Source organism: Desulfovectis peckii (assembly GCF_055391705.1).
Window position 1 is genome coordinate 1,092,963 of record NZ_AP042409.1, and the last position, 57,671, is coordinate 1,150,633.

Here is a 57,671-nt window from a genome sequence, read left to right on the forward strand (position 1 = left end):
AGGCAGATGCAGCTATCAGCTGCCTAAACAAATGAATAAATTTGTAATTAAACAAATTAATACGCTGGCTCAGTTTGCCCAATACAGCGGTGTAGGTTACCGCTGCACTTGGGGTATGGGTAATGTCGAATTAAATTACGGTAAAAGGAAACGAAAGGAGGGAAAAAGTTGAATATTACGCTAAAATGCAGCGGTGACCCTTGGATGGATTGGGGTATCGTAGCATTTTACGATTTCTGCTTAGTCACAGAAGAAGACTATTGGGAAAAGCTGACAATCAATAATTGGCAGGTAGAAATGCAGAGTTATGATGATGTGACTAGTGAAGAGTTAGCTGATGAAATTATCAAGTATTTGCGCACTAAGTTAAATGAAATTATCTTACCATCTCCGGAACTAAAGTTGCTTGGCTACGAAGATTATCGAAAACCGGATAAAAACGGCTTTTATAATCCTGATTATGCTGTTAAGTTCAGTGAGCCGGAAAAAAAGCAGCTTAAAGAAAAACTAAATCACACCGTTAACAACGGAACTGTTACCTTACGACGCAATTACGTGGGAATAGCACCCGATTGGAAAAAGCTAGCTGAAGATTTACCCCAAACCGTAACCAGTTTTATCAAGCATCAAAGTATATCATCAGCAGCTAACGAACAATGCCCAATGTGCGGCCGTTTTCTCAGTAAAGAGACATTTAAAACACTGCAAAACAGAAACCCTTTTTACAATAAAAGGCATACCAAAATGCGTGGCTACCGCAGTACGGCAGACAATGACAAGATGTGCGCCACCTGCAATTTTTTAAATGTTTTTGCGGCAGTGCACTGTTATGTACCATATTTTATTGGCGAAAAAAAACTTACCCACTTAATATTACCGCAAACTGTAAATATAAAAGTGCTACATAAGGTGTACAGACGCATTAGAGAAAATTTGATAGATTTAAACTCACCTGATGTACTTAGCTATCGCACAAACATAAAGGAGCTACCCAAAACAGGTGTTTATCAAGCATTGTTGGCGCTATATTTTTCCCTTATGCACAAATATTCACCTACTTTGGAAGCCTTTACAGAAAAACCGGCTGTTGATAGAAATGAGCAGCAGTTTCTAACCAATTGGGTAGTGCTGCGATTTGTTAAAGGCAAGAACGTTAACTTTTTTCATTTTAACAATATAAATACAGATAACCGCCTATTTGAACTGGTTAGAATGCGCAATTATGGGCGTAATCACGACAAGCAAGGAGATATTGTCCGAACTTTTTTTAAAAATATTAGATGCCGTGATTTAATTAAAGCTGATAAATTGGCAAAGGGCATAGTTCAAGCCGATTGGGATGTGGTGGCTAAATCCTTATTTGCCTTAATTAAAGATGCAAAAAAAAATGATAGCAAAACAAGTTTTAGCTACAACGGCATCAGCTTTTTTAAAGAATTTTGTTCATATGCTTTAAAGGAGGTGGATGAACTAATGGATGAACAACTATTAAATGATTTAAAGAAGATTGGCAAGGTAATTGGAAGGTATTTCCCAAATGATATATCCCTCATGACTAAAATAAATAACATTTACGATCAAAGCAGCCTAAACTCTTTATTGGGTGAAGTAGCTTTTAAAATTCAAAAGTACTGCTTAGCAGCAAAAAAGGATGGCGATAATGAAACAATCAACGAGTACGATAAAAAAGACTTTGCCTATTGTGTCGATCGGGTATTAAGAACTGCTCCAAATTTTGACGTGAAGGATTTGAAAAATGTTTTGCTTATCTATGCTTGTTCAGAAGCGGCACTGAATATAAAAAGGGAAAATGAGGTGACAAAATGATTAAGTGTGTTACTGTAACCTGGTTAGCAAAAGCTGATTTAAGTAACTTAAACTCCGGAGAGGGCAGTGGCAACCTTACCGAACTAAAATTGTATTATAACGGCCAAAAGCCGTATATTTCGGGACAGGCTACCAGAACAGCATTAATGGATACTATTGCCAGAAGCTATCCTGATAAGTTTTTATGTACACCAGAACGGCCGTGTGCAGATGTTGCCAACTGTTGGAGCTGTGATTTAAGGGGCTTTTTAGCGACTAAAGAAGGGGTAGGCGGCGATAGGCGTTGGTCACCGTTAAAGGTATCTCCCGGCTTAGGGCAAATACCGGCAGATATTGTTACCGATTTGTTAACTCGTAGCAGTATTTTTGATAAAGGTGAAGACCGGGAAAGCAAAGACATGCGCATTGCCCATGTGCAAATGGCGGAAAATATCTATAAATTTGGTATGACAGTAGACATTGAAAATATTGGTAAAGTTAAAGAACCAATTTTAGAAGGTAAAGGAAAAAATCAAAAACTCAAAGAATGGAAGGAAACAGTAAACATTTCGGCAGAAGAAAGGAAGCTTCGTATTAATGCCGTATTAGATGGAATATATAATTTAAGTGGCTTTGCCAAACAAGCCCGGGCGGCAACATCTTTAGCACCGGATATTGTAATGATTTCTTTACAGGAAACATATAACCAGCGCGGTTTAAAGGCATTGGAAGTAAATGATGATCGGACAATAAATATCAGCATATTAAAAGCTGCCATACAAGATCATAAAAACCAAGGTAACACCCTGTTGTTTGGTTATACTCCGGGCGTGGTGACCAATGAGTCAGAGCTTGAATCATTATTAAAAGAAAATAATATTGAGGTACAAACAGTTTACGAAGCTTTCAAGCAAGCAAAAGAGCTCATAAAAGTATAGGAGTGAGACCAGTGGAAGCTTTATTATCTGCCAAAATAGAAGTTCCTTACTGGTGTTCTTTTAAAGTACCTTTTGCTGTTAATGTACAGTTTACTTACCCGGTGCCACCGATTACCACTGTTAAAGGGCTGATTGCTGCAGCGTTAGGTTATCCTGCTGATTATCTTACTCCTTTAGAAGATTTAAGCTTTGGGGTGGGAATAGAACAAAAAGGAGAGCTTGTAGAAACATACAGCAAAATTATCAAATGGGATCGCCGTGATCTGCAAATGCGCACATTAGTAATGCGCCAAAAAATAATCGCTCCTCAATATGCAGTGTACGTTAAAGGTGACAGGCAGTTTATTAAGGAAATTGCAGCAGCATTAAATAATCCAGCTTTTCCGCTTTTTTTAGGAGAATCTGATGATTTTATTGAGATAAACGATGTAAAGATACATCCATTAAAAGAAATTGCCAGTACCACCGTGCATAATTGCTTACCAATGGAAATGGGACAAGCACAAAATGAGGATGTGCTGATTGCGGATTTACCCGTTAGCTTTATTTATAACAAAAGGGGTAGCCCCAGTGCACTTAATTGTTTAACTTATTATATAGCACCGGAAATCACCTTAAAAGAGCAAATTACGGCCTACGTTGTAGGGAATAAAAAAGTAGTCTTATGAGGTGCGTGGCATGATTGGCGATACTTTACTTGGAAAAACAAAACAAACATTATTAGGCCATACTTTGGATACAGCCGAGGCGTTTAAGCGCTATTGGATATATCATGGCAACACAATTAATGAGCGTATTAGCCAACTGGGCTATTCCTCGGCACTTTTTTATCAAATTGCTCAGTTTAGTGTGCTTTGCCATGACTTAGGAAAAGCTACAAAACGCTGGCAGCAGTACATTAGAAGCATATATGAAGAAAAACACTGCAAAAAACCAGCCAGTCATGCCCTTTATTCGCTCATGATAGCTAATGATTTCTTAACTGCCCAAGATTTGCAAAATAAACATGAAGGGCTTGCTGCCTTATTAGCAATTTTGGCTCACCACCAAATGCTGCACAACGATGCCTTCCAAGGTGAACGCATTAGAGGCGAGGGTACAAACGTAGTAGTGCCTGCTTTAAAAGATGTCATTGCATACTTAGAAAATATTAACCACTATATTCAATCAGATAACTATAGAGAACAATACACCAGCCGGGAAGCAGTAGAGTTAGTAGTTATGTTAAAAAATAAAGTCAAAAACATTGAAAATAAAGAGCTTATTAAATTTAAAGGATTATATACCTTATATTTATCAATTATTGTAATCTGCGATTTTGAATCCAGTTATTATTACTCAAAGTACGAAAAAGAAATTAAACGAGATATACCGCCAATGGAAAGACTAATTAAAGATGAGGTTATAGAAAGGTTAATTTTTAATGCAAACGAAACTCTAAAAGGCTTTGACTCTACTAATATAGGCATGAACCCAAACTATTGGCAAAAAGCAGTCATGCAAACAGATAATCCTTATGTCTTGCTTCAGGCCGGCTGTGGTGCCGGTAAAACAGGTGCTGCTATCTGTTTCTTTAAACATCAGCTTGAATTAAAGCGGGCCACCAGGCTAATTTTTACTTTGCCCACTCAGTTTACCAGTAACTCAATCTATTGGGATTTAACCACAAAATATGGTGTAAATGAAAAACACAAAGGTTTATACCATTCTGAAGTAGAAACGGTGCTGTTTTCTGAGAGCCAAAACCTAGAATATGAAGATGCCAAAACAGCCCGGGACTGGGTTAGAACCGAAAAATTACAAAATACCTTTTTTAACAAGCCAATAACAATTACAACGGTAGATCACCTGTTGTATTCACTGTTGCATTGTTACAAGTATGCTGATGTGGCCTTTGGTAATATCATGACTTCGGCAGTTATATTTGATGAACTACATTACTATGACCAATATACTTTAGATAAAATTGGTGAGTGTTTGCGATTATTAAGAAACCTGGGTATTCCACACTTAGTTATGTCGGCAACCATGCCCGATGCGGTAAAAGAAAAACTTCAAAAACAAGCAAAAAGGCAGAAATTAGAATACGTTATTATTCCTGATCAATCCAGCATACAAAGTAATGCCGAATTAAAGGCCAGTATGAACCAAGTGCCCTTTTTGATTGAAAAGGCTGATGAACCAATTATAGATGATGAAAATAAGCTATCTGAACATTTAATAAAATTTCTACAAAATCACCTGCAATGCCGGCAAATGCTTGTGGTTAATACCGTTCAAAAGGCCAAAGCCATTGCCAAGGATGTTAGAAAATTGTGGCCGGACAAAAATATTATTTGTTATCACTCTGAATTTACCAGAGAACACCGAGAAATAAAGGAAAAGTTAATTAAAGCATTTTTTTGCTTAGCTAAAGACAGAACTACAGAACAAAAGGAATTAATTGCAGAATATGGTTTTACTGACAATAACCAGTTAATATTAATTACTACCCAAATATGCGAGTTAAGTTTAGATATCAGTGCCGATATCATGTATTCTGAGATTGCTCCGGTAGACGCTGTTGGGCAGCGAGGCGGCAGATTACATAGAAGGGGGCAGCATTTTAATAAAAATAAATGTTCTTGTCACTATTGTAAAAACAGAAACTACTTACCAAATAGTTTCCAATATAGGATGATTTTATTTCCGCTTCCGGAAGGGAAAGCATTGCCATATGAAGAACAAATAGTGCAAGCCAGCTGGAATATAATTGGCAAAGCTTATAGTCAACAAAAGCTACAGCAGTGGGTAAACGAAATTTATCCTGATGCGCCGAGTTTAGCTGATCGAAACATGAAAACTTATATTATAGAAGACGCTGTTTTTGGAAGGCAACCTAAAGAAAGATTCGGCGACCCTAATGAAGATGCAAGTCAGGGAATTTTCCGGGTGCGGGAAAGTAAGTTTACTGTAGATACAGTTGTGCCGGCACAGTTTTATAATCCTAAACTACAGCCGGCAGATATGTTGAAAAAGTATGGAGTAAAAGTGGCCAGATATAAAATTAAAGATTGCTATGAATATATTGACGGAGTGAAGGTTGTAAATATACCGTATACGTTTAATTATGGTTTTGATAATTTTTAACCTTTATTTGCGAGCACCTTTGCTGTGCAAAATTTCCCGAAGGTTCTCGCAGGCCTCTAAGCCTACAAAATACAGCACTTTGACAATTTAAGAAGTAATAAAATTAGTGGTATGTTGCCAACCATCTTTAGGTTCTCGAAAACACATCGGCAAACCCAATGACCACAAGGACTAGGGATACAAGCGGTTGTAAGAACGATAATTCCCTTAGGGGAATTGAAACATAAAGCGTTGTAGGCTTCACCCATTGCACGGTTCAGAGTTGTAAGAACGATAATTCCCTTAGGGGAATTGAAACAGTGCAGCAATCCGGTTGAGCTGGGTGCGGAAAGTTAGTTGTAAGAACGATAATTCCCTTAGGGGAATTGAAACAAGGCGTATCCATTTGTCTTTGTCTTGTCGACTTGGTTGTAAGAACGATAATTCCCTTAGGGGAATTGAAACATATGTCACGTGACGTAATATGTAAACAAAAACACAAAAGTTGTAAGAACGATAATTCCCTTAGGGGAATTGAAACGACTCTAGATATCGCCCTGCGCATCCGCAAGATCCTGGGTTGTAAGAACGATAATTCCCTTAGGGGAATTGAAACATTTTACCTTAGCAATTGGGCCTTCTTTGTCGGTTGAGTTGTAAGAACGATAATTCCCTTAGGGGAATTGAAACTCATCAATAGTCAAGGGAGAACGCCTTATTTGCTCAAAGTTGTAAGAACGATAATTCCCTTAGGGGAATTGAAACACACTATTGCTGCACATCATGTAATAATAAAAGCGTTGTAAGAACGATAATTCCCTTAGGGGAATTGAAACTAAGTTATTGTGCGTATGGTTTTTGTAACAAATTCTTGTTGTAAGAACGATAATTCCCTTAGGGGAATTGAAACTCTCCCACTTGTAGAAGATGGGAGATGAATTTCGGGGGAAGTTGTAAGAACGATAATTCCCTTAGGGGAATTGAAACGCCTCTATATGCCTATATGTCGCTCTTTTGAGTTTCACTTGTTGTAAGAACGATAATTCCCTTAGGGGAATTGAAACAGTGCGTCTTTTACGTCTAAATAACTTCTTTTGTGTGAGGGGTTGTAAGAACGATAATTCCCTTAGGGGAATTGAAACAATCTTTTACTTTCCCGTTTATCTGCGCTTTATTTATACGTTGTAAAAACGATAATTCACTTCGGGAAAAGGATAGTTAGTAAGGAGAGTTAGTTATGAAGGTGTTGTTGCTGACAGTTGGTGGGTCAGATGTGCCAATCGTGAAGTCCATTAAAACTCATCTGCCCGAACGAGTGATTTTTTTGTGCTCTGAAACTGATGGGGTAAATAAAGGAAGCAGAGAAACAGTTGATGGCGAAGGTCTGGTTTGTATGGGTGAGCGGCCGTGTATTGTTAAGCAGGCCGGCCTTGCTGAGGAACAGTACAGTATAGAAATTGTTAAGCCTGACGACCCATACAATGTTTATAAAGTAGCTGACCAATTAATTCGCAACTGTCTGGAAGAATACAGCGAAGTGATTGTGGATTATACCGGTGGTACCAAGTCGATGTCGGCAGGGTTGGCGGCGGCAGCGATGGATCATCCTGAGTGTAAGCTCAGCTTGGTTAAGGGGCCCCGGCTGGATTTGGTGCGGGTACGTGACGGTTTGGAACGCGTCACTCAAATGACTACCAATTATGCCTTTGTGCAAAAACAAAAGGCGCTGTGTGAAAATCTTCTAAAGGAATGGAATTTTGAGGCCGTGGTCAAGGTGCTGGAAGAAACTGATAAGTACGGCTTGCTGGAAAAAGATCCGGCACTGGAAAGATTGTTATATTTATGCAGAGGATTTGCCGCATGGGACAGATTTGATTACCGCAATGCGGTACGATATATCGAATTATATAAAACAGACGAAAACATTAAACCGTACAATGCTTTGCTTAAGAAGATAAATAATACTTTGAGCTGGTATGATGAATGGCAGCCGGACAGTAAAAAAAATCCGCCCGGATTTATGCTGGTATATGATGTGCTGCAAAACGCCAAGCGGCGCGCGGCCCGAGGTAATTATGACGATGCCGTGGCCAGGATTTACCGTGGCGTGGAAATGTACGCTCAATTTTGCCTGCGCACTGCAAAACCTCGACTTACCAGCGATGATATAGACACATCTGTTTTGCCGGAAGAATGCCGGCAAAGTTTGGAGCCCAGACGGACACCTCAGGGAAAAATACAGATTGGATTAAAAGAAGATTATGAGTTGCTTTACTGCATTAAGCACCCTGTTGGCCCGGTATGGCAGAAGTGGCGTGAGAAGGTATTATCAGTTATTCAATTAAGAAACTACAGCTTTTTGGCTCATGGCATGAAACCAATTAGTGAGGCAGAATATAAGGAGATGGAAGGGGTAGTTTGGCCCTTTATTATAGAGTGTGACCAAGCGCAGCAATTTAAAGAAGGGCTGGCCCAGGCTTTACAGCTGCCCACAGAGTTATAAATAGCAGTGATAAACCGGGGTAGACTACATACCTCGGTTTTATTAGTGGGAGGGAGCACAGTTTTTTAAACGAGTGTATGAGCTTTACAGAAGAGGATAGGTGTTATTAAGTTTACATAACTAGTTTACATAACTTCGCAAAATGTAAGTTTTGCGAAGTTGGTCTGCAGCCGGCCTTATTGAAGCATTTTCTAAGGCATTTTAGTTTCTGAGGCATTTCAAGCAAGCTATTGGTTTGTTATGAAAAAGTTGTTAGCAAGTTATCAGCAACTTATTTCCAAACCTTTTTACAAGCTATTCAGGTTTTAGCAATCTATTAGCAAGCTTTTACAAGCTACCGGCAAGTCATTGCCGAAGCATTTGTTGCTGCGCTAATCAATAAGATCCGCTGTTATACATATTGATTATCATCTTAAATGAATTTACAGCCGGCATGCTCGCCGGTGTTTGTACAATTACTGTAGGTATTGATTACTTATATAGTTTACTTTCTAATTAAATAAGATTGCTTTAGTAATTTCGGGCCTTTTTAAAGCCATTTTAAGCGGTTTTATTTTGGCCCCAGTATGATTACCTATGCCGATATTATAGATATTTGCTTACAGGCTGATTTCTGGTATTCATTATTAATAATGAGGTTTAGAATGTAGACCGATGAACATAATTAGCTGTTATTTATAAGTTTCTAACTGCTGCAGGGGATATGAATTTTTTAATGTTTACTTAGCAGTTATATATATTAATGGATATTGTTGTTATTTACCGGCGTTTTTAGATTATGGCCCCTTCTTTTTTATTATTCTAGTTTACATAATATTTATTAGAGGAACCAATATTTTTTAAAAACGGCTCCTTCCCTCATTAATAAAATGTGTTTATACAAGGACTGAAAATCTAAGCTTAATTATTGAATATAATTTCCGTAAAATCTCACTGATTGTTGTTAATCTTAGTAATGTAGCGAACATTTCTTGATTTACCATAGGCAATACATCCTACAGATGTTCCGTTTTCACAGATAAGTTGTGCCGTTATTAAGTCACCTATTATCCATTTTTCTGTTTGGTGGTTTGTAATGGTCTTATTAAAAATAATTTAAAATAAAAAAATAAATTTCTAAACAGCTTGTCCGTTTAGTTGGCTTTACCATTACTTACAAAGCTTTAAAAACTTAAAAAGCAACATTTATTAGTTAAATATCTACATACTAATGTTTCATTCTAATGTTTCATTCTAATGTTTCATTGTTTTTGTAGTGTAATAATCGGCGGCAATGTCTTTTAAGGCCATGTAATAATACTTGCTGATGTGATCGCCAATGACGCTTCCGGTGCGAAAGGCTATTGGCAGATATTTATCTACATGCTCATAATGCCACACTTTTTTTATCAGCGGAGATTTTATTTTTTTAAACGGTAAATGGGGTACGATGTCATAGATGTTGGCAATACGCACGCTGTATGATACCCTCCGGTTGAAAGCCCGAGCAAAGTTAGGATCGCCTACCCGCGGGGAGCCAAAGTTAATCATTACCGGATGCTTGAATTTGGTGTTAGCGGCAGCGTCTAAAGTGTGCAGCGTAGCCAAAGCCGCACCAAGACTGTGACCGGTTATAAACAGTGTTTTGTAAAACGGCAACAATTGCAGGGTATTGATAATTTCGTCCCGGCATGACGAATAAATGTCGGTAAATCCGGAATGGGTTTTTGCCTCATCTGCAATAAAGGGAAAAGTGGTTTGCGGAAAGTCGATGTTGTTTAGCCAGTCACTTAAAGATCTGCTTCCCCGAAAGGCAACGATAATATTGTTTGCCGATTCAATTATATAGCCAAACCAGGCTTCGTTTTTAAAAGCGTTGGTGCCAAAAGCCTCCGGGTTTAACGCTTTAGCTTTAAAGGTGCTTACAATTTCATAGCCTTCGGGCAAATCAAAATAGCCGTTGTTTTCATACAGCTTATATGCATCTAAGCATCGCTCCATGAAAAATAAAGCAAGCTGAAAGTCAAATCCCATCATAAAATACTTCCCCCTGCTTAAAAGCAAAATAATCAATATTTAATGATAATAATATTGAAAGTTGTTGCCTTTGGTTACAAATAATCCCTGGTCTAATTGACCAGGGTATTTATGTTACTCAATAATTGTATGTGCCTTTTCTTTAATTTCCACTGGAATACTTACACCCATTCTGGAAGCTGCCTGCATGTTAATAACGATATTTGAGCCTTCTTGGCTTTCAATGGGCATATCTTGGGGTTTTTCGCCCTTTAATATCCGTAAAGCCATTTCACCGGTAGTACGTCCTAATTCGTAGTAATCAATGCCAACAGTAGCTACCGCTCCTTTTTTAACGGATTCCTGCTCACTGGCAAAAAGAGGAATTTTTTTATCTTCAGCAACTTTTACTACCGCCGATACCGAAGCAACCACCATGTTATCGGTGGGCAGATAAATAGCATCCGCTTTACCTACCAAAGATTGAGCTGCCGCCACCACTTCGTTTGAGGCCGTGATCGGCATTTTAACTATTTCTAAACCCAGCTGCGGTGCAGCTTCTTCAGCAATATCAACTTGTATTTGCGAGTTAATTTCACTGGAATTATAAATTACTCCTACTTTTTTGACATTCGGAACGATGTCTTTTATTAACTGCAGCTGGTCTTTAACCGGGTTCATGTCTGTCGTTCCGGTCACATTTGTGCCCGGCTTTTCAAGGCTGTTTACCAGTTTGGCGCTTACCGGGTCAGTAACTGCCGTAATAAGAATCGGTATATCAGTTGTCTCATTTGCCATGGCCATAGCAGACGGTGTAGCAACGGCCAGCACTAAATCGCATTGCTGCTGAACAAATTTGCGGGCTATAGTTTGCAAGTTAGCTTGATCGCCCTGGGCATTTTCATAATCCACTTGTAAATTCTCACCCTCAACGTATCCGTTTTCTTTCAGTACATCCAGAAACCCGCTTCTCGCTGCATCAAGAGACGGATGTTCAACAATTTGAATAATCCCTAACTTTACCGTTTCAGAACTATCACTGCCTGTAGTTTCACTGCCACAGCCTATTAAACCAACCGACAACACAGCCGCTAAAAGAAGAATTAACAGCTTTTTCATTATTTATGCCTCCCCTTGAAATTTTATTTTTATTTATGAGATTCTCAATTTCCGTTCAGTCAATTGGTCTAAATATTATCGACGCTCCCCCCTTTCGCAAAATATAAAAAACTCTCCGCTCCCATATAGGGACGGAGAGTTAAATCCGCGGTACCACCCTAGTTGACTGTAACAACAGTCCACCTCAGCCAGGTACGGGAATGATCGCAGGCCCAGGGTACCGGTATGTTTAGAGGGATAAAATAAAAAAACATTTCATCCTCAAGGGACGAAATGTTACATTCCGCGGTACCACCCTAGTTGCAAAAATGCCACTTTACCGGTACGGGACAGATCAGTCCGATACCTGTTCCCTTTTAACGGTGGGAATTCCGGTTGCACCTACTTTGTAGTTCAGCACAACAACTCCGGAGGGAACTTCGATTAATCCTCCCCTAAAGAAGCTTCCAGTCTACGGCTTCTTCTCCCTGAAGGGTCGCAATTAACCTACTTTTCTCCATCATCGTAAATAGCCAATTTTAAATTAAGATTATAATAAACAGAACCTGTTGTTCTGTCAATACTTTTTTACCAAGTTCTATTTATTACTTACTGCTTAAAGCTGAAGGCTGTGCAGCTCAAAACAGTACATTTTGCACGGCGGTAATTTTAAGGTTTTATGTAATTCCGTCAGTACAATTTTAGAACCAAAAGCGGTAAAAATCAGGCCCTTTTCAATCAGCTCACATATCTTTGTTTCATATAGTTTGAAAATTGCAGCGGTTTTTTTGTTATGCCTGATAAAGTCCTTTTTATATTTCTCTAAGGCATTGTTCTTTAACCAATAATTTAGCTCAATTAAGTTTAGTGTCTTGCCGATAGCGTCTAAATCAGACGTAAAGCCCTTTTCGGCAGCATTTTGGCAATAGTTGTACTGTGCCTGATGCCAACGGATAATATCAAACCCGCATGCCTTTAGTATGTTGTCTATTGTAAAATGGTGAGAAAAGCTCATGATTAGAGAAAATACAGGGTTCTCAGTGCCTTTTTCCTCAAAAAAGAACCAGTATCCTTTTTCGTATATTAGGTAGTGATGGCACAGTTCATGGGCCCTAATATAGTCAACCATCAACGGGTCAACGTCACTTCTGATGTAAACATGGGTTTTGCTGATCACACCACCCGAAAGATGCTTAAGCAAGGCATCATTAGCTGCCGATTTCTTTTCAAAGACAACTGTATGCGGGTCTATTTTTAGTTTTTTATACAATTCCTTCCAAATATCAGACATAACTTAATTTCCTTTGTATAAATTTTTTATGTAAACCACTTCCCGGCTTTCTTTTTAAAATTATATACAATAACCGCCGTTAATCAAACACAATAAACTAATAAAAAAAGCCGGAAATTCTCCGGCTTTTTTTAACTGATTAATTTTAATAGGTAAAAGTAAATGCGCCTATTTTAGCTGCAAAGGGTCTTGATTGCAACCACTTATTAGTTACATCAGATTCAAAAAAGTAAATTGCTCCGTTTGTCGGATCCCACCCATTGATTGCATCTTGGGCGGCACGACGGGCTGAATCTGTCGGCGGAACGTTAATATAGCCGTTTTGTACCGGTGTAAATTGGTAAAATCCATCGCTCTTTTGATAGATTACCTCACTGATGCTGTTCGGAAAACTAGGGTGACTCACTCTGTTTAATACCACTGCCCCCACTGCCACCTGAGCAGTGTACGGCTCTCCCCCGGCCTCAGCATTTATCAGCCTGGCCAACAGTTCAAATTCATTGGCAGCCACGTTTGCCGGTGCGCTAGCCGTACGGTTTACCGCACCCCGATCGGCAGTAGTGCCGGCAGGAATACGCAGTTGCTGCCCGGGGTAAATCAATGTGCTGTTTAAGTTATTTGCCCGCATAATTTCTTGATAAGAAAGGCCGTATTTTTTTCCGATTAAGTACAGTGAATCTCCTTTTTGTACGGTATATACCCCGCTTGAACTGCTTGTACCGGGTATTGACAGTTTTTGTCCCGGGTAAATCATGCTGCTGCTTAGTCCGTTTGCTTGTTGAATTTGAGCAGCAGATACACCAAATTTTTGTCCAATTAAATAAAGTGAATCACCCTTTTGCACCGTATAGACGGTGGCTGCTTCTATGCCGCTTACCGGTACAGTTAAAAGCAGCGAAAACATACAACCCGCAAAAAATAATCCTATTTTTCTTCTCACTCTTTCCCTCCTAATTTTTATTTTTTTATCTGTGCTTATATCTCTAATGTAACTTCGACATTGTTACAATGATCCCTTTTGGAAACAAATGGTTAAAATGGCGGTAAAAACCCTCAAAGCCGCTTTCTGCCTAGCCAATCAACTGATACAAAAAAAATAAAAAAGCACAACGAGCCGTTTAACTCGTTGTGCTTCTGCCTTCTTATTTTATTTCATCCCATCTAATTTCGTCAATAATTATCCCGTTATAATCCGCTTCATCCAAACATTTACCGCAGTTATCACAAATTTTTTCATAAACTAAGTCACAGCGTTTGCATTCGCCGCAGTGATCACAAGTTTTGTATTCATCCAGCAAACAGCGGTTTTCTAGGTCTGCCTTCTTTCTTCGCAGTATACGATAAACAGCCATAACTCCACCTCAGTTAGCTTTTTTAATTAATTCGTGTCCATGATGTAGCTCACTGCCCAGCGTTTTTATGACCATTACCGTCAGCAGTATCAAAACAGCCAACAGTATAATAGTACCGCCGGGAGGCAGGTTTAAGTAAAATGATAAAATCAACCCCAAAATAACAGATACCACCGCAAATAAAACAGACAGTGTTAATGCACCTTTAAAACTATTAGCTAACTGCAATGCAGTGGCCACCGGCATAATCATCAAAGAGGAAACCAAAAGTATTCCTACAATGCGCATGGTAACAGCAATGGTCAGTGCGGTGACTACCGTAAAGATGATGTTAATTGTTTTTACCGGCAAGCCGTACACGAAAGCAGTTTCTTCATCAAAAGATATCAAGTACAATTCTTTAAATAATGCTGTTATTAACAATAATACAACTAAACCGGCCGTGAGCACAATGATTACGTCGGTGCGATTATTAATGATAATGCTGCCGAAAAGGTAGGTCAGTATATTGGCGTTTAATCCGTTCCCAATACCCAATAATACTGCAGCCAGCGCGACACCGGTTGACAGCATAATGGCAATGGCCAGCTCAGAGTAATTGCGGTAGCGCTGACGGAGGTTTTCAATAATTAACCCTCCGCCTACCGCAAAAACAGTGGCGCCGATAATCGGATTGGCCCCGGACATTAAGCCCGCGGCCACACCGGCAAATGATACATGAGAAAGTGCATCGGCGATTAGCGACATGCGGCGCAAAGCGATAAACAGCCCCACTAAAGGGCAAATGACGGCCACAACCAAACCGATAATAAAGGCATTTTGCATAAAGGTATATTGTAAAATCTCAAACATTTAATCACCTTTATATATTAATTAATGGCAAAACTTTCTTCCACGCTTTTAGAGCAGATTATGTTTTTAAGGGAATTTTTATCGCCTGTATGGCATGAACAATGACAAATTTTCTTATCCAAACATACTTGTCGGTTGATTAGGTTTTTTATTAGCTCCAGCTCATGGGAAACGATAATTATTGTTAGCCCGTGTTTTTTATTTAAGTTCTGCAGCAATTCAATGATCAATGCTTGGTTCTGCACGTCAACACCCACAGTAGGTTCATCAAGAATTAACAAATCAGGTTTGGATACAATTGCTCTGGCAATAAATACGCGCTGCTGCTGCCCCCCGGAGAGGGTTGACAGGCGATTGTTTTTTAATTGGTACAGGCCAACCAAGCGCAGTGCTTCTTCTGCCAGCCTGTAATCTTCATTGTTCAGCGGCTTTAACAGCCCGCGTTTGGCAATTCTGCCGGCTGCTACCGTTTCCAGCACTGTTGTCGGAAAGCCTTGATTAAAGGCGGTGGCCTTTTGCGGCACATAGCCAATTCGCATACGCCCGGTACATTTGTGGGCCGGGACGCCAAACAGCTTAATCGCACCGGAAGTCGGCTTTAATAAACCTAAAATCAGTTTTAAGAGCGTGCTCTTCCCTGCCCCGTTTGGCCCGGTAATGCCTACGGCGTCACCGGCATTAATGGTTAAACTGATATCTTCCAGCACGGTATGACATCCGTAGCTAAAGGTGACCTTATTAAGTTCTAAAATTTGTTTACTGCTCATCTGAAACCCCCAGTGCAAGCTCTAAGTTATAGAGGTTTTCTTCCATCAGCGAAAGGTAGTTTTTCCCTTGGTTAATTTCTTCTTCAGTCAAACTGCTAATCGGATTTAACACCAAGGTGTCTCCCCCAAGCTCAGCGGCAATGGTTTCACTGACTTTGGGGTTTATTAAGCTTTCAAAAAAAATGTACTTAATATTATTTTCTTTAGCCAACGAAATTATTTCCGCCAGCCGAGCCGGAGTCGGCTCCATTTCCGGATTAACACCGCGGATGGATATTTGCTCCAAACCATAACGCTTGGCCAAATAACCAAATGCATCATGAGAAGTAATAAACTTTTTCAAAGGCGCATTGGCTAACCGCTCCCGATATTTTTCATCCAGCGCGTCAAGTTTACGGCAATAGGCTTGTGCCTGTTCGCGGTAGTAGGCAGCGTTTTCCGGATCAATTTTTATTAAAGCCGTTAAGATATTTTCTACCTGTTGTTTGGCATTTAACGGATCCAACCAAATATGCGGGTCGCTGCCATGATGATGTTCATCACCATCACTTTTAATTAGCTCAATCCCTTTGCTGCTGTCAACAACCGTTGGCCCTTTTTCACCAAAGGAAGATATAACTTGTTCTGCCCATGGTTCCAAGCCTGCCCCGCAGTAGACAAACAAATCAGCCTGCTGTAAAAGGGCAATGGCCTGAGGGGATGGTTCCCAGCTATGGGGTTCTGCACCGGCCGGCAATAGATTTATTACCCGCACCTTTTCCCCACCTACGTTGGAAGCAAAATCATACAGCGGATAAATGGTAGTACATATTACCACAGCATAAGACTTATCCGTTTCTGCGTCGGTAATAGTTTGGCTGGTGCAGCCTGTAATTGTCAACATCAGCACTGTGATTATTAAAAAAATTAAATACTTTGATTTCTTCAATATCCTTCCTCCATACTAATAGTCTTTACAAACATTTGTCGCAATAACCAAATATTTCAAAATTGTGGTCAACCACTTTAAATTTCTTACGGTTAATTTTGTCTGCGATTAGATCCATCGGACAAAAATCCAACTCCACTAAATAACCGCATTTAAGACAAATCATATGATGGTGATGTTTGTCTCCGCAAAGTCTAAATCTGTTCTTGCCGTCGCCAAAGTTTGCCTCACAGACAATATTCAACTGCAATAGCAGGTTTAAATTGCGGTAAACGGTATCAAGACTGACATTGGGTTGGTTTACAATTACTTGTTGGTGAATTTCCTCTGCAGTTTGCATTTTATTTGCCGATAATGCCCTTAAAATTTCCTGACGCTGGGGAGTAATTTTATAACCGTTTTCTTTCAGTTCATTCAGATAATCTTTAGTGTCTACCAGCGCAAACGCCTCCTAAATAATAACTATTCTTATTTATGCTTAATATACCTATAGCACTTCTGTTATTTTATGTCAAGGTGAATATCGTTACATCAAGATACATTTTCTAAAATAAAAATACTCGGATAAGTAAATATCCGAGTAAATTATCTTGCCGCCCGCTCAATAAACCAGTGAAAGAATCCGGCAGTGCTGCGTTGAGCCTTGGGCAGTAAAATGGCGGTAACTTTATGGTATTGTTCTGCAGAATGCTGATTACACACATCCGGATAATAGCGCCAAGATGTTTTGGCATTACTTTCTACCCATTCTTGCGGCGATTTGGCAGCTTGATAAAAACCGCCGTCATTTACCGCGTATTCATGACAGTGGCATTGCACCCATCTTTCATAGCCGGTGTGGCCGCAAAAAGGCATGCTGCGGGCATGAAAAGGGTTAGACATATCTTGCACAATATGCACGGCAGCGCCAAGATAAAACATGCATTTTTCCAGCAGGCCTTGTTGCCAATACTTTAAAGATTGACTAAAGTATATGCGGCACTCATCCCGGGCATCCGGCCAGGGCCAAATGCCTCTGTTTTTTTGAGGATTAAAGTAATGGGCAACATTTTTCCAGTTTTTATCTGCCCAAATTACCCCTTGATTGATCTTTTCTATATGTTTGTTTAAATACCGGGCTATGCTGCAGTAGCCGTCATTGGCCAATATTTTTATCGCCTGATGATTTAAAAAGATATGGGTATTGCTGGGAATATCATTTACCAGCTTTTGAATCGGCGAAGCTGCCGTTAGTAATAATTTGGTGACATTCCAGGTAAAAGTGTTCAAATCACGCTGCCCCTTTTATGTTTTTAGAGATAATTTTACCCGAAATGGTGCTTTTTATAACGGCAGAGAATTTGCAGGTGAAAAGTGAAAAAGTTGTAAAGTATGCCGCTCTAAAATTTTGGGGCAAAAAAATTCAGCAGTAGGCATTTAAGCTACTGCTGAATTTTTTAAGCAGATTATGACAAGTTAACTTTTTGCAGTACATTTTTTACCGATTGGAAGGATTTTTCCAAGGCGGCTTTTTCTTCGGCGTTAAGATCTACTTCAATGATTTTTTCTACGCCGTTGCCGCCGATAATGGCCGGAACTCCGGCACAAATATCCTTTTCACCGTATTGGCCTTTTAAGTATGCAGACACCGGTAAAATGCGCTTTTTATCCTTTAAGATAGCTTCTACGGTTTGAATGACGGAAGCAGCCGGCGCGTAGTAAGCGCTGCCGGTTTTTAGGTGGGCGACAATTTCCGCACCACCCTTACGGGTGCGCTCTACAATAGCGTCAATTCTTTCTTTGGGTATCAGCTTTTCAATCGGAATGCCGCCGGCATAAGTATAGCGAACCAGCGGAACCATGTCATCGCCGTGACCGCCCAGTACAAAGGCGCTGACATCTTCAAAAGAAATTCCCAGTTCCAAAGCAACAAAGGTGCGGTAGCGGGCGGAATCCAGCACACCGGCCATACCCATCACTCTATTGGGTTCAAATCCGGTGGTTTTGAGAATTATATAAGTAATAACATCTACCGGATTGGAGACTACAACTACATAGGCATTTGGCGAATACCGGGCAATGTTTTTTCCAACTTCCACTGCAATTTGCGCATTAGTACTTAATAAATCATCCCGGCTCATTCCCGGCTTGCGGGCAATGCCGGCGGTAACAATAACCACATCGGAATCAGCAGTATCCGCATAGTCGTTAGTACCGATGATCTTGCAGTCAAAGCCTTCAATGGGTGCCGCCTCCATTAAATCTAAAGCCTTTCCTTGCGGTATGCCTTCCGCCACATCAATGAGGACAATATCTCCTAATTCTTTTGATGCTGCCCAATGAGCACAGGTTGCGCCTACATTCCCTGCACCCACAATAGTTATTTTGTTGCGCTTTTTCATTTAATTGCCTCCTCAAACTGTATAATTTTCAACAGATAATATTGTATCACGGTTTCAGGTAAATTTTACTATAGTTTATATTTCCTTGGCGGCGTATATTTTAACCCCCTCTTGGTATAAGTCTCCGCCGTATTGATCATTAACCACGATGGCCGGAAAATCTTCCACTAGCAGTTCGTGAATCGCTTCCGGGCCCAGTTCCGGATAGGCAACCACTTTAGCCTGCTTCACAGACTTGCTGATCAACGCGGCTGCACCGCCAATGGCGGCAAAGTAAACCGCTTTATGCTTTTTTATTGCCTCCACTACCTCGGGTGAGCGTTTTCCTTTGCCTATCATTCCCTTTAAGCCCTGTGCCAGCATTTTAGGAGTATAGGCATCCATCCTGCCGGCAGTGGTCGGGCCGGCAGCTCCGATTACTCTGCCCGGTTTGGTGGGAGAGGGACCGACATAATAGATAATTTGGCCGTGTAAATCTATCGGCAGCGGTTCCCCTTTTTCCAATAAATCTACCATCTTTTTATGTGCCGCATCGCGGGCGGTATAGATTTTTCCGCAGATTAGCACCTGTTGGCCGATGCGCAATTTACTGATTATATCATCCATTAACGGCGTAGTTATGCGTATCTGTGACATTGGTTCACCTTCTTATATATTTTTACAGTATGGCAGTTTTATGTCGGGCAGCGTGGCAGTTGAGGTTAACCGCCACCGGCAGACTGGCAATGTGCGTGCCAAAGGTTTTAATGTGCACCGCCAATGCCGTTGTACTGCCGCCAAAGCCCTGCGGGCCGATGCCAAGCTGATTGATTTCCTTTAGCCATTCTTTTTCTAATTGAGCAAGCTTTGGATTGGGGTTGGTGGAACCGACATCCCGCAAAAGCGCCTCTTTGGCCAAAAGGGCCGCCTTTTCCATCGTGCCCCCAATGCCAACACCGATGATCAGCGGCGGGCAGGCATTGGGGCCGGCGGCTTTAACGGTGTCGATAACAAAATTTTTCACCCCGTCCAGCCCGTCAGCCGGTTTAAGCATTTTTAAGGCACTCATATTTTCACTGCCGCCGCCTTTAGCGGCGACGGTAATTTTTAAGTTGTCTCCCGGAACAATTTTCGTATGAATCACACATGGGGTGTTATCGCCGGTGTTAACTCTGTCAATGGGATCGCCGACAATGGACTTGCGCAAGTATCCTTCTTGATAACCTTTGCGCACCCCGGCATTTATTGCCTCAACAAAATCCCCACCTTCGATGTGTACGTTTTGACCCAGTTCTACGAAAACTACCGCAAAGCCGGTGTCTTGACATATGGGAATTTGTTCTTCTTTGGCAACTTGGGCATTTTTAATTAATAATTTCAATATTTCTCTGCCGCTTTGTGATACTTCTTTTTCTGCAGCAGTAGATAACGCATGAATCATATCTTCTCCTAAGTAATAGCAAGCATCTTGACAAAGTTTTGCTACTGTCTTAGTAATTTCACTGCACTGAATAGTTTTAATTTTTCACGCCCCCTTTTGTGTGCCAATCTGTTAAAATGTCTAACCTGCTTTAATTAGCCTATTTGTTAAGTTACCGTCAATTATACAGCAAAAACAGAGTTTACTGCTACCAGCAATACTTTAAAAATTAGTTGGCTATAAAAAATAACCTTCTTTTAAGAAGGTTATTTTTGTTTAATTTTCTTTAATGGAATGTTGTATTTCTTAATCTTATTATACAAAGTAGCCAATGAAATATTTAACGTGGAGGCGGCCTGCCGTTTTCCCGTCATTGACATGCCGTAAGTTTCCAATGCTTTTATAATCAATATTTTTTCCATTTTATCAATCGGCATAATGTCAATTGAATTGTTATTTGTACAGCCGACTAAATAAGGTTTAAGTGAATCGGCAGTTAAATATTCATCCTGTGAGGTTAGCATTACCCTTTCTAGCACGCTATACAGTTCCTTGACATTCCCCGGCCAGCGGTAATTTTGCAATACCAGAAGGGCATTAGGTGATAGGCCTTTGACCCTTTTACCCAGTTTGCGGTTGAGCTTTTTTATTATTGTATTACATAAGGGTTCGATATCACATTTACGTTTTCTCAGCGGCGGAATGTTTATTTCTATTACATTAAGCCGATAAAACAAGTCTTCTCTAAATTTGCCGTTTCTGATCAACCGGCGTATGTTGTGAGCGGTAGCGGCAATAATGCGCACATTCGCTTTGATTGGCTTTACTCCGCCCACCCGTTGAAAAGTAGATTCCTGCAGAAAACGCAGCAGCTTAAACTGAAGCTGGGCATTCAGTGCGCCTATTTCATCTAAAAATATTGTTCCGCCGTTAGCCAGTTCTATTTGCCCAATTTTATCTTTTTCAGCCGTATTAAAAGCACCTTTTTCCGTTCCAAAAAGTTCACTTTCTAACATATCGTCTGCAACCGCTGCGCAGTTAACGGTAATAAAGGGCCGGTTGCCCCTGTTACTTACACTGTGAATGGCATGGGCAAAGATTTCCTTTTCTGTGCCGCATTCCCCTAAAAGCAAAATCGGGGTATCGCTTTTCGCGGCATGTTGGGCGTCTGTCACTGCCTGTTTCATTTCATTGCTGGCGGCAATAATATCATTAAAAGTGTATTTGCTGCTGGTTACCTGCCTGTATTTATTAGATAGGTTTTCAATTGTGAAGTTGCTTTTTCTTAAATCCTCGATGATGCTCATAAAATTTTTAATCTGCTGGAAAACTAACACTGCCCCTTTTAACTTTCCGTCTGTAATTATCGGATAGGCGTTGGCCACTACTTCAATTTTGTTGCCACCGACAATTAAACGCTGACCGGTTACTGCCTTTCCTGTGCTTAATGCCTGGGCTAAAATTCCATCAGGTGACACTTTAAAAATGTTTTGGTTAATGTGTTTTTCTGCCGGCATATTGGTGATTTCACTAAAAGCTTTATTTACAAATATAATATTGCCAAAAGAATCTGCTACTTCAATTGGTTCAGGGACAGCGTCCAAAATACTAGACAATACTTCTAACGGCAGCACTGAAAATCACCACTTTACCTTAGAATAATTTAACATTTCCACACAATTCGGAAAATTCCTTCTATAAATGTGTCCAAAACATTAAATAATTGAAATTTGTCAACAATGCGAACAAACGTTTACCATTTAGCCGGTTTTGTGCTATAATTAACCAAAACTATTGAAAGGATGTTTTAACTTGCATAGTGAGCTCAACGATCGGGAACAGGCAGTTTTGCAAGTAATAAAAGACAATATCCGTAAAAAGGGATACCCTCCTTCGGTGCGCGAAATAGGTATGCTAGTTGGCTTTAGTTCCAGTTCTACTGTGCATGGCTACTTAAGAAGGTTAGAGCAAAAGGGATATATACGTCGCGACCCTACTAAGCCCCGGGCCATTGAAATATTAAACGATTTGCCTGAATTAGAAAGGGTAGATAATGATGAATTTATTGAAGTACCGGTTATCGGACAAGTTGCCGCCGGGCTTCCTCTGCTGGCGGTAGAAAACATTGAAGACACCTTCACATTGCCCAGAACTTTTACCGGCTACGGCGAATTGTTTATTTTAAGGGTACGCGGTGAAAGTATGATTGAGGCCGGGATATTGGAAGGAGATTTGCTTTTGGTGCGCAAACAGCCCAATGCCGTTAACGGGGATATTGTTGTTGCGCTGATAGAAAATGAAGCTACCGTAAAAAGGTTTTATAAAGAAAAAAATTTCATTCGTTTACAGCCGGAAAACAAAGATATGGAACCGATAATTGTACAAGACGTCAACATTATCGGCAAAGTAATCGGCTTAATGAGAAAATTGTAAAAAGTTACTTTAGGTCAATAAAATTTATTTTTTATTAAAAAAGACACCTCTAATGTTGTATAGGTGTCTTTTTAGCACTCTGGTATTATTATTTCATTGCTTCTTTACAAAGTTCACAAGTACTGCAGTAATCGGCCTTATCCTGTATGATAAAGCAATAAGTATCTTGTTCCTTCCAGCAAGGCTTATTTTTGTTAACCCCGCCTTCCTGTTCGCGCTTTCCGCCGTTACAGCCTTTAACGGTCCAGCACGGATACAAAGCAAGCGTATGTTGTACCCCTGCAATATTTAATCCCTTTTCGTTAATTAAATAGTGAATAAATCTTAATCTTTTAATATCGTTATTGGTGTACAGACGCTGCTTATTGCGTCTTGCCGGCTCGATTAATTTATGTTTTTCCCATATGCGCAAGGTTTCAGGGTGAACATTTAATAACTCAGCAACAACACCGATATTATAAAGAGGTTGGTCATCGTTAACTAGAACCATGCTTAAAACCACCTTTTCCTTTTAGTTAGCTACTTTATCATTATATATTTGCAAAACACATTTGTAAATATATTAATTGAAATTTGATTTACAATAACGTTGAAAATTCCCTAAAAAACAACATTTTCACTTAAATAGGTATTTTTATTTTTAAAAGCGGCGCATGTTGCTGCGCCCCGTAAACATCGGTCTCGCCAATTGAACCGGAGGGTCTTCTTCTCACTATGGTTATCTTTATGGCCAATGCCTGAGGAAATTCAACAATATCGATTATATCCTCCTCTTTAATGGCATACAGTCGGCAAATTAACTCTTTATTAATTACTTTTGACTGCACTGCTTTTTGATAGCTCAATTCATCTTTAAAAATAATATCCAGTGTCAGTTCAAAAGGGCCGGAATTTTTGCTTCGGATTACTTTGGCTAATTCAACAATGGAAACGGCGCTCATTATTTCACCTCCAGCATTTTCACCGGAAATAATGCCAAGGGATCATCTGCTTCCAGCAAATGGTAAACGCTAAATTCATAAACCGCCCCCACTTTGAAATCAGACGGCGAATAAGGAAATGCCAAATTGCCGGCAGTGGCAATACGGCCGGGATAACCGTAATGCAGCATGGTGCTGCGGGCAAAGCTGCAAATAGTATCCGCAATATCTTGTGTATCGGCAACGGCATCGATTATTATACCTAACTCATGTGCGGGAACGGGTTCCGGTTCCAAATCCCCCATCACGCCGTTTTTTCCGTATACGTGAAAATGTAGGTGATAATTATATCCTTGGTGTTGAAAATTATCTTGAACGCGCTTTTTAACGGCTTCAATAATTTCATCTATTTGCTTAATCATTATTTGATCGCGGCAACCGGCAATAGAAACTGTTCGGTAGCCGATTTTTTTAGCCCCTTCCAGCTTAAGCATATATTTATCTGTCGGAATAAGTTCACTGCCCTTTACTTGCACAGCACTCTCGCTATATTGCTTAAACGTGGTTTTTTTCAGGCTGAGGACACCGCCGGGGCCGGGCAATTCTAACGGATTGGTTTTCTCATATAGTGTGTGAGCCGCAACAGAGGTAGTGGTACAGCGCCGTTCTTTGTTTAATGGTTCAATAATAAAGCTGTCGGCAGTTAATGTTCCCATTAAGCTGTCGCTGCCACTGCCGGGCAGGGCCGCAATTGCTCCGCATTCCAAAATTTTGCCCATGTGCAGGGCCAAACCGGGATTGTAACCCTTGCGGACGGCATCAGCGGCAAAAACCGCCGGATCATAACAGCGCCCCGCCAATATCACTTGTGCCCCGTCATCTAAGGCTTTAATTAGCGGTTCCATGCCCATTTGGGCAACAATATGTGCAGATTGATTAATATCCTCCTCGGTAAGCTCCGGAGCCGGATGTAGCGGTTTAATTTTGCCGTTCCTTAATTCTTGCAGCAAAAAATTTTTATCCATTTCCGCTTCAATAACGGCCAGTTTAAATTGCCAGTTGTGCTCACCGGCCAACTCTTTAATAATTTGTAAGTTCCAATCTAAGTGGCAATTTGCCCCACTGCCGCCGGCCGTACCTATTAATACCGGAATGCCGCGTTCCAAGCCGGCATGAATAATTAATTCTAAATCACGTTTAACGGCATTGCGATTGGTAAATGATACGCCCGCACCGAGATAGTACGGCCCGGGATCCGTTGAACCGGCATCCACTGCAATAACATCGGGATTGCGTCTTAATCCCTCTTGAAACGAGGCTTCCGGAAACCCGTAGCCCAGTATGGCTGTCGGCGAAAGAACACGGTACTCGTTCATCAATTCAACCTCCTAATGTGCTTGTAATTATAATATCATATAACACTATTAATAGTAACCTTTAGCATTCTAATAAGCAATTATATTCACAAAAAATTTGATATTAATAATAAACAGTGCCATTAAAGCACTGTTTATTATTAAATATAAATTAGTTGTTTTCCAGTTTCAGTAGTGCACGGGCCGCAGACAGCACGCCCAGTTTGACGTATTCTTTGGATAATCCCCCTTGCACATAGACGGCATAGGGTTCTCTTAACGGGCCGTCTGCGGACAGCTCAATGGAAGCTCCTTGAACAAAGGTGCCGGCAGCCATGATTACCGCATCTTCATAGCCGGGCATTCCGTCCGGTACCGGGCGGACATGGGCATCTATCGGTGAGGCGCTTTGCAGGCCACGGCAAAATTCTATCAGCTTTTCTGCGGTTCCCAATTTAATTGCTTGAATAATATCGCTGCGATATTCATCATATCGCGGCGTTACTTCATAGCCCAGCCGCTCAAACAACCGGGCGGTAAATACCGCGCCTTTTAACGCCTCCGCCACAATATGTGGGGCAAGAAAAACACCCTGCATTAACAGACGCTGGACACCTAATGTCGGCCCTACTTCCGCGCCGATTCCCGGAGCGGTCCATCTGTTGGCCGCTAAATCTACTAAATCTTTTCGCCCGACAATGTATCCGCCGGTAGGGGCAATGCCGCCGCCGGGGTTTTTGATCAATGAACCGGCAATTAAATCTGCCCCAACATGGCAGGGTTCACGGTCTTCAACAAATTCACCGTAACAGTTGTCCACAAAAACAATAACTTGCGGCCGGCGCTCTTTTATAAAGTTAATCAGCTCTTCTATTTCTTTAATGGTCAGCGACGGCTGCCAGGCATAGCCCCTGGAACGCTGAATATACACCATTTTAGTTTGTTTATTTAACGCTTGTTCTATCCCTTGCCAATTTATGTTGCCCTTTGGCAGCAGATCCACCTGGCGGTACTTAATCCCGTAACTTTTTAAAGAACCGGGGGAGTTGCTGCGAATGCCGATTACTTCTTCCAGAGTATCATAGGGCTCCCCTTGAACGGCCAGCAGCTCATCACCGGGTTTTAGCACGCCCAGCAAACAAATAGCGATGGCGTGTGTGCCGGAAACAATTTGCCCCCTTACTAAAGCGGCTTCCCCGCCAAATACTTCGGCATAAATTTCTTCCAGTGCATCCCGTCCGGCCTCGCCGTAACCGTAGCCGGTACCGCCCTTTAAATGAAAATCACTTACCCGGGCATGATGAAAAGCCTGCAGTACCCGGCGGTGGTTAAGGGCGGATATTTCATCAATCTGCTGATATACATGCTGTATTTCGGTTTCTACTTCTTGTGCCAGTTTATCTAAATCAGTCATTAATTAACCTCCTGCCGGTAAAGTTTGTCCGATTAGAATATTTTATCATATTCTGCCGGTTTGTGTCTTATTAGTGGAAGGTTGCCAGCTAGGTCTTTACACTATATAAAGAAAACTTAGCTTCCGTCAAGGCCATTCATAGGGCGCAAGCGGAAGCTTTAGTTCTACATCTGCCCGTTCTCGTAAATGTAAAGTTGCTTTTGGGACGCCAAGGCAGCGGCACGCTCAAAACCGTGCCCTACCGGGCTACCAGCCAACTGTCAACTGTCTGCTGTCTAACTATCTTTCTAATCATCCGTCAAATCATCATGGGCATTGGCGATGTCTTCTGCCGTTATGGTTATTAGTTCTTCCCGACTGAAAGAGCTGCTGTTGCTGTTAACCAAGCGCACTGCTTGCAGGCGGATTGCTCTTTCAATTAAATTTCTCACCATTCTGGCGTTGCCGCTGTGGGGATGCCTCATGGCACGTTCCTGAATTGATATTCGCAGTTGTTCCTTCGCTTCGTCTGTTAAGCTGTACTGCCGCTGGTCTAACATTAACTTGGCAATTCCCATTAGTTCATTGATGGTGTAGTCAGGAAAATTAATATGAATGGGAAATCGGGAGCGCAAACCGGGATTTGATTCAATAAACCTTTCCATTTCCCGCCGGTAACCGGTTAAAATCAAAATTAAATTGTCTTTATGATCTTCCATCGCTTTAACTAAACAATCAATCGCTTCTTTGCCGAAATCCTTTTCTCCGCCCCGGGCAAGAGAATAGGCTTCGTCAATAAACAATATTCCCCCTAGAGCTTTTTTCACCTGTTCGCGGGTGCGTTTGGCGGTATGTCCGATGTACTCACCAACCAAATCTGCCCTTTCTACTTCTACGATATGTCCTTTGCTGAGCACACCCATTTCTTTAAATAATTGTCCCAACAAACGGGCAATGGTAGTTTTGCCGGTACCGGGGTTGCCTTTAAAAATCATATGCAAAACCATTGGTTCAGATTTTAGCTTTTCCTTTTGGCGTATTTTTTGAATCTCTATATAGGCATACAGTTCATGAATCAGTTTTTTTACGCTTTTTAAGCCCACCAGTTGATTGATTTCTTTCATTATCTCCTGAACACTTTTTGCATTGTTGTAATTTTCCATTGCCACTTCTTCAGTTGATTTGGTGGCCCGCATATGTTTACGCGGTGGAAGGCTTTTAATTTTGGGAACTTCTGCCCGTTCAGGATGCTGCCACATTTTGATCTTTACCAAGTCGTGTCACCTCGTAAGCTGTGATACTGTTACCATGTATACTCGCTCAGAGGTGAATAGTGAACCAAAATCAAAATGGCTAATTTTTGACAGGCAAAATAAAAAAACCCCTGTTAAAGGGGTTTTATTGCGCTTTATTTTCACTGTGTATCGTACTTACCGGGCGCGACGGGCTAATGGTAGAGATGGCGTGCTTGTATACCATCATTTGCTTTCCGTCGCTTTCGATGATCACTGTAAAATTGTCAAACCCCCGTACCAATCCTTTCAGTTGAAAACCGTTTATGAGAAACATGGTAATAGGGATATTTTCTTTGCGCACTTGGTTTAAAAAGGCATCTTGTAAATTAATTTGGGATTTGGTCATGGGGATAACCTCCGTTTATCTCTTTTTTCTAAATATATAAGCTTTACCGCTAATTATTTTAAACTTTCAACCGTAAAAACATTTTTTTCCGGATTATGAATTATTCTACACACTAGAAAACTTTTCCTGCATTAGAGCAATAATTTCCTCAGATAGTTTTGTTATATTATCATAATTATGCACATCCAGCCAATGTATGCGTGGATCCCGCTTAAACCAAGTGATCTGCCTTTTGGCAAATCTGCGGGTATCCCTTTTTATCAGCTCTATTGCCTCTTCCAAGGAAATTTCCCCCGCCAGATAGGCGGCAATTTCTTTATATCCTAAGCCTTGCATGGCGGTCATTGAACGCTTAATTCCTTTGTCCAGCAAGGATTTTACTTCTTCTACCAGTCCGGCGGCAATCATTTGATCCACTCGCTGTTCAATGCGACGATACAATAAATTGCGCTGCATGGTTAAGCCGAATATTGCCAGCTGATATTTGGCATTTGTTCTGTAACTGGCCCTTTGCATACTGGAAATGCGCCTGCCGGTAAGTTTGTATACCTCCAGCGCTCTGATTACCCGCCGCACATTATTGGGATGTATTTTTTCGGCCGCCGGCGGGTCTACTTCTGCCAGCTTACTGTGCAACCATTCATTTCCTTTAAGTTGGGCTTGTTGGTAAAGGGTTTTGCGCAGTTCGCCGTCCTCACCGGGGGCGGCAAAATCATATTCATCAATTACCGCCCTGATATACAATCCGGTACCGCCGACCAAAATGGGCAGTTTGTTTTTTTGGTGCAGCGAAGCAATCACTTGTTCTGCCTCTTTTTGATAGCGGGCCACGCTGTAATCCTCATCCGGCTTAACTATGTCAATCATGTGATGGGGCACGCCCTGCATCTCATCTTTAGTTGGCTTGGCAGTACCGATATCCATGCCCTGATAAACCAGCATGGAATCAGCTGAGACCACCTCACCCTTTAATTTTAATGCCAGCTGAACGCCAACGGCGGTCTTGCCGGTGGCAGTCGGCCCCACAATCGCCAATAGCGGTTTTTTATGTGCCATTTTAATCACCTCCTACCTCAATAACGCCGTAGGTAACAGGTGATTTGCTGTTCTCTATTTTCTTAAAGCCCAAGCGGGAAAACTCCTCACTGCGGGAACTTTCTTTCATCACCACTCTCTTTTTAGCTACCCGGCAAGCCTCACTAATCGTTTCTTTATCTAAAGGCGAATGTTCAGCCAATTTTCTCAGCGGAGACATGCTGGCTGATTTATGTAACGGCCGACGAAACATCGGATCGAAGTAAACAATATCTACGCTCTTTGCCGGCAGTGTTTTCAAATAATGGCGATGGTCGGCATTGATGACTTTGATACCTTTCAGGGCCTGTGTCAATTCTTTATTATCAGTTTGGTAACAGCGAATTCCCTCACTGACCACATAGGCCATCAGCGGATTTACCTCTAAGCCTGTTACCGAACCCTCCCTGCCGGCCACGTAATTTGCCACAATGGCATCGGCACCTAATCCCAGGGTACAATCCAACACACTGTCGCCGGCACAAAGGTTCATCGCTTCAATCATTCTATCAGTATTACCATTTTTTATCTCTTTGATGCGCAATTTTGCCATTCCCGGATGAAAAAAGAATTCCTCTCCTTTGACGTAAATAGACAGTTTATCTTTTGCCACTACCAAAATACCTGTAGTGTTATATTGTTTTTCTAATTCGTAAAGGGGTATATTTTTTCTTTTAACAAAAGGAATTTTTAATTCAGCGGCAATTTCTTTTGCCCGCTTAATCAGCGGTGCCGATATATTCAGCGAAGTGGTTACAATTTGGGTTTGCTTTACATTATTCATCGCTTAAACCTCTTAGCAAGTTCTTGGAACGACATTTGAATCATGGTGGGACGACCGTGCGGGCAGGTATAGGGGTTTTCTAACTCGGCCATTTGCCCAATTAATGTCTGCATTTCCTGATGTGACAGTTTTTGACCGGCCTTTATTGCGCTGCAGCAGGCTAGTTTGGCCGCTAACGCATCGTTAAAATGATCGGTGCCGGTATCCAGCACATCAAAGAAAAATGCCCCTTCCTCCCCGGGAGGAAAACCGGCCGGTACTCCCCGCAGTAAATAAGTGTTGCCACCAAAGTGTTCCAATATAAAACCTAACCGTCTAAAGGTTAAAATATGCTCTGTTAACACATTCACTTCTTGCTGGCTAAGCTCTAAAACCACCGGCATCAGCAGCATCTGGCTGTCCTGTTCATCCTCGCTTTGTTTTCGGTAACGCTCAAAGAGGACCCTTTCATGTGCCGCATGCTGATCGATAATATATAAACCGCCCGCACCTTGCGCTAAAATATATGTGGGCAACAGTTGGGCAAGGGGAAACAATTCCGGAAACCTTTGCCCCTCTAAAACGTCCCTCGCCTCACTTAACATTTGTTGGGCAGGTTCTTCAACGGCTCTTTTCAGCGTATGTTGGGAAACAGGCGGCGGTTTCAGCGGCAGCGTCGCCTGCTCTGTCTTGTTTTCCGCCGTATATTCTTGTGCCCCACTTGCCGGTTTAATTTCCGTTTGCTTTTCTTCTCTTACTTGCTGGTTTGATGCCGGCTGCTCCGGCTTGTTTTCCGCAAAAGAATAAGTTGTCAGTTCTTCGGTATTTTTACCGGAAAGCTGTTCTATTTGCGGCACCGACAAAGGCGTGCGCACCGCTTTTTGCACTACGCCGGTAATAAGTTTTATTAATTCCCGTTCATGGCTGATTCGTACTTCCATTTTTGTCGGATGCACGTTTACGTCAACCATTCCGGGCATAACTTCAATAGCCAACACTGCCAGCGGATGACGATTATAAGACATCAAGGTATGATAACCGTCTTTTATGGCGTCAGATATCATTTTGCTTTTTACGTATCTGCCGTTAATTAATATCGTTTGATGTGTTCTGCTGGCGCGGTTTAATTCCGGTTTGCTGACATAACCGCTGAGGTGGATGCCGGGCATTTCTCCCTCTACCGGGATCATTTTTCTCGCTACCTGAATGCCGTTTACAGCAGCGATGGCATCCAACAGTTTGCCTGTTCCCGGTGATTCAACCAGCACGCGGTTTTGCGAGGTTAACTTCATGGCCACATGGGGCCGGGACAGCGCCAAGCGGGAAACCATATCACTGATTAAAGCCGCTTCGGCAGCCGCACTTTTAAGGTGCTTTTTGCGCGCCGGCGTATTATAAAACAAATCCTGCACAACAACCTTAGTGCCTACGGGACAGCCAATGGGTTCATTTTCCACCACCGTTCCGCCTTCGACGACAATTTTCACTCCGACATCGGAATTTGGCGTTCTGGTAAGCAGGGTTACCTTGGCTACGGCAGCGATACTGGGCAGTGCCTCACCGCGAAAGCCCAGTGTGGAAATGCTGAACAAATCTTCTGCCCGGCTAATCTTGCTGGTGGCATGTCTTAAAAAAGCCTTTTCCGCATCCGGCGGCTCCATGCCGCAACCGTTATCACTGACGGTAATTGTTGTTTTGCCACCGTCCTTGATGTCAATGACAATTCTGTCAGCACCGGCATCTAAGGCGTTTTCCACCAACTCTTTAACAACAGACAGCGGCCGTTCAATTACTTCGCCGGCCGCAATTTTATTGGCGGTATCTGAATCTAAAATACGAATTTTAGGCAAGTTATACCCTCCAAAAGTCAGGTAAATTTGAAGTAATTAACCTTCTGTGCGGATCTCCTGGTGCTTTTCGCGGATGTAAGTTATAAATGTATCCTCGGTTTTATCCTGCAGATAAACATACGAATAGCGGTAATCTCTTTGTGCCTCATAGTAAAAGTCCCATGCCTCTTCTAAGCACTTTTTGCAACACCGGTTATGGATGGAAATAGCCATTATCCGACAGCGACCAATTTTGGGCTGAACGGCAAAGGAATCGATGGTGACAAAACCGGGGCAATCCGGACACACTTTTACTTTTTCCAGCTGTTTTTCTTCAAAATATTCGGTGTCGTAGTAAATATTTTTTTGTCGCTGATAAAACCGGTTTTTATCGCTAAATTTTGTAGCATCATGCTGATGGCGGTTAGCCCACAATTGTTGTAAGCGATCTACTATGCGGTGAACATAATCCGTTACTTGCGAGTTTTCTATAATTTTATCCGCTTGATATTCCGGTTCGGTAATATAGGTGTAGTTCCGACCGGCTAAGGCCAACAGTATGGCTAAATTAACATAAGGCAGCGCCGTTTCTATTGCATAGCCGCCTTCAAGCACGGCTAAATCCGGCTTTAGTTTTTCGGTTAGTTGAGCATAACCTTGGGCAGAAATCATCATGCTGCCCAGCGGATCGGTAAAGTGATTGTCCTGCCCTGCGGAGTTAATGACAAATTCCGGTTGAAAATCTTTTAATATCGGCAGTATCAAGTTATCTACCACATAAAGCAGGCTTTTATCTGTGACCCCGGGTGGGAGCGGGATGTTAACGGTTGTTCCGTATGCGTTCGGCCCCCCGGCTTCATTGGGAAATCCCGTTCCCGGGTAAATGGTGCGTCCATCCTGATGAAAAGAAATAAACAGTACGTCCGGGTCATGGTAAAAAATATCCTGAGTGCCGTCGCCGTGATGAACATCGGTATCCACAATGGCAATTTTTTTCAGCCCATAGGTGCGACGCAAATGCTCAACAACAACAGCTTCATTATTAATGGTACAAAAGCCTCGGTTGCCGTGTACCACCCGCATGGCGTGATGGCCGGGCGGCCGGACTATGGCAAAGCCGTTGTAAATTTCTTTATTCATGATTTTGTCACTTAAGTTGATGGCGGCACCGGCAGCAATGCGGTGTGCCGCCAATACCTGATCATCGACAGTGGGCACGCAAAAGTGCACGCGGGCAATATCATGGGGCGTTGCTACCGACGGAGGGTACTCAATAATTTCCGGCAAATCGAGAACGCCCTCTTCAAAAATCTGGTCTCTGGTGTATAGCAAGCGTTCTTCACGCTCCGGATGGACAGGAGAAATAGACCAGTCAAAAGCCGGGAAAAATACTAATCCGGTTTTTTTAATCAAACTAATCTCCCCCCTGCCCCTACATGTCCGAGAATACCCCGGTGGGTTTGTACGCATACATCGTATATTCTGCCGGTGGTTTGCATATCTCGGACAATGTTAAATACATCCTGTCGGGTTACTTCAATGTGCTCAATCTCATCCGTTAAGTTCATTTTTTCCGCGCGGTTAATTAAACAGTCTTTAGCTAACTGCAGTGCCTGTTCCTGGCCAAAGTTTTGTTCAGCAATTGTCCCTTGAAAGCCCTCTTCCTCAATGCTGTATATTCTTTGTTCGGTATCTACTCTTAAAGAAATTTGCAGCGTTGGTTTAGCTACTGCCGCCCCGATTGCATTGGCTGAGGATGCATAAGGAGGCAAAATAGGCACCCCGCCGATGCGGGCGGCGATTTGCGGTACAAAGCCGGGAGCACCGCCCCCCACACCTACTACATTTTTCGGGCGCAGTTTTCGCTTTTGCATTACTTCCCAAATACGATATGCCGGTTCCTGTTCCCACTCCTGAAACATATTTTCAATTTCGTTGACTACGGTATCGACAAAAAGTTTAATCACCTCACGGGCAACTTCCGGCACGGACATACCGGCGGGCTCTGCCAGCATCCTCATGGCTTCCCAGGCTTTTTCACTGTCACCCAAAGGTGTTAGCCCCATGACATTTAAAGCATCGGTTGGTGTGGGCAGCGGCCCGCCCATACAATAGGGAGGGCCCATGCGCTCGGAATAAATAATTGGCTTTTTCCCTACTATTTCTACTATGCTGTCGCCACCCACCGGCACCGATTTAACCGCCAGTGAGCGCACCTGAGTTAAATAATCGCCAAACCTCACGCCTTTGGATGAAAGCAGCGGTTGGCCGGAAAGTATGAGGGCCAAATCGGTGGTTGTTCCGCCAATATCGATTACCAGCGACGTTTCTCCGGCCGGCGTAAGCGCCAATGCCCCTAATGTGCTGGCCGCCGGGCCGGAAAAAATAGTCTCTACCGGTGATTGTTCCGAACTGTCCAGCGTCATCGTGCCACCGTCTGCTTTTAAAATAAACAACTGCGCATTTATGTTCCGCTGTTTCATTGCTTCCCGAACCGACTGTACAAATTGACGGTATTTTTCTTTAGTGGCACAGGTTAATAAAGTAGTGTCTATCCGCCGAGGAAAATTCAATTTTCCTCCTACCACATGCCCCATTTCTACATCCCAATCCGGTTTTGCCTGTTTGATGATCTCAGCCGCTTTCAGTTCATGTTTGTTGTTGCGAGGCGAAAACTTGCCTACTACCGCTACTTTGCTGTAACCTTTTTCCTCAAATAATTTTACCGCCTGCAGTACTTTGTCTTCTGCTAAGGGAATGATTTCACGTCCACGATAATCAATAGCACCGCTTACTATGCACACTTCAGCCTGGCGATATTTCTCTATTTTCCTGCCCGGTCCGGGCATTAAAAGCAACGCTACCGGGTCATGCTTTTTTTCTGCTACCAGGTTGGTAATCACCGTTGTGGAAAGCACTACCCGCTTAACATCAGTAGATGCGACTCCTTTCAACACGTTATCCAGCGCCTCTACTAACGGACTGAGCATATCATCAGGCTTGTTGTACACTTTGGATATAGCGCGCACCTTGCCATCGGATATTAACACAGCATCAGTGCTGGTACCTCCTACATCTATACCAATGTACACTATGACCCCTCCGTAATAACGGAATTGTTATTACATTATGCTATCACATCTTGGCCTAACAAAAAATCTACTTTTGTTAATTTTCGTGTAATTTTCTTACTTTACTTTGCAGTTCAAACAGAATATTTAAAGCCTTAAGCGGTGTGGTGTTTAACAGATCATAGCGTTCAATTTCACTTAGTATTTCAGCCGCCTCCGGATGTATGGAAAAAAGCTGCATTTGCACCGGCTCTTCAGCGGCAGCCGGTTGTTCTTCGCCGGAAATCACTTCTTCAGCCGCCTTACGGTATATTTCCAAGTTGGCTACCAGTTGGTTCGCACGATCAATAATTGTGCCGGGCAAACCCGCCAGCCGGGCACAATGCACGCCGTAGCTTTTACTTGCCTTACCGGGAACGGCACGGTGCAAGAAGACAACATCATCTCCCTTTTCTTCAACTGCCACCGCATAATTTTTTAAACAGCCCAGATTATTTTCCAGCTCGGCAAGTTCATGATAGTGGGTGGAAAATAGCGTCCGGCAGCCAACGGTATCATGCAGATATTCAATCACTGCCTGGGCAATGGCCATTCCTTCCAGGTTGGAAGTGCCGCGGCCCAGTTCATCAATAATTACCAAACTGTTTTTTGTGGCGTTGCGCAAAGCGTTGTTGCACTCCTGCATCTCAACCATAAAAGTGCTTCTTCCTGAAGACAAGTCATCTGATGCGCCCACCCGGGCAAATATGCGGTCAACTACGCCTATTTCCGCCCGCCTAGCCGGCACAAAGCCGCCCATTTGCGCCATAATGGTAATTAATGCCACTTGCCGCTGGTAAGTGCTTTTTCCGCCCATATTGGGACCGGTAATTAAGGCCATATAATTGTTTTCATCCAGCTCGGTATCGTTGGGCACAAATTCATTTTCACCCAGGGTTAGCTCCACTACCGGGTGGCGCCCATCAATAATCAACAATTTGCCGCTGTTGTTGACAACCGGTCTTACGTAGTTATGTTTCACCGCTGCTTCCGCCAGTGAAACTAAAACGTCAACTTTCGCCACTGCCGCGGCACTGTTTTGAATGCGGCTGATTTGCGAGGCCACTGTTTCCCTAATCTCGGTAAAAATGTTGTATTCCAAGTCTACCAGCTTATCCTGGGCGCCTAAGATAATATCCTCGTATTCTTTTAATTTCGGTGTAATAAAGCGTTCCGCATTGGCCAGCGTTTGCCGGCGCTGGTAATCTTTTGGCACGGCACTTAGGTTGCTTTTGGTAACTTCAATATAATAGCCGAATACTTTGTTAAACCGTATTTTTAGTGATTTAATGCCGGTGCGCTGGCGTTCTGCGGCTTCCAGCCGGGCAAGCCAGCTCTTGCCGTTGGTTGCCGCTTCCCGCAGCTTATCTACCTCGCTGCTGTATCCGTCTTTAATAATACCGCCGTCTCTCAACGTCAGCGGCGGATCGTCATTAATGCTTTTTTCCAACAGCTCGGTTAAATCAGCCAAAACATCAATTTCTTCAGCAATGTTGTTTAACAGCTTTGATGTAGTATTGGTTAATTGTTCTTTAATTGCCGGCAGTATAGACAAAGAATTTTTTATCGCCAACAAATCACGGGCATTGGCCGAGCCATAGGCTACTTTGGCCGACAGACGTTCTAAATCATAAACTTCTTTTAGTAAGCTTCTTAAGTCCTCTCTTAAAAAAAGGTTTTCTGCCAGCTCCCCTACCGCATCAAGGCGGGCATTAATTTGCTCAACATCTACCAGCGGCTGTTCAATCCATTTCTTCAAAAGCCTCCCGCCCATGGCGGTGGCGGTGAAATCCAGTACCCACAGTAAACTGCCCTTTTTATCGTTGGTAATCAGCGTGCGGGTTAATTCCAGATTGCGCCGTGCCGCAGCATCCAGCACCAGGTATTGGGCAACGGAATAGTATTTGATCTCTCTGATATGCTTTAAATCTCTCTTTTGCGTCTCCAGCAAAAACTGCACTAATGCGCCTGCAGCCACTATAGATAAAGAATCAGCCGGCAGCCCTAACTGCTCAACCCTTTCTTTGGAAAACTGCCGCTCTACATATGACAACGCCGTTTCCGCATCATAGGCATCATTGCGGTAATAATTCAATACTGCTGAACAGTGATTTTGTAAACTTTTAACCAGCTTTTCATTTTCTTTTAAATCATAAGGCATTAGTATTTCTGCCGGCTGCAGCCGGGTAAGTTCATTAATCAGTTCATCAAAGCCAATGTTTCCGGTCAGTTCCGAAACCATAAATTCACCGGTGCTGATATCGGCAAAAGCCAATCCACCCCGGTCTTTAGCAATTAATATCGAAACAATGTAGTTGTTTTTCTTTTCGTCTAAAAGCTGCCCTTCCATAACGGTTCCCGGAGTAATTACTCTGGTAACTTGCCGTTTAACTATCCCCTTGGCCGTTTTGGGGTCTTCCACTTGTTCGCAGATAGCCACCTTATAGCCATTGGCCACCATTTTGGCAATATATGAATCGACGGAATGGAAAGGCACGCCGCACATCGGCACTCTTTCTTTCGCTCCGGCATCTCTGCCTGTAAGGGTTATATCTAAAACTTTAGATGCGGTTATAGCATCATCAAAAAACATTTCGTAGAAATCGCCCAAACGAAAAAACAAAATACAATCGCTGTACTGTTCTTTAATTTTCAGGTATTGCCGCATCATTGGTGTATATGTCACAGTTATTCCTCCCGAATACCATTATATCACAGCAGGAAAAATAAAAGGCACCCCACCGAGGGGTGCAATTTTATAAAATTTAGCTTTATTCGGTTATTTATTTCTTTCTAAAACCCGCTGCCACTCTTCCTTGTGTAAGAAGCTGTTATCATCTACATTGGCTTCCAGTTCTAAATACATTTTGTAAGGCACGCTAAAGGAAAGAATGTCTTTGTCGACAAATTTTCTGGCAGAAATATCAAACAAGCCGATAATTGCTTTCGGGCTTTCTTCTTCCGCCTGCCGATAGGGATGAAGGCACACGGTATGACAACCGGCACCAAAGGGAGCAACGACGTTGACAGTTTCCGTCCGCCCGTAATTAGTGAGCACAATCAATGCCGAGAGCTGATCGGGGTTAGCCAAAAAGACAATTACCTTTGGCTCTTCCTGCTCGGTTACATCAGTCAAGGGTTTAAAAACAACATATTGTTCCGGAATATCGGTAAAGGGCAGTTTATTAATCTGCTCTTTGGCAAATTCCGGGTTTTTAAAGTAACCTTCACCTTCCTTCAGTGCCGGCATATTTCTTACTATCCCTTTGCCGACTTCTGTTTGACAAAACTGCGGATTGCCGGTAGACAGGAAAAATTCTATACCGCCGGGAAAGTTTGTGTACAGGTTACCAAAACCTAAACCGGTACCACCACCGATACAGCCATAGGTTTTGCGGTCAAATACGACGGTTTTTCCTTTGGCAGCCGCTTTCAGCATAGCAACCACGCAACCCCAGCGGCCTTCTTTAATCTGTAGGGCGTCCCCCGGTTTTTCGTTTGTGTGTATTACAGCCACCGGAAAATACTTGAGCCCGATAGCTTGGGCGATTTTACTTTCCATAATAAATGCCACCTTTCAAAATCTAAATATTCTTAAAACAATTATACAATTAACTATAATATTTCACAAAGTATAATTGACATGGCTTTTTAAAGGTGAAGGACAGCTCAGGTTTCATAAAGTAGCTGAACCGTCCCTGTGCTTTACTTTTTTTCCTTCCTTTAGTCCCTCCAGGCGGGGATTTAAAATAACCAAATCACCCGGTTTTAAGCCTTCTTTAATAGCTGTTTCTTGCTTTGTTTGAAAACCGGTGACCACAGGTTGAAGATGTGCTTTCCCCCGGCGAACAACCCAAATTGCGGTACCGTCTTTATAAGGAAATAAAGCCGTTTTGGGAACTACCAGTTGATTTGCTCTTTTTTCGGTGGTAAATTCTACATCCAGTTTGGCCCCGGGTATTAAGGTAACGCCTTTAGGAGGGGAAAAATCAATAACTACTTTTACTCTTTGTTCTTCCACACCTAAGGCGGAAAGTCTTTCGGTCGCCGTAGGTGAAATTTCCTTAATCTTACCGGAAAAAGTAATATCTTCTTTATCGTTGCCCCTTAGAATTAAAGATACCGACATACCTTCCCGGAGGGAGGCTGCGTCTTCAGTGAGAACGAAGGTTTCTACCTGATAAACATTTTTTTGCACGATAGTCATTAAGGGTTCGCTCATGTTTGCCGGCTCCCCTGTTTTACAGTTTAGGTTGGCAACAACTCCGTTAATAGGGGCGGTAATGGTTGATTGGTTAATTTGGTATTCAAGTTGGGCAATTTGCGCATTAATGGCCGCGGCTTTTCCTGCGTAATATTGATTAGTTCCCCCTGAAGAAGCGGAGGATTGTTTTAAAAGCTGTAAGGTTTCTTTTTTCTGATTTAAGCTTATCTTGGTTTTTTCTACCAACTTTTGCCTATCTTCCAGTTCTTTTTTGGTCACGGCATCAGCTTTATATAATTCTTCCGTCCTCTTTAGATTGGTTTCATAATCAGCCAAATCTAACTCCAGCTGCCGAATTTCTCCTTCTAATTCTTTAACGGTTTGGGTTCGCTCTCCTTGAAGACTGAGCAGCTGGCCTTGCAGTTGTTCCAGTTGGTACTGTAACTCCGCGGTATCTAAGACAGCCAGTACATCCCCTGCTTTAACTTCTTGCCCCTCTTTTACAGGCAGTTCAATTATTTGGGCACTGTTTAACGGGTAGATGGGTTGTTCTATTTGGGGAACGACGGTGCCTTCTTCTTTAAAAGTATTAGCTATTGTTGTGGGCTGTACTGCCAATAGCTCTGTTTCTAAGCCGCGATTTAAATTAATCAATGTAAACGTTAAAATTAAAATTAACCCTAATCCACCCCATATTAGCTTCCATTTGCTTTTCAAGAACTGCTCCCTCCTACTCTCTTTCTTTCAGCACTTCAACTAAACTTAATTTTTTTATCTTTCTGGCGGCCGCTTGCTGAGCCAGCCAGATGGAAACAACAGTAATGATCAGGGCCAGTAAGTAAGATGTAGAACTGATGATCACCGGCATGGTGAAAATATCGCTGTCTACAGCCTGAGCCATGCCGGCGAGCATTAACTTAGACAGAGGTATTCCGGCCAGCATGGCCCATAAAGCTAAAAACCACTGTTCAAAGGTAACTACGGACAGTACTTCTGAAGGCATCATGCCTAAAACCATCATCGAGGCCAATTCCCGGCTTCTTTCAGAAACTGCAATTACCGTAGAACTGTAAATAATAGTAAAGCCGATAACCACACCAATTAAGGCATAAATGTAAATCAGGCTGCCGTAAGAAGCCATCATTTCTTGTAATTTTTTGATGCTTTCGTCTTTTTCTTCAATGCTGCTGATTAAGGCACTGCCCCGGTATTTATCTTTTAGCGGGGTGATACTTTCTTTGTCTACGGCCAACATAAAGGAAGTGGCCAAAGGGCCCTGGTTAAGAAATTCCTGTAAAGCATCAATGTTCATATAAGCATTAATACCCACATACTGGGGGATAACGCCCCTTACTTCTATTTGCTTCGTGCTATCCCAATTCTCAATCAGCGGTGTATCTACACTAAGCATACTACCTACATCGGCATCAAGGAGGGAGGCCAGTCTTTCCGAAAGGAGGATGCCGTTCTCAGGTAATTCTACGCGGTTGCCCTCCGAGTCAAAAATGTTATAAAGCACACTTGTAGAAGGGATCCCTAAAATAACTACGTCCTTTTCCAACCATCGGTTTTTTAAAGTTACAGGAATTTCAGCCAAAGGCTCAACGTTGTTTACTCCCGGAAAGAAGGCCAACTCCCGGGATGCTTTTTCGTTCAAAGGCTGGCTTAAAGAAACCTTTAGGTCGTATACTTCTACTTTTTCGTACTGATCAAAGAGCATTTTTTGAATCAAGTCATTCATCGACCAGGTAAAAGCGACAATGGCAAAACAAAACATAATGCCGATGAAAATAAAGAGACTGCGCCCTTTATTGCGGGAAATATTGCGGACAGCCATCATACCTTGCACAGTTAGCATATTCCAAAAGAACGGAATTCTTTCCGGCAGTACTCGACCGCCGGAGGGAGGAGCGGGTGGACGCAATGCTTCAGCGGGCTGTAGTTTTAAAACATTTTTGCATCCCTGATACCCTGCCCCCACAGCAATGATTAAAGAAAGCATTATTCCTAACATGAAATACAAAAGGGAAAAACTTCCTGATGATACCGGCATATTAAAGAATACTTGGTATATGGAAGTAAAAGGACCGGCCAGAATAATGCCTAAAATACCTCCCGTACAGCTGCCCACTAAGGCGATTAAAGCGGGATAGGACAGGTAGTGAAGAAGAATTTCCCCCTCGGTGTAACCGAAGGCTTTAAGAATGCCGATTTGCCCCCGCTGCTGTTCGGTGAGTCTTTTTAAGGTAATATACAAAATCATGGCGGCTATGCCTAAAAACATTAGCGGCATGGCCTGGGCCATGGTTTCCAGATTAGTTATCTCCATTTCCAGCAGAGAATGACTTACCTGGTCTTTCCTGGGGATTAAACTGTGGAGACCGTATGGTTTCAATTTATGTTCTAAGGTATGCTCGATATCTTTAAATTCCACTCCCGGTTCTAAGGTAAAAACTAAATCGTTATAGGCTCCGGTAGCAAAGATATTTTCCATCACTTCAACAGGTATAAAGGCAATGCCGAAGGTCTCCGGGGTGGGATATAAGTCTGCAGCTGTACGCAAGGCATAGATAAATTCGGGGCTTTTTCCGTAACCGACTACAGTCAGCTCCCTTATTTTTCCGTTAGCTATTACCTCCAGCTTGTCGTTTAACTTTAAGTTATGGGCCTCAAAAAATTTATTATCCACCCATATATTCATAGTTTTATTACTCAGCGGAGTGCCTTCTTCCAAAAGAAAGTCATTTAAGGGGTTTTCTTTGTTCGGATCTATTGACACCAGGCGCAGATAGATGTTTTCTTGGCTTTTGGCCGATAAAACCTGAACATCTTTAACTATTCTGCCTTCAATTTGAGCGATGCCTTCGATACTTTGCAGGGCACTTATTGCATTAAAAGGTAAAGATTCTACCCGGGCAAAGCCATGGGCAAAGTTTTGCTCGGTGTAAAAAGTCTTCTGGGATTTTTTTAGGTTATCTACCACCGAGGAAAAAGCGGTAAAAACCATAATTCCGATAATCATTACTATGATACAGGCGAAATAAGTGCCTTTATTCTCCTTGAGATCGCGGAACATTTTCTTTGTCAGCATTACCAGGCCACCTTCTCGGGCGGAAGTGGACATGAGTTATTCTCAATTTTAACCAGGCGCCCGTCCTTTAAATAAAAAATACGGTCGGCAATCTGGGCAATTGCGGTATTATGGGTAATAACTACTACAGTTTTGCCATAGGAAGCGGAAAAATCTTTGAGCAGTTTTAACACTTGAATACTGGTAGCAAAGTCTAATGCGCCGGTAGGTTCATCGCACAGCATAATTTGAGGGTTTTTAGCCAGTGCTCTGGCCAGGGCAATTCGCTGTTGCTCACCTCCCGAAAGTTGTGAGGGGAAATGGTCAGCCCGCTCGGCAAGCCCTACCTTTTCCAGCAGTTCATCAACGGGCAGCGGGTCTTTCGCAATCTGGACAGCCAGGTTGATATTTTCATAGGCGGTTAAATTAGGCATTAAATTGTAAAACTGAAAAACAAAGCCTACATCATGGCGACGATAAAAGGTCAGTTCTTTATCGTCGGCTGTATGCAAAGGTTTATTGTGGTAATATAACTCACCCGAGCTGGCTTTGTCCATGCCACCGATAATATTGAGAAGGGTGCTCTTTCCGGAACCGCTGGGGCCCAACACCACTACCAGTTCCCCGGCGTATAGCTCAAAACTGGCCTCTTTTAAAGCTTCTACTTTTACTTCACCCATTTGGTAGGTCTTGGTTAAGTTTTTTGCCAGCATAATGGTTTCCATGGGGCTTCCTCCTTTGCAACAACCCCGGAGGGAAGAAGGGTGGTTTTCTCTTAGCATTTAGCGGTTTAACCCTGCTAATCCTTTGTATAATCTTAATCTAAAACAGTTCTCTTTTGCAACAATACTAAAGCCGGCGTTCAGAATTAACGCCGGCTTTAATATAAAGTTGGAGGATGTTTGTTGTCTGTTAGATGAACAAGTTCTCCGCCTTATATTTTAAATTTTTCTACGGAATTCTGCAGGTCATTGGCAATATCGGCCAAGTCCTGAGCAGAAGCACTCATTTGTTGAGTTGTAGCAGTGACTTGTTCGTTGTTGCCGGCGACCTGCGTCATGCTTTCGCTGGTTTGTTTAATGCCGTAAGCCAGGTCGTTAACGGCATTTACTACAACTTTTACCGCCTCTTGAATTTCATCTAATGCCTTGCCGGCAATTGCACTGTGATCTACACATTCCCTTTGTTTTTCAGCACAGATAACAATTACTTTGTTAATGCTATCAATCGAGCTTTCCACCTGTTCGATAATTTTGGCAATCTCTCCGGCGGAAGCCGAAGACTGTTCGGCAAGTTTCCTTACTTCATCTGCTACTACGGCAAATCCCTTTCCGTGCTCACCTGCTCTGGCCGCTTCAATGGCAGCGTTTAACGCCAGTAAGTTCGTTTGTTCGGCAATACCGGTAATAACATCGGTAATTTTGGCAACTTGAGAGGATAGCTTTGTTAAATCAAAAATCTCTGTCTGCAACCTCTCAGCATCCGCAACTAATTCGTTGATTGTGGTCGTTACCGCATCAACGGTTCTTGCCCCCTCACCTGCTTTTTCAGCCATTTGCTTCACTTTTTCTTCTGCTTTAATTACCATGTTATATCCGTTCTCTGCCGTTGCCGACACCTCACTTGTGGTACCGGCCACCTCTTCCATGGTCGCGCTGATTTCTTCACTGGCAGCGGCTAACTCTCTACTGTGAAAAACCAGGTTTTGAGCATTAACCGTTACCCCCTTAATCAGCCCGGCTAAACTTTCCGCCATTTCATTTATGCTGTTAGCCAGCCGGCCGATTTCATCACCGGATTTAATGCTAACTTTGTTTTGAAAATTGCCCTCAGCCAGCATTTTGACCTCTTTCTCCAATATGGCAATAGGCCTAATAATTACTCTGTTAGCCAAGCTTATTAATAAAAACAAGCCAACGGCAAGCAGCACTATACCGCTGATAACTATTAAAGACATTGCTCCTCTAATTAATGAAGCGGTAGCTTCCTTAGAAACACCTACAGCACACATTCCGACAATGTTGCCACTGCTGTCCTTTATCGGTTTGTAGGCAGTTTGATATAAACCGCTTACAAATACCGCTTCACCGTAATATTCTTTACCTTGTTTTAACACGATGTCTGCTAGTTCTTTCGATACCTTGGTACCTACTGCAATGGTGCCGTCATCATTTTTTAAGTTTGTTGCAATCCGGGTATCGCCTAAATATATAGTCACTATGTTATCGGTTAATTCGGCGATGCGATTCACAACGGTAAAGTTGTCATTCATTAAGTTATTACCTTTGTAAAGCCGATCACCTTCCAGCCGCCATGAGCCTGGATACCACTCATCGAACAATTCCTCAACCAGGGCCAAGTCACTTTTTGCTTTTTGTATTGCCGCACTGACGGCAACCTTTTGTGAAGATTGATATTGAATAATACCCATGACAATAACCATTAAAGACATAACAACAGCTACTAAAATGCTTAGCTTTAACCTTAATGAAGCCTTCATATATCTACCCCCTTATCTTATGTGAAATTTGGTGTTGTTTGCCGGCCATTATATTTGTACATTATCATTTTAACTTTTTAACTAACTAAAGTAATTAAGATAAAAAATACCCTCCATTAGGTCTATATCTCAATTGACGGTAAAAACAGTGTTTACCTTAAACTGATGACTTGCGCTTTATAAGGATAGTCCTTGTGAAAAATATCCTAAAATAATAAGCAAGATTATAAAATAAATGGTTATTTTTTTCAATACTTATTGACAAAATATTTGCTTTTATGGGATTAAAATATAAAAACTGCTGCCCAGTAAACTTTCGTTTACTAAGCAGCAGTCTCGGGTCGGGAACCTCCCGATAGTTTAACGCGGGCATCAACCGGAAGGTGTACAGCTTGCACCGTGCACTTCTCTTCTTTTTTCCAGCATCGCTTGGTTAATGGTGTAATTAACAGTATCCAGCAGTTCTTGAAACTTATTTTGAGATTCGTAAAATTCCCTGATGAGAGGATTTTCCAGCATTTTTGTTTCGTGAGCCTCAAATCTCTTAATATCCGCAGGAGTTAGCTGTTCGCCCTGCATTTGCTTTTCCTGATACTCCTTCTGTAGCTCCTGAAAGCTTTTTAGCAGCCGGCCGGCTTCCTTATCCTGCAGCATATTCTTCTCTTTAGCCTGAAGATCCTTAAATTCATCAGATTCGGCAATCTTTTTACCAAGTTCCAACGCCTTTTCCAAAATAGCCTGTGACATTATTTCACCCCCCCTGTTATATAATATCCCCATCCAAGTGCGTCAGACGGGCTGCGGTAATCTTAACGTTAACTATTTTTCCTATTAAATCAGGCTCTCCTTTAAAAACCACTAACTTATTGGTACGGGTTCTTCCCCCCATTTTTGAAGGATCATTTTTAGTCGGCCCTTCCACCAGCACTTCTTCGATTTTTCCAATATGCATTTGATTTTTTCTTAAGGTGATATCATTCTGAAGAGCAATCAACTGCTGAATGCGTTCCGTCTTTACTTCCTGGGGGACTTGATCAGGCATTTTAGCCGCCGGTGTTCCCTGCCGGATGTTATATACAAAAGTAAAGGCACTGTCATACTGCACCTGACGGACAATGTCTAAGGTATCAGCAAAATCTTCATCGGTTTCGCCCGGAAAGCCCACCATTATATCGGTGGTAATGCTGGCATTGGGCACTTTATCCCTAATTTTGTTAATTAGCTCTAAATACTGTTCGCGGGTGTAACCACGGTTCATTTTCTTTAAAATTCGGTTGCTGCCTGCCTGGATCGGCAGATGAATATGTTCGCACACTTTATCAGAGGCCGCAATGACATCAATCAGCCTGTCGGTGAAGTCTCTGGGATGAGATGTGGTATAGCGCAGGCGTACCAAGCCTTCCAGTTTATTTAAACGCCGTAGCAAATCTGCAAAATCAAAGGGCGGTGAAAACTCTTTACCGTAAGAATTAACATTTTGCCCCAGCAAGGTGATGTCTTTATAGCCTTGAGCAATCAGCTCTTTTACTTCTTGTTCAATGTCCTCCGGTCTGCGGCTGCGCTCCCGCCCGCGCACGTACGGCACGATACAGTAGGTGCAGAAGTTGTTGCAGCCGTACATTATTGTTACCCAAGCCTTTAAGCCCGATGCCCGCTTAACCGGCACCCCTTCCACCACAGAATCCGCATCAGACCATATTTCAAGCACGGTTTCTTGGCTTTGCTGCACTTGGGTAATTAAGCGCGGCAGCTCATGTATATTATGGGTGCCAAAAATTAAATCAACATGTGGAAAGCGCCTTTTGATATTGTTGCCCATGTCTTTTTGCTGGGGCAAACAACCACATACACCGATAATTAAGTTGGGGTTATTTTGTTTAAGAGTTCTCAGACGCCCCAATAAGCCCCATACCTTATTCTCTGCAGTTTCGCGAACACAGCAGGTTACCAATAAAATAATATCTGCTTCATTTTGTTCCTCGGTGCCGGTGTATCCCAGTTCTTCCAGCTGCCCGGCCAGTATTTCCGCATCATGCTCAGACATTTGGCAGCCAAATACTATAAGATGATATTTTCCCTTGCAGTTATGAACCATATTCTTCATCCTTTACCAAGGCAGTCTACTACATTATATCTAGTATGTACAAATGTTGTAAATAGTAAAAACAGAGATAGGTAAGCCGAAATTGGAAAGTTTAGTTAGGTTAGTGGTTATTGGCTAGAAGGTTGTATAGCTATAAAATGTCGTGGGGCTACGCACCGGCCCACTAAAGAAATGTTACAATATATGCAATTGCGGTAAAAGTCGCCAAGGCATTTGCGCTTCGCAAACACGCCGGCATATATAAATGAACGAGCTCCGCCGCCTCCGGACGGGCGGCCGTGTACTTTCATCGAAAGCATAAGGTCAAATGCCTTGGCGTCGTTGATCCATATGTCGTACAAATGGGCAAGCAGCTTCCCCGTACCTACCCCCTACCGATTGCACAGCACTGCCAAATCACGCAGTTTGGCGGCGGTGTCAGCGGTGAGGCTGGATTTGGAGAAACGCCACTGCCAGTTGCCGTTTGCTGTACCCGGATAATTCATCCGGGCATCACTGCCTAACCCCAGTACGTCCTGCAGCGGAATAATTACCCTGTTGGCAAAACTGTAATAGGCAATTTCAATAAACCGCCAGCAAATTTCCTGATCGGTCAGTGTACTGTCTATACCGAAGTATTTCTTTAAAAGCGGTTTTAACTTAGGATGATTGGCGGCAGCTTTTTGATACCATCCCAGGATGGTGTCGTTGTCATGAGTGCCGGTATAAACCACTAAGTTTTGTTCGTGATAGCAGGGAGAAAACTCCTCCACCGCTGCGCTTTCAAAAGCAAACTGCAGTACTTTCATTCCGGGAAAATTAAACTGTTCTTTCAGCTTGACCACTTCCGGCGTAATTATCCCTAAATCTTCGGCAATGACGGCAAAACCGTCGGGCCCTAAGTGTTCTTTTAATGCATTAAATAACTGCTCGCCGGGAGCTTTTACCCACCGGCCGTTAATGGCGGTTTTTTCGCCAAAAGGAACTTCCCAGTAAGCTTCAAATCCGCGGAAGTGATCAATGCGTATGATATCGACAAGTTTATAAAGGTTGCTGAATCTTTCTTTCCACCAGCGGAAATTATCAGCACTCATGGCCTCCCAATTATAGATGGGGTTGCCCCAAAGCTGGCCCGTTTCGCTGAAGTAATCCGGGGGTACGCCGGCCACTTTCAAGGGCAGGCCCTTTTCGTCCAGTTGATAGTAGTGTGGTTTTGACCAAGTATCACTGCTGTCATAAGAGACATAGATCGGCAAGTCCCCGATTATTTTTATTCCCTTAATATGGGCATACTGCTTTAAATCATGCCACTGGGTATAAAAAATAAACTGCAAAAACCGGTAATAGTCAATTTCCCGGTGCAGCATTTCCTGATAACGCCTAACCGCCCCTTCTTCTCTGGCGGCAATTGCTTTTTCCCACTTATTCCATGGCGCACCGTTAAAGTGGTTTTTCAAAGCCATAAACAAGCAGTAATCATCTAACCAATATTGATTGTCGTTGACAAATTCACGGTAAGCGGCCGAATCTTCCAAGTCGGCAAACCTTTGAAAGGCTTTCCGAAATAAACTATCTTTGTAGGTGCGCACCTGGTCAAAATGTACTTTTGCCTGATCAAATGCCGGTTTGTTCTTTACATCCGCGGAATCCAACAGCCCGGCGGATACTAATTTATCCGGACTAATCAGCAGTGGGTTGCCGGCAAAGGCAGATAAAGTAGCATAGGGTGAATCGCCGTATCCTACGGTATTTAACGGCAGTATCTGCCAAAGTTTCTGGCCGCCGGCAGCTAAAAAGTCGATAAAGTCGTATGCATCGTGGCCTAAATCCCCGATGCCGTACGGCGAAGGCAGTGAAGTTGGGTGAAGTAGAATGCCGCATTCCCTGTTAAGTTCCATGTTACCCCCTCATTACTCCTGCTTTATTAGAAGTTTTGCCGACAGTGGCGGCAGTGAAACATTTAGTACTCCGTCACATAAAACCAACTGTTTACCTTCGGTTAATAAATCGGTAAATAATCCTTCTTTTAGCCAGTGACTGATATCAAGGGTGACAGTTACACCGGTTTTCACATGGCGGTTAAACAGCACCAGTATAGTAGCATTTTCTTTCGGCTGATTAAACACATCCCGCCCGATATCTATTCTTCTCATATAGCCATAAACGTCGCCTCGGGCATAAACCGGTATCCATTCTCCGGTTCTTAAGGCGTCGTAACTGTTGCGCAGTTGAATAACCTTTTTATACCAATTTAACAACTCTTTGTTTTCCTTACCCCATGGGTAGGTGGCCCGGCAAAGGGGATCGCTGTAACCTTCCATTCCCGCTTCATCCCCGTAATAAATAGAAGGTACGCCGGGAAAGGTCATTTGGAACAAAGCCACCAGCTTTAACCTTTTTATGGCCAGTTCCCTTTTATCCGGCGGCAGCTTGTAACAGGCCTGTTGTTTTTTATCGATCTTGTCTTCCGGCGGCGCATCACCCAGCACCGTCAAAATGCGGGAAACATCGTGCGTGCCCACTAAATTCATCGTGCTGTAAAAATGCTCCCGCGGGTAATTCTCATATAAGCTCATCAGCCGGCGGTGAGTTTGATAAGCATCACATCTTCCCCGGAAAAAATCCACCACTATATTGCGGAAGGGATAGTTCATAACCGAATCCAACTCATCGCCAAGCAGATACTCGCGCATTTTGCCGTAGCTGATTTTATTGGAAGCGTCTTCCCAAACTTCGCCGATTAAAACCGACTCCGGATCGGTTTCTTTCATCACTTGTCTTATTGCTTTAATAAACTCATCGGGCAGTTCATCCGCTACATCCAGGCGCCAGCCTTTGGCTCCCATGCGCATCCAACGGCGAATTACACTGTCTTCATCGTAAATAATGAAATTTTGATAACTGGGTTCTAACTCATTGACATTAGGCAGGGTATCTATTCCCCACCAGCAATCGTAGTGATCCGGGTATTCATAAAAGGTATACCATGAATAGTATGGCGAGTCTTTGGATTGGTACGCCCCCAATCCGGGATAGCTACCTTCTTTATTGAAATAAATGCTGTCACTTCCGGTATGGCTGAACACGCCGTCAAGAATGATATAAATGCCCATTTCTTTTGCCTTTTGACAAAGCTCAATAAACAGATCGTTGTCGCCGTACATGGAATCGATTTTCTTATAATCGGCAGTGTCATACTTATGGCTGCTCGGCGCTTCAAAAATGGGGTTAAAGTATATCACGTTAATGCCCAGCTCTTTTAAATAGGGCAGTTTTTTCATGACACCAAGCAAATTGCCGCCAAAAAAGTCAAAACAAACCGTTTTGCCCGTTTCCGGGTCTTGGCGGTAGTAAGGCACTTCTTCCCAATGTTTGTAAATATAGCACTTCTTTTTGGTGGTCAGCAGCTGGCCGTCTTCGTGTCCGTTAAAAAAGCGGTCGACAAAAATTTGGTAGATAACCGACTCTTTAAACCAGTGCGGTGTAGACAAATCTTTACGGTATACGGTAATTTGAAAGGACGGCGGTTCGTGCAGATAAATCTCTCCTGTGCCGCCTAAATTGTCCCGGTTATTGCCGTAGTAATAGGTTTTTCCCTCTGATTGCACAATAAAGTAATACCACAGTGGCCCCGGTGTTTGCGGTGCCTTTATTTGAATTTGATAGATACTGTTTCCTTTAAAAGCTCCGCGCAGATACATGTTTAGTTTTTCTTCTTCGCGCCCGTTTTTCCACAGGCGAAGCACTACCTGCTCTACCGGTGCTGCGGCATCCAGTTGTAAACTAAGGGTTATTTTTTGGCCGCAGGGTACGGCACCAAAGGGGGTGCGAAAAAATAAGTCATGGGAATTATGTAATATCCAGTTAGCTTTCATCCAATCAACACCTTATTTAAATGGTCCTAAATATTGTATGAACAGCTACTTAACATTTTTCCCATAACTTTAAATTATAAAATACCCTTTTATTGGCAGTTAGATACTGCGGCCATAGTAATTGTAAAAGTGCTGCCCTCGTTTACTTTGCTGTTTACTTCTATTTTGGCACCATGTTGCTCGGCAATCCATGCGGCAATAGATAAACCAAGCCCGGTGCCGCCGACCGGCCGGGCGGTATCAGCCCGGTAAAATCTTTCAAAAATTGCCTGCCGTTCACTCTCTTTAATCCCGATTCCGGTATCGCTGACTATAATCCGCACTTCACCGGCACGGCAAGAGACCTTTAATTCAACCCGCCCGCCTTTCGGCGTAAATTTAAAGGCATTATCCAGTAAAATTAAAATCAGCTGCTTAAAATAGTCCGCATCGGCATTAATCAAAACATCTTCACATTCTTTATCCACACTGATGTTAAAAGTATGCTCTTCCGCCAGCACTTTCGCCTGGCGGCCGATTTGTTCAATCAGGGGCTTTAAAAGGAGGGGCTCAAGTTTTAAGGTTAAACCGGCATCAGCTTTGGCCAGTACTAACATATCGGTAACCATGCGGCTCATCCGCTCTGCCTCAGAAAGAACATCGGACAGTGCCTCGGCGGTAATGTCAGGATGCTCATCCCCCATCTTTTGAATCAGTTCAATATTGCCGCGAATAGTAGTTAATGGAGTGCGCAGCTCATGAGAAACGTCAGCCACAAACCGCTTTTGGGCCGCGTGGGACTCGGAAAGTTCCCGGTATGCGGTTTCAATACTGCTCAGCATTTTGTTTAGCGTTTCTACCAGGCGGCCTAATTCATCCTTTGGCCCTTGATGGGGAATGCGCTGATGGAAATTTAATTCGGTACGAATTAAATTTGCCGTTTTGGTTATTTCATCGATTGGCTTTAACGCTGCCCGGGCCAACAGCCAGCCGATGCTGGCGGCAGCAACAATAATCAGCCCACTGCATAACCAAAGCAGGGTGCGCAGTCTTTTTAAAGCCGCTTCAATGCCGGAAAAAGGTTGGCCTACCTGCAAAAGGCCAACCACCTTGTTATCGGCAATCAACGGGTAATTATAAATGCGGATTCTTTGGTCGCCGGCCTGCACCCACTCATAAAAACCGGCGCCTTTACTGCCGCGGGCAATGGTTTCTTCCGTCAGCGGCAAACTTTGATTGCCTAAGTTATTTGATCTCGCTACCAGGCGGCCGTAGTTGTCTACCACCTGTAAGTAGGTATTGGGGTAGGCAAAAACATCAACATCAGGCAGGACAATTTTCTGCCCGGATATTATGGTCGGTCCGACAACTTTAATGGAGCGGACAACACCCTGGGCCCGCCCGGCCAGTTCTTTGTCTATTTCCTGAGCCATGCTGTAACTGAGAAAGAGGTAAATAATTACCGAGAAAGACGCCAATGTCAGGCCGACAACGACACTGTACCAAAGGGTGAGTTTTAATCTAATAGACATTTATTTTTACTCCCTCAACACATAGCCTACTCCGCGCACCGTATGAATTAAGCGGGGGCGATTGTTTTTCTCCAACTTTTGGCGCAGCATGTTGATGTATACTTCTAAAACATTAGAACTGCCGGTATAGTCTATGCCCCACAGGCGATCGATAATTTTGTCGCGGGTCAGTACTTGATTTGGGTGCTCCATAAAAAGCCTCAGCATATCGTATTCCTTGGCGGAAAGGGATATTAAATCCCCCCCTCGCCGCACTTCCCTTTTTTCTAAGTCCATTTTTAAATCCACAAACTGCAGTACGCTGTTTTTAGAGCTTTTGCGGCGCAGCAAGGCGCGAACGCGGGCCAGCAGTTCTTCCAAGGCAAAGGGCTTAACCAGGTAATCATCTGCCCCTAAATTAAGCCCTTTTACTCTGCTTTCTACTTCATCTTTGGCACTTAAAATTAAAATCGGAATGACATTATCTTGACAAAAGTTTAGGCAAAAGTCCCACCCGTCAAAGCCCGGCATCATAATATCTAAAATAATTAGTTCCGGGGGATTTTCCCGGGCCATTTTCAAACCGGTATAGCCGTCGTTAGCCACCTGCACGGTGTACCCCTCATAGGTCAGCGCCCGATTAAGCAGGGCGGTGATTTTCGGATCATCGTCAATTACCAGTATTCTGGAGCTCATTTACCGCACCCCGTTCTTTAGCTTTTACTGCCCATTATTATATCAATGTTTTGGGTTTTGCCGCCACGGGAAATGTAAACCGGTACTTTATCCCCCGGCTGGGTTGCGGCTACGGCATCCATTAAATCCTGCGGGGTGCTGAGGGATTTGTTGTTAAATTTTAAAATAACATCACCGGTAATAATGCCCGCTTTATCAGCGGCACTGCCTTTTTCTACACCGGCAACCAATACACCCTTATTATCCTGGGTTGCTTGAATGCTTACCCCCAGATACGGATGATCAACACTGCCCTTGGTCACCAGCTGGTTGTACACTGACGCAGCCGTAGAAGAGGGAATGGCAAACCCAATACCCTGGGCACTGGCGTTAACCGCCGTGTTCACGCCGATTACCCGGCCGTTTAAATCAATTAGCGGGCCGCCGGAGTTACCCGGGTTAATTGAGGCATCGGTTTGCAGCAAGTTTTGGAAGCGTCGATTTTCAATGGTAACCGGTCGTCCCTTGGCACTGATTACCCCTACCGTTACTGTGTGATCCAGCCCGTAGGGGTTGCCGATGGCAATTACCCAATCGCCTACCCGCACCTTATCAGAATTGCCAAATTCTAATGCCGGCAATTTCTCTTTGGCGTCAATTTTAATTACCGCCAAATCCAGCTTTTCATCAGCGGCAACTAACTGCGCCGGATAAGTTTTGTTGGTGGAAAGAACAACGTTAATTTCCGTCGCGCCCTCAATGACGTGCTCATTGGTGACAATATAGCCCTCTTCAGACACTATAAAACCCGAACCTAACCCCGTTCTTACCTGGGTTGACGAGCGCGGCAGCTGATCGCCGAAAAACTCTCTAAAGAATGGGTCGTTTAAAAACGGGTTGTCGTAGTATACGGTAGATTTAACCACCGTTTCAATTTTAACCACACTGGGAGCGACTTTTTCTACCACATCGGCGATATCCGCCGGCCGAATCACCCCTGCTTCGGCAAGTGCGGGAGTATCGTTAATACTTACCGTGTGCTGTTGGGGGTAAGTCCACTCCCAACCGACCAAGGCCACTACCGCTAGCAGTAATAGGCCTGCTGTGATTACTGTCGGTTTTTTCCACCACCGCCTATTGTTCGCATCCATATTTATATCCCCTCCTAAAATTTAAATGCTTTTAGTGTTAAATTTATTTTAGTAATCGTACCTTAAAAGAACATTAAAAAACCCGGGAAAATTTTTATTTTCCCGGGTCATTCATTAGACACTGATACAAATTAATATACTGTTTTGCCGAAGTCCGCCAGCTGTAGTCGCACTGCATGGCCTGTTTTACAATGCTCTGCCAAATATCTTTTTGATGATAGAAGCGAACCGCCCTTTGAACGGTAAACAGCATTTCATGTGCGTTGTAGTTGGCAAAGCTAAAGCCGTTACCTTCGCCGGTGTACTCGTTGAATGAACGCACGGTATCTTTTAAACCGCCGGTTTCCCGGACGATCGGTACACAGCCGTAGCGCAAAGCAATCATTTGGCCTATGCCGCAAGGTTCAAACAGTGACGGCATTAGGTAAATGTCCGCGGCGGCATAAATTCGGTGGGCCAATGGTTCCCGGTAATCTAAAATTACAGCCAGTTTATCCGGGTATTTTTCGGCGGCATAAGTAAATAAATTTTCAAACCTCTGCTCGCCGGAACCCATGATCACCATTTGGATATCCAGTACCGCCAGCAGTTCTTCCAAAACATGGGCCAGCAAATCCAGCCCCTTTTGCGTCACCAGGCGAGAAACCATCGCCATTAAAGGCACATCTGCCCGCTGCGGAAGTCCCAGTTTTTGCTGCAGCTGCAACTTATTTTCCGCCTTTTTTTCCAAGGCGCTATCGGCGCCGTACCGGGCAAAAATATGGGGGTCGGTTTCCGGATTGTAAACCTCATAATCAATGCCGTTTAAAATGCCGTACAAGTTATTTTGCCGCTGCCTTAACAAACCCTCCAGCCTTTCGCCGAAATAGGGGGTTTGAATTTCTAAGGCATAGGTGGGGCTGACAGTAGTGATTATATCGGAGTAAATAATGCCGGCCTTCATCAAGTTTACCATGCCGTAAAATTCCAGACCGTCTATGGTAAAGTATTCATCCCCCAGGCCCAGCACATCGCCTAAGATGTTTTTGCTAAATACCCCTTGATATTTGAGATTATGAATGGTAAACATGGTGCGGATGTTTTCTGCGTAAGAGCAGCGGCGCAGATATAATGGGGCCAATGCTGCATGCCAATCGTGACAGTGCAGTATTTGGGGGGTAAAATCCAGTTGCGGCAGCGCCTCTACCACCGCCCGGCAAAAAAAGGCGTAGCGTTCCCCATCGTCGCCATAGCCGTATATCCCCTGCCGCTTATAGTAGTACTCATTGTCAATAAAATAAAAGGGCACGCCATGATACTCCAGGTACTCAATGCCGCAGTACTGCCTGCGCCAAGCAAGCCTTACGGTTAATCTTTTTTTTAGTGTCATTTTATTTTTATATTCGGCAGCCATATCCCCATGTTTCGGTATTACCACTCTTACGTCAACCTTTTGCCTGCGCAGTTCCTTCGGCAGCGAGCCGATCACTTCCGCCAAGCCTCCGGTACGCACAAAGGGGGCCGCTTCCGCCGCCACAATCAGCACTTGCAATTTCTTCACCTTCTGTCATACTGTTGCCTGTTTATCAATTAAAACAGGATAGTTTTTATTACCCAAAAGTTGTGTTTCCGCAGAAACACATACTTCTTTGTCGGTAATTACGTTTTTTAGTACCGCATTTTCCGCTATTTCCGTTTGCTGCATAATAATACTGTCTTTTACGTACGCGCCTTTACGCACTTTAACATTGTTGAAAAGAATGCTGTTTTCTACCGTCCCTTCAATCACGCAGCCGTTGGCCACCAGTGAATTTTTAACCCGGCAGCCCGGAAGGTATTTCGCCGGGGCGGCGTCTTTTACTTTGCTATAAATCTGTCCGGGGTGGAAAAACAACTGCTTCCATACCTGATATTTAAGCAGCTGCATGCTGTGGCGGTAATAACTTTCTACGGAATTAATCCGGGCACAATAATCAACAAACCGATAACCATATACCCGCAGCATGCCGATGTTTTTCAGTAATCCATCCCTTATCAAATCATTGCAGCCGCCGGAAAAACAGGCTTCAATTAAATCAATCAGCAGCGCTTTTTCCATGATATACATATTTAAAGAAACTTTATGGTCGCTGATTTTACCGGGATTTACTTCGATATCAGTTACCCGGCCGTCTGCCCCCACTTTTACCCTGGCAGCATTGGCAAAATCTTTTTGCTGCTCTCCTGTAATTTCTTTATAAATCAAAGTGATGTCGGCATTGTTTTTTATGTGAAATTCTAACGCCCGGTGAAAATCGGTGTTGCAGATAATATTGCCTCCCGCTATCAGCACGTATTTTTGGCGGCTTTTATGTAAATAATCCAGGTTGTTGTAAAAGCTTTGCCAGCTTCCTTTGTCTGCACCTTGATGATCGGGAGGAAAAATAAACAAACCGTCCCGCTTGCGGTCTAAATCCCACTCTTTGCCGGATCTCAAATGATCAATCAATGAACGGTGCTTGTTTTGGGTCAGCACGGCGATATTTTGCATGCCGGAATTAACCATGCTGGACAAGACAAAATCAATCACCCGGTAACGCCCGCCAAAAGGCACCGCCGCCAGCGGGCGATGCCGCGTTAAACTGCCTAAGGAATCTTCACTTTCCAGCAAATTGATAATTCCCATCACATTATTCATAAAAATTGCTCCTTTTACATCCCCGTGCTTAGCACGGCATCGGCGATAATAACCTCATTTTCACCCACTAGGGTAATGCCGCTGTTAATCTTCCTTTTTCGCCGGGCATTAATTCCTACCCGGCTGTAACTCGCCACTGTTGCCCCTTCACAGACAATAGCGCGATAAACCTTGGCCTGCGCCCCAATTTTGGCATCAGGCAAAATGACGGATTCAACTACTTCCGCACCTTCACCCACATAAGCCCCGTTAAACAAAACAGAATGCCTTACTTTACCGGCTACCATACAGCCCTCACTGACAATTGAATTGATCACTTCCGCTTTCGGCGATATATACTGCGGCGGCAATGCCGGGCAGGCGGAGTAAATGGGCCACTTTGGGTCGTGAAGATCTAACTGCGGCGGTGAATTTAGCAAATCCATATTTGCCTGCCACAAACTTTCCACCGTACCGACATCCTTCCAATAGCCTTTAAAGGGATAGGCATACATCCTTTGGCCGCTTTTCAACATTTTGGGAATGATATTTTTACCGAAGTCATTGCTGGAATGGCAGTCTTGTTCATCTGCCGCCAAGTAAAGTTTTAACAGCGGCCAATTAAAGATATAAATGCCCATTGACGCTAAATTGCTTTTTGGCTGCCGCGGCTTTTCTTCAAATTCCACAATTCTGCCGTCAGGCATTGTACTTAAAATGCCAAATCGGCTTGCTTCCGCCGGTGCTACTTCAATTACCGCAATGGTGGCATCCGCCGCCTTCTCTTTGTGATATTCAAGCATTAAGGAATAATCCATTTTATAAATGTGATCTCCGGACAGCACGAGAACATAATCCGGTTGGTAAAGATCCACAAAATTTATGTTTTGATAAACCGCATTGGCAGTACCCTTGTACCATTCCCCGCCTTTTTCTCTAACAAAAGGCGGCAGCAGTACTACCCCTCCGTTTTTACGATCTAAATCCCAAGGGGAGCCAATGCCGATATAGGAATTTAAAACCAGCGGTTGATACTGGGTCAGCACCCCTAC

General features: G+C 43.1%; 48 protein-coding genes, 1 CRISPR repeat array and 1 other annotated feature (2 of these 50 cut by a window edge). Of the genes, 7 read left to right on the forward strand and 41 right to left on the reverse strand.

The features are described from left to right. From cas6 to ACZ5NG_RS05545, 6 genes are all read left to right on the forward strand, one after another. Positions 1 to 172, forward strand: partial view of a CRISPR-associated endoribonuclease Cas6 gene (gene cas6, locus ACZ5NG_RS05520; RefSeq protein ID WP_464252986.1) — the end only. 626 nt of this gene lie to the left of the window's left edge; the window shows 172 of its 798 coding nt (coding positions 627-798); the start codon falls outside the window, past its left edge; the stop codon is at positions 170 to 172. Continuing rightward, positions 169 to 1,827: a hypothetical protein gene (locus ACZ5NG_RS05525; protein ID WP_464252987.1), complete on the forward strand. Its 1,659-nt coding sequence runs from the start codon at positions 169 to 171 to the stop codon at positions 1,825 to 1,827. The genes cas6 and ACZ5NG_RS05525 overlap by 4 nt, the downstream gene beginning before the upstream one ends. Continuing rightward, positions 1,824 to 2,744, forward strand: coding sequence for a type I-B CRISPR-associated protein Cas7/Cst2/DevR (cas7i, locus tag ACZ5NG_RS05530; protein ID WP_464252988.1), 921 nt, complete (start codon positions 1,824 to 1,826; stop codon positions 2,742 to 2,744). The genes ACZ5NG_RS05525 and cas7i overlap by 4 nt, the downstream gene beginning before the upstream one ends. A gap of 11 nt (positions 2,745 to 2,755) precedes the next feature. Further along, positions 2,756 to 3,412 carry a CRISPR-associated protein Cas5 gene (cas5, locus tag ACZ5NG_RS05535; RefSeq protein WP_464252989.1) on the forward strand — a complete coding sequence of 219 codons (657 nt, stop codon included), beginning with the start codon at positions 2,756 to 2,758 and terminating at the stop codon, positions 3,410 to 3,412. Positions 3,413 to 3,422: 10 nt separating this feature from the next. Beyond that, positions 3,423 to 5,873: a CRISPR-associated helicase Cas3' gene (gene cas3 / locus ACZ5NG_RS05540; protein ID WP_464252990.1), complete on the forward strand. Its 2,451-nt coding sequence runs from the start codon at positions 3,423 to 3,425 to the stop codon at positions 5,871 to 5,873. A gap of 186 nt (positions 5,874 to 6,059) precedes the next feature. Further along, positions 6,060 to 6,994: direct repeats of the CRISPR family, unit length 37 nt; unit sequence GTTGTAAGAACGATAATTCCCTTAGGGGAATTGAAAC. A gap of 95 nt (positions 6,995 to 7,089) precedes the next feature. Beyond that, a complete protein-coding gene (locus ACZ5NG_RS05545; protein ID WP_464252991.1) occupies positions 7,090 to 8,355 on the forward strand; it encodes a TIGR02710 family CRISPR-associated CARF protein in 1,266 nt (421 codons plus the stop codon). A gap of 1,233 nt (positions 8,356 to 9,588) precedes the next feature. On the opposite strand, the gene ACZ5NG_RS05550 is transcribed toward ACZ5NG_RS05545, so the two are convergent. From ACZ5NG_RS05550 to ACZ5NG_RS05615, 14 genes are all read right to left on the reverse strand, one after another. After that, positions 9,589 to 10,371 carry a lipase family protein gene (locus ACZ5NG_RS05550; protein WP_464252992.1) on the reverse strand — a complete coding sequence of 261 codons (783 nt, stop codon included), beginning with the start codon at positions 10,369 to 10,371 and terminating at the stop codon, positions 9,589 to 9,591. A gap of 114 nt (positions 10,372 to 10,485) precedes the next feature. Next, complete coding sequence (locus ACZ5NG_RS05555; protein WP_464252993.1) at positions 10,486 to 11,469, reverse strand: ABC transporter substrate-binding protein; 984 nt, start codon at positions 11,467 to 11,469, stop codon at positions 10,486 to 10,488. A 261-nt stretch (positions 11,470 to 11,730) separates the two neighbouring features. Continuing rightward, positions 11,731 to 11,981, reverse strand: a binding site (T-box leader). Between the two features lie 83 nt (positions 11,982 to 12,064). Next, positions 12,065 to 12,739, reverse strand: coding sequence for a hypothetical protein (locus ACZ5NG_RS05560; RefSeq protein ID WP_464252994.1), 675 nt, complete (start codon positions 12,737 to 12,739; stop codon positions 12,065 to 12,067). Positions 12,740 to 12,884: 145 nt separating this feature from the next. Continuing rightward, a complete protein-coding gene (locus tag ACZ5NG_RS05565) occupies positions 12,885 to 13,679 on the reverse strand; it encodes a cell wall hydrolase (RefSeq protein WP_464252995.1) in 795 nt (264 codons plus the stop codon). 202 nt (positions 13,680 to 13,881) lie between these two features. Beyond that, a complete protein-coding gene (locus ACZ5NG_RS05570; protein ID WP_464252996.1) occupies positions 13,882 to 14,091 on the reverse strand; it encodes a hypothetical protein in 210 nt (69 codons plus the stop codon). Positions 14,092 to 14,100: 9 nt separating this feature from the next. Further along, the gene (locus tag ACZ5NG_RS05575) at positions 14,101 to 14,943 is read right to left on the reverse strand and encodes a metal ABC transporter permease (RefSeq protein WP_464252997.1); all 843 of its coding nucleotides are present in this window, start codon (positions 14,941 to 14,943) and stop codon (positions 14,101 to 14,103) included. Between the two features lie 17 nt (positions 14,944 to 14,960). Then, positions 14,961 to 15,710: a metal ABC transporter ATP-binding protein gene (locus tag ACZ5NG_RS05580; RefSeq protein WP_464252998.1), complete on the reverse strand. Its 750-nt coding sequence runs from the start codon at positions 15,708 to 15,710 to the stop codon at positions 14,961 to 14,963. Further along, positions 15,700 to 16,638: a metal ABC transporter substrate-binding protein gene (locus ACZ5NG_RS05585; protein ID WP_464252999.1), complete on the reverse strand. Its 939-nt coding sequence runs from the start codon at positions 16,636 to 16,638 to the stop codon at positions 15,700 to 15,702. Before ACZ5NG_RS05585 ends, ACZ5NG_RS05580 begins: the two co-directional genes overlap by 11 nt. Positions 16,639 to 16,663: 25 nt before the next feature. Next, positions 16,664 to 17,077, reverse strand: a complete 414-nt coding sequence (locus tag ACZ5NG_RS05590) for a Fur family transcriptional regulator (RefSeq protein ID WP_464253109.1) — start codon at positions 17,075 to 17,077, stop codon at positions 16,664 to 16,666. A 146-nt stretch (positions 17,078 to 17,223) separates the two neighbouring features. Then, a complete protein-coding gene (locus ACZ5NG_RS05595) occupies positions 17,224 to 17,907 on the reverse strand; it encodes a zinc dependent phospholipase C family protein (protein ID WP_464253000.1) in 684 nt (227 codons plus the stop codon). 176 nt (positions 17,908 to 18,083) lie between these two features. Further along, a complete protein-coding gene (gene mdh, locus ACZ5NG_RS05600; protein ID WP_464253001.1) occupies positions 18,084 to 19,019 on the reverse strand; it encodes a malate dehydrogenase in 936 nt (311 codons plus the stop codon). A 75-nt stretch (positions 19,020 to 19,094) separates the two neighbouring features. Further along, positions 19,095 to 19,655 carry a Fe-S-containing hydro-lyase gene (locus ACZ5NG_RS05605; RefSeq protein WP_464253002.1) on the reverse strand — a complete coding sequence of 187 codons (561 nt, stop codon included), beginning with the start codon at positions 19,653 to 19,655 and terminating at the stop codon, positions 19,095 to 19,097. 22 nt (positions 19,656 to 19,677) lie between these two features. Then, positions 19,678 to 20,520: a fumarate hydratase gene (locus ACZ5NG_RS05610; RefSeq protein WP_464253110.1), complete on the reverse strand. Its 843-nt coding sequence runs from the start codon at positions 20,518 to 20,520 to the stop codon at positions 19,678 to 19,680. Between the two features lie 164 nt (positions 20,521 to 20,684). Further along, complete coding sequence (locus ACZ5NG_RS05615; protein ID WP_464253003.1) at positions 20,685 to 22,052, reverse strand: sigma-54 interaction domain-containing protein; 1,368 nt, start codon at positions 22,050 to 22,052, stop codon at positions 20,685 to 20,687. A gap of 178 nt (positions 22,053 to 22,230) precedes the next feature. Between ACZ5NG_RS05615 and lexA the strand changes: the two genes are divergently transcribed. Next, positions 22,231 to 22,851 (forward strand): transcriptional repressor LexA, encoded by a 621-nt coding sequence (gene lexA, locus ACZ5NG_RS05620; RefSeq protein WP_464253004.1) that lies wholly within the window; start codon positions 22,231 to 22,233, stop codon positions 22,849 to 22,851. A gap of 88 nt (positions 22,852 to 22,939) precedes the next feature. On the opposite strand, the gene ACZ5NG_RS05625 is transcribed toward lexA, so the two are convergent. The 27 genes from ACZ5NG_RS05625 to ACZ5NG_RS05755 form a co-directional block, all read right to left on the reverse strand. Then, positions 22,940 to 23,341 carry a MerR family transcriptional regulator gene (locus ACZ5NG_RS05625; RefSeq protein ID WP_464253005.1) on the reverse strand — a complete coding sequence of 134 codons (402 nt, stop codon included), beginning with the start codon at positions 23,339 to 23,341 and terminating at the stop codon, positions 22,940 to 22,942. A gap of 130 nt (positions 23,342 to 23,471) precedes the next feature. Continuing rightward, on the reverse strand, positions 23,472 to 23,792 hold the full coding sequence (locus tag ACZ5NG_RS05630; RefSeq protein ID WP_464253006.1) for a DUF4387 domain-containing protein: 321 nt from the start codon (positions 23,790 to 23,792) through the stop codon (positions 23,472 to 23,474). After that, positions 23,792 to 25,147: an acyclic terpene utilization AtuA family protein gene (locus ACZ5NG_RS05635; RefSeq protein WP_464253007.1), complete on the reverse strand. Its 1,356-nt coding sequence runs from the start codon at positions 25,145 to 25,147 to the stop codon at positions 23,792 to 23,794. Before ACZ5NG_RS05635 ends, ACZ5NG_RS05630 begins: the two co-directional genes overlap by 1 nt. Before the next feature lie 151 nt (positions 25,148 to 25,298). Then, positions 25,299 to 26,540 (reverse strand): methionine gamma-lyase family protein, encoded by a 1,242-nt coding sequence (locus ACZ5NG_RS05640; protein ID WP_464253008.1) that lies wholly within the window; start codon positions 26,538 to 26,540, stop codon positions 25,299 to 25,301. A 287-nt stretch (positions 26,541 to 26,827) separates the two neighbouring features. Then, entirely contained in the window at positions 26,828 to 27,793 is a 966-nt protein-coding gene (locus ACZ5NG_RS05645) for an AAA family ATPase (protein ID WP_464253009.1), read from the reverse strand. A 124-nt stretch (positions 27,794 to 27,917) separates the two neighbouring features. Further along, positions 27,918 to 28,160, reverse strand: coding sequence for an RNA chaperone Hfq (gene hfq / locus ACZ5NG_RS05650; RefSeq protein ID WP_464253010.1), 243 nt, complete (start codon positions 28,158 to 28,160; stop codon positions 27,918 to 27,920). 105 nt (positions 28,161 to 28,265) lie between these two features. Then, positions 28,266 to 29,216, reverse strand: coding sequence for a tRNA (adenosine(37)-N6)-dimethylallyltransferase MiaA (gene miaA, locus ACZ5NG_RS05655; RefSeq protein WP_464253011.1), 951 nt, complete (start codon positions 29,214 to 29,216; stop codon positions 28,266 to 28,268). Between the two features lies 1 nt (position 29,217). Then, positions 29,218 to 30,018: a class I SAM-dependent methyltransferase gene (locus ACZ5NG_RS05660; RefSeq protein ID WP_464253012.1), complete on the reverse strand. Its 801-nt coding sequence runs from the start codon at positions 30,016 to 30,018 to the stop codon at positions 29,218 to 29,220. Beyond that, on the reverse strand, positions 30,015 to 31,847 hold the full coding sequence (mutL, locus tag ACZ5NG_RS05665; protein WP_464253013.1) for a DNA mismatch repair endonuclease MutL: 1,833 nt from the start codon (positions 31,845 to 31,847) through the stop codon (positions 30,015 to 30,017). The genes ACZ5NG_RS05660 and mutL overlap by 4 nt, the downstream gene beginning before the upstream one ends. Positions 31,848 to 31,883: 36 nt before the next feature. Next, positions 31,884 to 33,239: a histone deacetylase family protein gene (locus ACZ5NG_RS05670; RefSeq protein ID WP_464253014.1), complete on the reverse strand. Its 1,356-nt coding sequence runs from the start codon at positions 33,237 to 33,239 to the stop codon at positions 31,884 to 31,886. Next, the gene (locus ACZ5NG_RS05675; protein ID WP_464253015.1) at positions 33,236 to 34,918 is read right to left on the reverse strand and encodes a hydantoinase/oxoprolinase family protein; all 1,683 of its coding nucleotides are present in this window, start codon (positions 34,916 to 34,918) and stop codon (positions 33,236 to 33,238) included. The genes ACZ5NG_RS05670 and ACZ5NG_RS05675 overlap by 4 nt, the downstream gene beginning before the upstream one ends. A 76-nt stretch (positions 34,919 to 34,994) precedes the next feature. After that, complete coding sequence (gene mutS, locus ACZ5NG_RS05680; protein WP_464253111.1) at positions 34,995 to 37,607, reverse strand: DNA mismatch repair protein MutS; 2,613 nt, start codon at positions 37,605 to 37,607, stop codon at positions 34,995 to 34,997. A 108-nt stretch (positions 37,608 to 37,715) separates the two neighbouring features. Beyond that, positions 37,716 to 38,498, reverse strand: coding sequence for a DUF169 domain-containing protein (locus tag ACZ5NG_RS05685; protein ID WP_464253016.1), 783 nt, complete (start codon positions 38,496 to 38,498; stop codon positions 37,716 to 37,718). Positions 38,499 to 38,612: 114 nt separating this feature from the next. After that, positions 38,613 to 39,857: an efflux RND transporter periplasmic adaptor subunit gene (locus tag ACZ5NG_RS05690; RefSeq protein ID WP_464253017.1), complete on the reverse strand. Its 1,245-nt coding sequence runs from the start codon at positions 39,855 to 39,857 to the stop codon at positions 38,613 to 38,615. A 13-nt stretch (positions 39,858 to 39,870) separates the two neighbouring features. Beyond that, positions 39,871 to 42,231 carry an ABC transporter permease gene (locus tag ACZ5NG_RS05695; protein ID WP_464253018.1) on the reverse strand — a complete coding sequence of 787 codons (2,361 nt, stop codon included), beginning with the start codon at positions 42,229 to 42,231 and terminating at the stop codon, positions 39,871 to 39,873. Continuing rightward, positions 42,231 to 42,935, reverse strand: a complete 705-nt coding sequence (locus ACZ5NG_RS05700) for an ABC transporter ATP-binding protein (protein WP_464253019.1) — start codon at positions 42,933 to 42,935, stop codon at positions 42,231 to 42,233. Before ACZ5NG_RS05700 ends, ACZ5NG_RS05695 begins: the two co-directional genes overlap by 1 nt. A 209-nt stretch (positions 42,936 to 43,144) precedes the next feature. Continuing rightward, positions 43,145 to 44,710, reverse strand: coding sequence for a methyl-accepting chemotaxis protein (locus ACZ5NG_RS05705; protein WP_464253020.1), 1,566 nt, complete (start codon positions 44,708 to 44,710; stop codon positions 43,145 to 43,147). A 372-nt stretch (positions 44,711 to 45,082) separates the two neighbouring features. Next, the gene (locus tag ACZ5NG_RS05710) at positions 45,083 to 45,457 is read right to left on the reverse strand and encodes a YlbF/YmcA family competence regulator (RefSeq protein ID WP_464253021.1); all 375 of its coding nucleotides are present in this window, start codon (positions 45,455 to 45,457) and stop codon (positions 45,083 to 45,085) included. Between the two features lie 16 nt (positions 45,458 to 45,473). After that, entirely contained in the window at positions 45,474 to 46,805 is a 1,332-nt protein-coding gene (miaB, locus tag ACZ5NG_RS05715) for a tRNA (N6-isopentenyl adenosine(37)-C2)-methylthiotransferase MiaB (protein ID WP_464253022.1), read from the reverse strand. A gap of 380 nt (positions 46,806 to 47,185) precedes the next feature. After that, positions 47,186 to 48,691 (reverse strand): 4-alpha-glucanotransferase, encoded by a 1,506-nt coding sequence (gene malQ, locus ACZ5NG_RS05720; RefSeq protein ID WP_464253023.1) that lies wholly within the window; start codon positions 48,689 to 48,691, stop codon positions 47,186 to 47,188. Between the two features lie 12 nt (positions 48,692 to 48,703). Then, positions 48,704 to 50,668 (reverse strand): glycoside hydrolase family 13 protein, encoded by a 1,965-nt coding sequence (locus ACZ5NG_RS05725; RefSeq protein WP_464253024.1) that lies wholly within the window; start codon positions 50,666 to 50,668, stop codon positions 48,704 to 48,706. 89 nt (positions 50,669 to 50,757) lie between these two features. Then, complete coding sequence (locus ACZ5NG_RS05730) at positions 50,758 to 52,179, reverse strand: sensor histidine kinase (RefSeq protein ID WP_464253025.1); 1,422 nt, start codon at positions 52,177 to 52,179, stop codon at positions 50,758 to 50,760. A gap of 6 nt (positions 52,180 to 52,185) precedes the next feature. Next, positions 52,186 to 52,854 (reverse strand): response regulator transcription factor, encoded by a 669-nt coding sequence (locus tag ACZ5NG_RS05735; RefSeq protein ID WP_464253026.1) that lies wholly within the window; start codon positions 52,852 to 52,854, stop codon positions 52,186 to 52,188. A gap of 17 nt (positions 52,855 to 52,871) precedes the next feature. Next, positions 52,872 to 53,984, reverse strand: coding sequence for a trypsin-like peptidase domain-containing protein (locus tag ACZ5NG_RS05740; protein ID WP_464253027.1), 1,113 nt, complete (start codon positions 53,982 to 53,984; stop codon positions 52,872 to 52,874). A 94-nt stretch (positions 53,985 to 54,078) separates the two neighbouring features. Further along, the gene (gene glgA / locus ACZ5NG_RS05745) at positions 54,079 to 55,515 is read right to left on the reverse strand and encodes a glycogen synthase GlgA (RefSeq protein ID WP_464253028.1); all 1,437 of its coding nucleotides are present in this window, start codon (positions 55,513 to 55,515) and stop codon (positions 54,079 to 54,081) included. Positions 55,516 to 55,530: 15 nt separating this feature from the next. Next, positions 55,531 to 56,640, reverse strand: coding sequence for a glucose-1-phosphate adenylyltransferase subunit GlgD (gene glgD, locus ACZ5NG_RS05750; RefSeq protein WP_464253029.1), 1,110 nt, complete (start codon positions 56,638 to 56,640; stop codon positions 55,531 to 55,533). A 14-nt stretch (positions 56,641 to 56,654) separates the two neighbouring features. Beyond that, positions 56,655 to 57,671, reverse strand: partial view of a glucose-1-phosphate adenylyltransferase gene (locus tag ACZ5NG_RS05755; protein ID WP_464253030.1) — the 3' portion only. It continues 162 nt past the right edge of the window; the window shows 1,017 of its 1,179 coding nt (coding positions 163-1,179); its start codon lies off the right edge, out of view; its stop codon occupies positions 56,655 to 56,657.

Bases quoted from the DNA above. Each gene is read 5' to 3' on its own strand.
- ACZ5NG_RS05705 (WP_464253020.1), bottom strand. From the start codon at position 44,710: ATGAAGGCTTCATTAAGGTTAAAGCTAAGCATTTTAGTAGCTGTTGTT.
- ACZ5NG_RS05560 (WP_464252994.1), bottom strand. From the start codon at position 12,739: ATGTCTGATATTTGGAAGGAATTGTATAAAAAACTAAAAATAGACCCG.
- mdh (WP_464253001.1), bottom strand. From the start codon at position 19,019: ATGAAAAAGCGCAACAAAATAACTATTGTGGGTGCAGGGAATGTAGGC.
- miaB (WP_464253022.1), bottom strand. From the start codon at position 46,805: ATGGTTCATAACTGCAAGGGAAAATATCATCTTATAGTATTTGGCTGC.
- ACZ5NG_RS05730 (WP_464253025.1), bottom strand. From the start codon at position 52,179: ATGTCTATTAGATTAAAACTCACCCTTTGGTACAGTGTCGTTGTCGGC.
- ACZ5NG_RS05635 (WP_464253007.1), bottom strand. From the start codon at position 25,147: ATGAACGAGTACCGTGTTCTTTCGCCGACAGCCATACTGGGCTACGGG.
- ACZ5NG_RS05700 (WP_464253019.1), bottom strand. From the start codon at position 42,935: ATGGAAACCATTATGCTGGCAAAAAACTTAACCAAGACCTACCAAATG.
- ACZ5NG_RS05660 (WP_464253012.1), bottom strand. From the start codon at position 30,018: ATGAATAATGTAAAGCAAACCCAAATTGTAACCACTTCGCTGAATATA.
- ACZ5NG_RS05685 (WP_464253016.1), bottom strand. From the start codon at position 38,498: ATGGAAAGTAAAATCGCCCAAGCTATCGGGCTCAAGTATTTTCCGGTG.
- ACZ5NG_RS05545 (WP_464252991.1), top strand. From the start codon at position 7,090: ATGAAGGTGTTGTTGCTGACAGTTGGTGGGTCAGATGTGCCAATCGTG.
- malQ (WP_464253023.1), bottom strand. From the start codon at position 48,691: ATGGAACTTAACAGGGAATGCGGCATTCTACTTCACCCAACTTCACTG.
- ACZ5NG_RS05605 (WP_464253002.1), bottom strand. From the start codon at position 19,655: ATGTCACAGATACGCATAACTACGCCGTTAATGGATGATATAATCAGT.
- ACZ5NG_RS05570 (WP_464252996.1), bottom strand. From the start codon at position 14,091: ATGGCTGTTTATCGTATACTGCGAAGAAAGAAGGCAGACCTAGAAAAC.
- ACZ5NG_RS05580 (WP_464252998.1), bottom strand. From the start codon at position 15,710: ATGAGCAGTAAACAAATTTTAGAACTTAATAAGGTCACCTTTAGCTAC.
- ACZ5NG_RS05550 (WP_464252992.1), bottom strand. From the start codon at position 10,371: ATGATGGGATTTGACTTTCAGCTTGCTTTATTTTTCATGGAGCGATGC.
- ACZ5NG_RS05710 (WP_464253021.1), bottom strand. From the start codon at position 45,457: ATGTCACAGGCTATTTTGGAAAAGGCGTTGGAACTTGGTAAAAAGATT.
- ACZ5NG_RS05725 (WP_464253024.1), bottom strand. From the start codon at position 50,668: ATGAAAGCTAACTGGATATTACATAATTCCCATGACTTATTTTTTCGC.
- ACZ5NG_RS05575 (WP_464252997.1), bottom strand. From the start codon at position 14,943: ATGTTTGAGATTTTACAATATACCTTTATGCAAAATGCCTTTATTATC.
- cas3 (WP_464252990.1), top strand. From the start codon at position 3,423: ATGATTGGCGATACTTTACTTGGAAAAACAAAACAAACATTATTAGGC.
- ACZ5NG_RS05630 (WP_464253006.1), bottom strand. From the start codon at position 23,792: ATGAGCGCCGTTTCCATTGTTGAATTAGCCAAAGTAATCCGAAGCAAA.
- miaA (WP_464253011.1), bottom strand. From the start codon at position 29,216: ATGGCACATAAAAAACCGCTATTGGCGATTGTGGGGCCGACTGCCACC.
- glgD (WP_464253029.1), bottom strand. From the start codon at position 56,640: ATGAATAATGTGATGGGAATTATCAATTTGCTGGAAAGTGAAGATTCC.
- ACZ5NG_RS05640 (WP_464253008.1), bottom strand. From the start codon at position 26,540: ATGACTGATTTAGATAAACTGGCACAAGAAGTAGAAACCGAAATACAG.
- ACZ5NG_RS05625 (WP_464253005.1), bottom strand. From the start codon at position 23,341: ATGGTTCTAGTTAACGATGACCAACCTCTTTATAATATCGGTGTTGTT.
- mutS (WP_464253111.1), bottom strand. From the start codon at position 37,607: ATGATGCGGCAATACCTGAAAATTAAAGAACAGTACAGCGATTGTATT.
- ACZ5NG_RS05695 (WP_464253018.1), bottom strand. From the start codon at position 42,231: ATGCTGACAAAGAAAATGTTCCGCGATCTCAAGGAGAATAAAGGCACT.
- hfq (WP_464253010.1), bottom strand. From the start codon at position 28,160: ATGACCAAATCCCAAATTAATTTACAAGATGCCTTTTTAAACCAAGTG.
- ACZ5NG_RS05555 (WP_464252993.1), bottom strand. From the start codon at position 11,469: ATGAAAAAGCTGTTAATTCTTCTTTTAGCGGCTGTGTTGTCGGTTGGT.
- cas7i (WP_464252988.1), top strand. From the start codon at position 1,824: ATGATTAAGTGTGTTACTGTAACCTGGTTAGCAAAAGCTGATTTAAGT.
- ACZ5NG_RS05735 (WP_464253026.1), bottom strand. From the start codon at position 52,854: ATGAGCTCCAGAATACTGGTAATTGACGATGATCCGAAAATCACCGCC.
- ACZ5NG_RS05740 (WP_464253027.1), bottom strand. From the start codon at position 53,984: ATGGATGCGAACAATAGGCGGTGGTGGAAAAAACCGACAGTAATCACA.